General features: G+C 52.4%; 50 protein-coding genes, 1 tRNA gene and 1 pseudogene (1 of these 52 running past the window's edge). 21 read left to right on the top strand and 31 right to left on the bottom strand.

The window, feature by feature from the left end; translation table 11 throughout:
• A partial coding sequence (locus RTW80_RS31265; RefSeq protein ID WP_071528444.1) for an IS1 family transposase occupies positions 1 to 61 on the top strand: 61 nt, incomplete at its 5' end.
• 16 nt (positions 62 to 77) lie between these two features.
• Here the strand turns inward: RTW80_RS31265 and RTW80_RS06080 are convergent.
• From RTW80_RS06080 to tkt, 3 genes and pseudogenes are all read right to left on the bottom strand, one after another.
• Positions 78 to 191 (bottom strand): annotated as a pseudogene (locus tag RTW80_RS06080) (PTS lactose/cellobiose specific IIB subunit); the annotation flags it as partial.
• 27 nt (positions 192 to 218) lie between these two features.
• Positions 219 to 662 carry a PTS mannitol transporter subunit IIA gene (cmtB, locus tag RTW80_RS06075; protein ID WP_001239650.1) on the bottom strand — a complete coding sequence of 148 codons (444 nt, stop codon included), beginning with the start codon at positions 660 to 662 and terminating at the stop codon, positions 219 to 221.
• 313 nt (positions 663 to 975) lie between these two features.
• Complete coding sequence (tkt, locus tag RTW80_RS06070) at positions 976 to 2967, bottom strand: transketolase (RefSeq protein ID WP_000098614.1); 1992 nt, start codon at positions 2965 to 2967, stop codon at positions 976 to 978.
• Positions 2968 to 3244: 277 nt separating this feature from the next.
• Between tkt and loiP the strand changes: the two genes are divergently transcribed.
• A complete protein-coding gene (loiP, locus tag RTW80_RS06065) occupies positions 3245 to 4003 on the top strand; it encodes a metalloprotease LoiP (protein WP_001295379.1) in 759 nt (252 codons plus the stop codon).
• A 205-nt stretch (positions 4004 to 4208) separates the two neighbouring features.
• Here the strand turns inward: loiP and speB are convergent, their stop codons facing one another.
• The 5 genes from speB to yqgD form a co-directional block, all read right to left on the bottom strand.
• Positions 4209 to 5129, bottom strand: coding sequence for an agmatinase (gene speB, locus RTW80_RS06060; protein WP_000105566.1), 921 nt, complete (start codon positions 5127 to 5129; stop codon positions 4209 to 4211).
• Between the two features lie 137 nt (positions 5130 to 5266).
• On the bottom strand, positions 5267 to 7243 hold the full coding sequence (gene speA, locus RTW80_RS06055) for a biosynthetic arginine decarboxylase (RefSeq protein WP_001295380.1): 1977 nt from the start codon (positions 7241 to 7243) through the stop codon (positions 5267 to 5269).
• An 8-nt stretch (positions 7244 to 7251) separates the two neighbouring features.
• Entirely contained in the window at positions 7252 to 7383 is a 132-nt protein-coding gene (yqgB, locus tag RTW80_RS06050; RefSeq protein WP_001338822.1) for an acid stress response protein YqgB, read from the bottom strand.
• 93 nt (positions 7384 to 7476) lie between these two features.
• On the bottom strand, positions 7477 to 7620 hold the full coding sequence (yqgG, locus tag RTW80_RS06045; RefSeq protein ID WP_001297404.1) for a protein YqgG: 144 nt from the start codon (positions 7618 to 7620) through the stop codon (positions 7477 to 7479).
• 110 nt (positions 7621 to 7730) lie between these two features.
• Positions 7731 to 7982 carry a protein YqgD gene (yqgD, locus tag RTW80_RS06040; protein WP_001303651.1) on the bottom strand — a complete coding sequence of 84 codons (252 nt, stop codon included), beginning with the start codon at positions 7980 to 7982 and terminating at the stop codon, positions 7731 to 7733.
• Between the two features lie 55 nt (positions 7983 to 8037).
• Here yqgD and metK point away from each other — a divergent pair, with 55 nt between their 5' ends.
• From metK to ruvX, 8 genes are all read left to right on the top strand, one after another.
• Positions 8038 to 9192 (top strand): methionine adenosyltransferase, encoded by a 1155-nt coding sequence (metK, locus tag RTW80_RS06035; RefSeq protein WP_001062128.1) that lies wholly within the window; start codon positions 8038 to 8040, stop codon positions 9190 to 9192.
• A 435-nt stretch (positions 9193 to 9627) separates the two neighbouring features.
• A complete protein-coding gene (gene galP / locus RTW80_RS06030; RefSeq protein WP_001112301.1) occupies positions 9628 to 11022 on the top strand; it encodes a galactose/proton symporter in 1395 nt (464 codons plus the stop codon).
• Positions 11023 to 11098: 76 nt separating this feature from the next.
• On the top strand, positions 11099 to 11596 hold the full coding sequence (locus tag RTW80_RS06025) for a SprT family zinc-dependent metalloprotease (protein WP_001300769.1): 498 nt from the start codon (positions 11099 to 11101) through the stop codon (positions 11594 to 11596).
• A gap of 94 nt (positions 11597 to 11690) precedes the next feature.
• Positions 11691 to 12398, top strand: coding sequence for a deoxyribonuclease I (gene endA / locus RTW80_RS06020; protein WP_000286500.1), 708 nt, complete (start codon positions 11691 to 11693; stop codon positions 12396 to 12398).
• 79 nt (positions 12399 to 12477) lie between these two features.
• Entirely contained in the window at positions 12478 to 13209 is a 732-nt protein-coding gene (rsmE, locus tag RTW80_RS06015) for a 16S rRNA (uracil(1498)-N(3))-methyltransferase (protein WP_001222509.1), read from the top strand.
• Positions 13210 to 13221: 12 nt separating this feature from the next.
• Positions 13222 to 14172, top strand: a complete 951-nt coding sequence (gene gshB / locus RTW80_RS06010; RefSeq protein WP_000593273.1) for a glutathione synthase — start codon at positions 13222 to 13224, stop codon at positions 14170 to 14172.
• A 108-nt stretch (positions 14173 to 14280) separates the two neighbouring features.
• On the top strand, positions 14281 to 14844 hold the full coding sequence (locus tag RTW80_RS06005) for a YqgE/AlgH family protein (protein WP_001053178.1): 564 nt from the start codon (positions 14281 to 14283) through the stop codon (positions 14842 to 14844).
• Entirely contained in the window at positions 14844 to 15260 is a 417-nt protein-coding gene (gene ruvX, locus RTW80_RS06000; protein WP_000017106.1) for a Holliday junction resolvase RuvX, read from the top strand. The genes RTW80_RS06005 and ruvX overlap by 1 nt, the downstream gene beginning before the upstream one ends.
• Positions 15261 to 15266: 6 nt before the next feature.
• Here ruvX and RTW80_RS05995 read toward each other — a convergent pair whose 3' ends face one another.
• Positions 15267 to 15395: a hypothetical protein gene (locus RTW80_RS05995; RefSeq protein WP_001278270.1), complete on the bottom strand. Its 129-nt coding sequence runs from the start codon at positions 15393 to 15395 to the stop codon at positions 15267 to 15269.
• Positions 15396 to 15443: 48 nt separating this feature from the next.
• Positions 15444 to 16424, bottom strand: coding sequence for a PilT/PilU family type 4a pilus ATPase (locus RTW80_RS05990; protein ID WP_001295381.1), 981 nt, complete (start codon positions 16422 to 16424; stop codon positions 15444 to 15446).
• Positions 16425 to 16441: 17 nt separating this feature from the next.
• Between RTW80_RS05990 and yggS the strand changes: the two genes are divergently transcribed.
• Genes yggS through hemW form a run of 5 tightly spaced genes read left to right on the top strand, consistent with a single transcriptional unit; the run spans position 16442 to position 19747 of the window.
• Positions 16442 to 17146 carry a pyridoxal phosphate homeostasis protein gene (yggS, locus tag RTW80_RS05985; protein ID WP_000997795.1) on the top strand — a complete coding sequence of 235 codons (705 nt, stop codon included), beginning with the start codon at positions 16442 to 16444 and terminating at the stop codon, positions 17144 to 17146.
• Positions 17147 to 17163: 17 nt separating this feature from the next.
• Positions 17164 to 17730: an osmotic shock tolerance protein YggT gene (gene yggT / locus RTW80_RS05980; protein ID WP_001094831.1), complete on the top strand. Its 567-nt coding sequence runs from the start codon at positions 17164 to 17166 to the stop codon at positions 17728 to 17730.
• Complete coding sequence (gene yggU / locus RTW80_RS05975; RefSeq protein WP_001277222.1) at positions 17727 to 18017, top strand: DUF167 family protein YggU; 291 nt, start codon at positions 17727 to 17729, stop codon at positions 18015 to 18017. Before yggT ends, yggU begins: the two co-directional genes overlap by 4 nt.
• 7 nt (positions 18018 to 18024) lie before the next feature.
• Positions 18025 to 18618: an XTP/dITP diphosphatase gene (locus tag RTW80_RS05970; protein WP_001174735.1), complete on the top strand. Its 594-nt coding sequence runs from the start codon at positions 18025 to 18027 to the stop codon at positions 18616 to 18618.
• Positions 18611 to 19747 carry a radical SAM family heme chaperone HemW gene (hemW, locus tag RTW80_RS05965; protein WP_000239928.1) on the top strand — a complete coding sequence of 379 codons (1137 nt, stop codon included), beginning with the start codon at positions 18611 to 18613 and terminating at the stop codon, positions 19745 to 19747. The genes RTW80_RS05970 and hemW overlap by 8 nt, the downstream gene beginning before the upstream one ends.
• Positions 19748 to 19901: 154 nt before the next feature.
• Here hemW and RTW80_RS05960 read toward each other — a convergent pair whose 3' ends face one another.
• The 5 genes from RTW80_RS05960 to trmB form a co-directional block, all read right to left on the bottom strand.
• The gene (locus RTW80_RS05960) at positions 19902 to 20909 is read right to left on the bottom strand and encodes a DUF1202 family protein (protein WP_000745217.1); all 1008 of its coding nucleotides are present in this window, start codon (positions 20907 to 20909) and stop codon (positions 19902 to 19904) included.
• A 116-nt stretch (positions 20910 to 21025) separates the two neighbouring features.
• Positions 21026 to 22072: an L-asparaginase 2 gene (gene ansB, locus RTW80_RS05955; RefSeq protein WP_000394125.1), complete on the bottom strand. Its 1047-nt coding sequence runs from the start codon at positions 22070 to 22072 to the stop codon at positions 21026 to 21028.
• 175 nt (positions 22073 to 22247) lie between these two features.
• Complete coding sequence (locus tag RTW80_RS05950) at positions 22248 to 22967, bottom strand: DUF2884 domain-containing protein (RefSeq protein ID WP_000984796.1); 720 nt, start codon at positions 22965 to 22967, stop codon at positions 22248 to 22250.
• A 183-nt stretch (positions 22968 to 23150) separates the two neighbouring features.
• Positions 23151 to 23477: a YggL family protein gene (locus RTW80_RS05945; protein WP_001107564.1), complete on the bottom strand. Its 327-nt coding sequence runs from the start codon at positions 23475 to 23477 to the stop codon at positions 23151 to 23153.
• Positions 23477 to 24196 (bottom strand): tRNA (guanosine(46)-N7)-methyltransferase TrmB, encoded by a 720-nt coding sequence (trmB, locus tag RTW80_RS05940; protein WP_000786911.1) that lies wholly within the window; start codon positions 24194 to 24196, stop codon positions 23477 to 23479. Before trmB ends, RTW80_RS05945 begins: the two co-directional genes overlap by 1 nt.
• 160 nt (positions 24197 to 24356) lie before the next feature.
• Between trmB and mutY the strand changes: the two genes are divergently transcribed.
• The 4 genes from mutY to nupG all read left to right on the top strand — a co-directional run bounded on the left by mutY (position 24357) and on the right by nupG (position 28314).
• Positions 24357 to 25409 (top strand): A/G-specific adenine glycosylase, encoded by a 1053-nt coding sequence (gene mutY / locus RTW80_RS05935; RefSeq protein ID WP_001321419.1) that lies wholly within the window; start codon positions 24357 to 24359, stop codon positions 25407 to 25409.
• 27 nt (positions 25410 to 25436) lie between these two features.
• Positions 25437 to 25712, top strand: coding sequence for an oxidative damage protection protein (locus tag RTW80_RS05930; protein WP_000091700.1), 276 nt, complete (start codon positions 25437 to 25439; stop codon positions 25710 to 25712).
• A gap of 64 nt (positions 25713 to 25776) precedes the next feature.
• Positions 25777 to 26856, top strand: coding sequence for a membrane-bound lytic murein transglycosylase MltC (gene mltC / locus RTW80_RS05925; protein WP_001298916.1), 1080 nt, complete (start codon positions 25777 to 25779; stop codon positions 26854 to 26856).
• Positions 26857 to 27057: 201 nt separating this feature from the next.
• On the top strand, positions 27058 to 28314 hold the full coding sequence (gene nupG, locus RTW80_RS05920; protein WP_001049791.1) for a nucleoside permease NupG: 1257 nt from the start codon (positions 27058 to 27060) through the stop codon (positions 28312 to 28314).
• A 49-nt stretch (positions 28315 to 28363) separates the two neighbouring features.
• Here the strand turns inward: nupG and speC are convergent, their stop codons facing one another.
• The gene (speC, locus tag RTW80_RS05915; protein WP_000839756.1) at positions 28364 to 30499 is read right to left on the bottom strand and encodes an ornithine decarboxylase; all 2136 of its coding nucleotides are present in this window, start codon (positions 30497 to 30499) and stop codon (positions 28364 to 28366) included.
• A gap of 162 nt (positions 30500 to 30661) precedes the next feature.
• Positions 30662 to 30745: a hypothetical protein gene (gene yqgH / locus RTW80_RS05910; protein WP_212591416.1), complete on the bottom strand. Its 84-nt coding sequence runs from the start codon at positions 30743 to 30745 to the stop codon at positions 30662 to 30664.
• A 152-nt stretch (positions 30746 to 30897) separates the two neighbouring features.
• Here yqgH and RTW80_RS05905 point away from each other — a divergent pair, with 152 nt between their 5' ends.
• Complete coding sequence (locus RTW80_RS05905) at positions 30898 to 31605, top strand: DUF554 domain-containing protein (protein ID WP_000234512.1); 708 nt, start codon at positions 30898 to 30900, stop codon at positions 31603 to 31605.
• A gap of 105 nt (positions 31606 to 31710) precedes the next feature.
• A tRNA-Phe gene (locus RTW80_RS05900) sits at positions 31711 to 31786 on the top strand.
• A 148-nt stretch (positions 31787 to 31934) separates the two neighbouring features.
• Here RTW80_RS05900 and yghD read toward each other — a convergent pair.
• From yghD to sslE, 14 genes are all read right to left on the bottom strand, one after another.
• Positions 31935 to 32471, bottom strand: coding sequence for a GspM family type II secretion system protein YghD (yghD, locus tag RTW80_RS05895; RefSeq protein WP_000942792.1), 537 nt, complete (start codon positions 32469 to 32471; stop codon positions 31935 to 31937).
• Position 32472: 1 nt separating this feature from the next.
• Positions 32473 to 33651, bottom strand: coding sequence for a type II secretion system protein GspL (gene gspL, locus RTW80_RS05890; RefSeq protein ID WP_000094976.1), 1179 nt, complete (start codon positions 33649 to 33651; stop codon positions 32473 to 32475).
• Entirely contained in the window at positions 33648 to 34625 is a 978-nt protein-coding gene (gene gspK / locus RTW80_RS05885; protein WP_063119410.1) for a type II secretion system minor pseudopilin GspK, read from the bottom strand. The genes gspL and gspK overlap by 4 nt, the downstream gene beginning before the upstream one ends.
• Complete coding sequence (gene gspJ / locus RTW80_RS05880) at positions 34622 to 35227, bottom strand: type II secretion system minor pseudopilin GspJ (RefSeq protein WP_001514540.1); 606 nt, start codon at positions 35225 to 35227, stop codon at positions 34622 to 34624. The genes gspK and gspJ overlap by 4 nt, the downstream gene beginning before the upstream one ends.
• Positions 35224 to 35595, bottom strand: a complete 372-nt coding sequence (gene gspI, locus RTW80_RS05875) for a type II secretion system minor pseudopilin GspI (protein ID WP_000820124.1) — start codon at positions 35593 to 35595, stop codon at positions 35224 to 35226. The genes gspJ and gspI overlap by 4 nt, the downstream gene beginning before the upstream one ends.
• On the bottom strand, positions 35592 to 36155 hold the full coding sequence (gene gspH, locus RTW80_RS05870) for a type II secretion system minor pseudopilin GspH (protein WP_001115146.1): 564 nt from the start codon (positions 36153 to 36155) through the stop codon (positions 35592 to 35594). Before gspH ends, gspI begins: the two co-directional genes overlap by 4 nt.
• Positions 36156 to 36158: 3 nt before the next feature.
• Positions 36159 to 36614 carry a type II secretion system major pseudopilin GspG gene (gspG, locus tag RTW80_RS05865; RefSeq protein WP_001087296.1) on the bottom strand — a complete coding sequence of 152 codons (456 nt, stop codon included), beginning with the start codon at positions 36612 to 36614 and terminating at the stop codon, positions 36159 to 36161.
• A gap of 16 nt (positions 36615 to 36630) precedes the next feature.
• Positions 36631 to 37854: a type II secretion system inner membrane protein GspF gene (gene gspF / locus RTW80_RS05860; protein WP_312718642.1), complete on the bottom strand. Its 1224-nt coding sequence runs from the start codon at positions 37852 to 37854 to the stop codon at positions 36631 to 36633.
• A complete protein-coding gene (gene gspE, locus RTW80_RS05855; RefSeq protein ID WP_000249348.1) occupies positions 37854 to 39347 on the bottom strand; it encodes a type II secretion system ATPase GspE in 1494 nt (497 codons plus the stop codon). The genes gspF and gspE overlap by 1 nt, the downstream gene beginning before the upstream one ends.
• Positions 39347 to 41407 (bottom strand): type II secretion system secretin GspD, encoded by a 2061-nt coding sequence (gspD, locus tag RTW80_RS05850; protein WP_000498824.1) that lies wholly within the window; start codon positions 41405 to 41407, stop codon positions 39347 to 39349. Before gspD ends, gspE begins: the two co-directional genes overlap by 1 nt.
• A 29-nt stretch (positions 41408 to 41436) precedes the next feature.
• Positions 41437 to 42396, bottom strand: coding sequence for a type II secretion system protein GspC (gene gspC, locus RTW80_RS05845; RefSeq protein WP_000135079.1), 960 nt, complete (start codon positions 42394 to 42396; stop codon positions 41437 to 41439).
• Between the two features lie 17 nt (positions 42397 to 42413).
• A complete protein-coding gene (gene gspS2, locus RTW80_RS05840) occupies positions 42414 to 42824 on the bottom strand; it encodes a type II secretion system pilot lipoprotein GspS-beta (protein WP_001300497.1) in 411 nt (136 codons plus the stop codon).
• Between the two features lie 65 nt (positions 42825 to 42889).
• The gene (pppA, locus tag RTW80_RS05835; RefSeq protein WP_012135973.1) at positions 42890 to 43699 is read right to left on the bottom strand and encodes a prepilin peptidase PppA; all 810 of its coding nucleotides are present in this window, start codon (positions 43697 to 43699) and stop codon (positions 42890 to 42892) included.
• Between the two features lie 139 nt (positions 43700 to 43838).
• A protein-coding gene (sslE, locus tag RTW80_RS05830) for a lipoprotein metalloprotease SslE (RefSeq protein WP_063119409.1) crosses the window boundary here: on the bottom strand, positions 43839 to 47407 show its 3' portion. The gene runs 988 nt beyond the window's last position; only the last 3569 of its 4557 coding nucleotides appear in the window; its start codon lies beyond the right edge, outside the window; it ends in the stop codon at positions 43839 to 43841.

Raw genomic sequence — 47407 nt, 5'->3', positions numbered from 1 at the left:
ATCGGTGGAGCTGCATGACAAAGTCATCGGGCATTATCTGAACATAAAACACTATCAATAAGTTGGAGTCATTACCTAAATAACGCAGTAATAAAACCCCAGGCAATAAAAGCACCAATATTGGGGATGACCATTGCAGTCAAAAAGCCCCCAAAAGCCTGGACCTTTGCACGAGCAGACTTGTTTTCCATAATATTATCCTGTAGAGGAGAGAGTAATTATCCGCGGCTGATAATGTCCGCTAATTGTTTTTCTGATGATGCTGTTAAGAGTTGTTCGAGTATTTCTTCTTCGCACAGTAATTCACTTAACGCCTGAATAGCGCCAATGTGCGAATCGGCATCGGCAGCAGAGAGTCCGATGAGTAATTTAATTGGTTCGTCATTCCCCGGAAAATAAACACCTTGTTCAAGTAATGTCAAAGACATCCCGGTTTTAAGCGCCCCACATTCCGGTCGCGCATGAGGCATTGCCACGCCTGGTGCGAGAATATAATAAGGGCCATTGTTAATGGTGGAATCTTTAATTGCCTGAATGTAATTCTCGCTGATATAGTTTTTATCCAGCAATGATACCATCGAGAAATCGATAGCTTCCTGCCAATCTTTTGCTGAATGTATAACTGAGATTGATGATTCTGGAAAATAATCACTAAGCCGCATAAATTATCCTTATTTTATTTTTAGGGTACCGTCCGGCGGTAAAAATAAAATACTCGTGCGGTTTAATGAAAGCAATTGAGCAGGGAAACCGGTGTTTTGAAAACAGTGAATTATTAATTTCTTATATAACATTGAGTTATAGATATAACAACAAATGTCAATACGCATATCGTGATGCATATTACATAATTGATATTTATTGCATATAAATATTTGTGATCTACAACACTCCTTATCTATTGCTTGTCCGCAAACGGACATATCAAGGTAATAAAAAAGGTCGCCGAAGCGACCTTTTTACCCGAAATGCTAATTACAGCAGTTCTTTTGCTTTCGCAACAACGTTATCAACAGTGAAGCCGAACTCTTCAAACAGCAGCTCTGCCGGAGCAGATTCACCGAAGGTGGTCATACCGACGATAGCACCGTTCAGGCCAACATACTTGTACCAGTAGTCAGCAATACCCGCTTCTACAGCAACGCGTGCAGTAACCGCTTTCGGCAGTACGGATTCACGGTAAGCAGCATCCTGCTTGTCAAATGCGTCGGTAGACGGCATGGACACCACGCGCGCTTTCACGCCTTCGGCAGTCAGTTTTTCGTAGGCAGCAACAGCCAGTTCAACTTCTGAACCGGTAGCGATGAAAATCAGTTCCGGCTGACCGGCGCAGTCTTTCAGCACATAACCACCGCGCGCGATGTTTGCCAGTTGCTCTTCAGTTCGTTCCTGCTGCGCCAGGTTCTGACGGGAGAGGATAAGCGCAGTCGGGCCGTCCTGACGCTCAACGCCGTATTTCCACGCGACCGCGGATTCAACCTGGTCACACGGACGCCATGTAGACATGTTCGGGGTCACGCGCAGAGAAGCGACCTGCTCAACCGGCTGGTGAGTCGGGCCATCTTCGCCCAGACCGATGGAGTCGTGGGTGTAAACCATCACCTGACGCTGTTTCATCAGCGCAGCCATACGTACGGCGTTACGTGCGTATTCCACGAACATCAGGAAGGTGGAGGTGTACGGCAGGAAACCACCGTGCAGGGAGATACCGTTAGCAATCGCGGTCATACCGAACTCGCGAACACCGTAGTGGATGTAGTTACCTGCAGCATCTTCGTTGATTGCTTTAGAACCAGACCACAGGGTCAGGTTAGACGGTGCCAGGTCAGCAGAGCCGCCGAGGAATTCAGGCAACAGCGGGCCGAACGCTTCGATAGCATTCTGCGACGCTTTACGGCTGGCGATTTTCGCCGGATTAGCCTGCAGTTTAGCGATAAACTCTTTCGCTTTGGCGTCGAAGTCAGACGGCATTTCGCCTTTCATACGGCGGGTAAATTCAGCCGCTTCCTGCGGATAAGCTTTCGCGTAAGCCGCAAACTTCTCATTCCATGCAGATTCTTTCGCCTGGCCTGCTTCTTTCGCATCCCACTGAGCATAGATTTCAGACGGGATTTCGAACGGCGCGTATTTCCAGCCCAGCTGTTCGCGGGTCAGGGCAATTTCAGCGTCGCCCAGCGGCGCACCGTGGGAGTCGTGGGTACCGGCTTTGTTCGGGGAACCGAAACCGATGATGGTTTTGCACATCAGCAGGGACGGTTTGTCAGTCACTGCGCGCGCTTCTTCTACTGCGCGTTTGATGGATGCCGCGTCATGACCGTCGATGTCGCGAATAACGTGCCAGCCGTAAGCTTCGAAACGCATTGCGGTGTCGTCAGTGAACCAGCCTTCAACGTGACCATCGATTGAGATACCGTTGTCATCGTAGAACGCAATCAGTTTACCCAGCTTCAGCGTACCCGCCAGAGAGCAAACTTCGTGGGAGATGCCTTCCATCATGCAGCCGTCGCCCATGAAGGCGTAGGTGTAGTGGTCGACAATGTCGTGACCTGGACGGTTAAACTGCGCCGCCAGCGTTTTTTCTGCAATCGCCATACCGACTGCGTTGGCAATACCCTGACCCAGCGGACCGGTGGTGGTTTCCACACCAGCGGTATAACCTACTTCCGGGTGGCCCGGAGTTTTAGAGTGCAGCTGACGGAAGTTTTTCAGTTCTTCCATCGGCAGATCGTAACCGGTGAGGTGCAGCAGGCTGTAGATCAGCATGGAGCCGTGGCCGTTGGACAGCACGAAGCGGTCACGGTCAGCCCAGGACGGATTCTGCGGGTTGTGTTTCAGGAAATCACGCCACAGGACTTCGGCAATGTCAGCCATACCCATAGGGGCACCCGGGTGACCGGATTTGGCTTTCTGTACTGCGTCCATGCTCAGCGCACGAATAGCATTGGCAAGCTCTTTACGTGAGGACATTTTGACTCCAGATCGGATGATGAAGGGCACGCCCTTAACGACTTGACGACAGCGCGTTTTGGGCTACGCCGGAAAATTTGCCAACAATTTACCGCAAGCCGCGCGTCATGTACATGGAACATCCTTTTGCTGCTTCAGAAATCTCTGGATCATGCTCGCATGTTGCGCAATCTACTCGCCCGTCCGTTGCGCTTTTCCTTATACTGAGACTGAGCGTCGATTCACCTGCAAACGGCGCATTTTTAGAATAATCCTGACCTTGTGCGGAAGAGAAAACATGAAAATTCGCGCCTTATTGGTAGCAATGAGCGTGGCAACGGTACTGACCGGTTGCCAGAATATGGACTCCAACGGACTGCTCTCATCAGGAGCGGAAGCTTTTCAGGCTTACAGTTTGAGTGATGAGCAGGTGAAAACCCTGAGCGATCAGGCATGTCAGGAGATGGACAGCAAGGCGACGATTGCGCCAGCCAATAGCGAATACGCTAAACGTCTGACAACTATTGCCAATGCGCTAGGCAACAATATCAACGGTCAGCCGGTAAATTACAAAGTGTATATGGCGAAGGATGTGAACGCCTTTGCAATGGCTAACGGCTGTATCCGTGTCTATAGCGGGCTGATGGATATGATGACGGATAACGAAGTCGAAGCGGTGATCGGTCACGAAATGGGGCACGTGGCATTAGGCCATGTGAAAAAAGGAATGCAGGTGGCACTTGGTACAAATGCCGTGCGAGTAGCTGCGGCCTCTGCGGGCGGGATTGTCGGCAGTTTATCTCAATCACAACTCGGTGATCTGGGCGAGAAATTAGTCAATTCGCAATTCTCCCAGCGCCAGGAAGCAGAAGCCGATGATTATTCTTACGATCTTCTGCGCCAACGCGGCATCAGCCCGGCAGGTCTTGCCACCAGCTTTGAAAAACTGGCAAAACTGGAAGAAGGTCGCCAAAGCTCAATGTTTGACGACCATCCTGCATCCGCCGAACGCGCCCAGCATATTCGCGATCGTATGAGCGCAGATGGGATTAAGTAAAGCCTGGTGGTGTCGAACGTAGGTCAGATAAGGCGTTCACGCCCCTTCTGACATGAATGGCACATTTGTTACCCTGTGCGCATTGCCGGATGCGATGCTGGCGCATCTTATCCGGCCTACGGGTGCCGAACGTAGGTCGGATAAGGCGTTCACGCCGCATCCGACATTAATGGCACGTTTTACCCGTGCGCATCGCATCTGGTGCTTACTCGCCCTTTTTCGCCGCCTGAATATAGAGCATCTCCAGCGCCAGCGTCGCCGCAGCCAGAGCGGTGATTTCCGACTGATCGTATGCCGGAGCCACTTCCACTACGTCCATCCCAACGATGTTGAGATCTTTCAGGCCGCGTACCAGTTTAATGGCGCGATCGGAGGTCAGGCCGCCAATCACTGGCGTACCGGTTCCCGGCGCGAAAGCAGGATCCAGGCAGTCGATATCAAAGGTCAGGTAAACCGGCATATCACCCACAATCTGTTTCACTTGAGCGATAACGTCATCCACGCTGCGATCGTTCACCTGGCAGGCGTCCAGCACGGTAAAACCGTTGTCTTTATCAAACTCGGTACGAATACCAATCTGCACGGAATGATTCGGGTCGATCAGACCTTCTTTCGGCGCGGTATAGAACATGGTGCCGTGGTCAAATTCACAACCGTTCGCGTAGGTATCGGTGTGGGCGTCAAAGTGTACCAGCGCCATTTTGCCGAAATGCTTCGCATGAGCACGCAGCAGCGGCAGCGTAACAAAGTGGTCACCACCGAAGGAGAGCATACGCTTACCGGCAGCCAGCAGCTTCTCGGCGTGCGCCTGCAGCTTCTCGCTCATCTCACGGGCATCGCCAAAGGCATATACCAGATCGCCGCAGTCCACGACGTTCAGACGCTCACGCATGTCGAAATTCCACGGGAAGCGGTTGTGTTCCCAGGCCAGATTCGTCGAAACCTGACGGATCGCTGCCGGACCGTGGCGACCACCCGCACGGCCAGAGGTGGCCATGTCGAACGGCACGCCGGTGATCACCCAGTCGGCATCGCTGTCATACGGCTGGAAGTTCATCGGCAGGCGTAAAAAACCAAAGGCGTTGGAAACCAGTGAGTTATCGTATTGATGACCTAAGGTGCTCATGGATGGACTCCTATTACAAAGTCGATATAAAAAAACCCTTCCGCGTCGTTAGGCCCGACGAGGAAGGGTTGGATTTGTCACAATAAATTGTGGCGGATTATCACCGCTAAATTAAGCGGATTCAAGTAACACAGGACTTACTCATCTTCAAGATAAGTATAACCGTACAAACCTGCCTCGAACTCTTCAAGGAACTGTTGTTGCAGTTCAGCATCAAGATCGGTTTTCTTCACTTGATCGCGGAACTGGGTTAACAGCGTTTTCGGATCGAGCTGTACATATTGCAGCATGTCCGCCACGGTATCGCCTTCGTCAGACAGTTCTACTTCTACGCTACCGTCAGGGAACACGAACACGTCAACCGCTTCGGTATCACCGAACAGGTTGTGCATATTGCCAAGGATCTCCTGATATGCGCCGACCATAAAGAAACCGAGCATCGGCGGATTCTCTGGATCGTACTCCGGCATTGGCATTGTCGTGGCAATACCATCACCATCAATATAGTGGTCGATAGCACCGTCAGAGTCACAGGTAATATCCAGCAGCACAGCGCGACGTTCCGGCACTTGATCCAGCCCTTCCAGCGGCAGAACCGGGAACAACTGGTCGATCCCCCATGCGTCCGGCATTGACTGGAACAGCGAGAAATTGACGTACATTTTGTCCGCCATACGTTCCTGCAGTTCGTCGATTATCGGACGATGCGCACGGTTTTGCGGATCCAGTTGCTTCTGCACTTCATGGCACATGCTCAGATAGAGTTGTTCTGCCCATGCACGTTCTTGCAGGCTAAAGGTGCCGGAAGAGTAGCCGATATGAATGTCGTGCAGATCCATCTGACTGTCGTGTAACCATTCACGCAGAGAACGGCGAGTTCCCGGTTCGTGCATCTCCTGCCAGGTTTCCCACATGCTTTGCAGCGCGCGCGGCGCATCTTCTGCAGGCGCGGTCGGCACCGTGTATTCGTTACGTTCCACGCCGATGATATTAGACACCAGCACGGTGTGATGCGCAGTCACCGCACGACCCGATTCGGTGATTACCGTCGGATGCGGCAGACCGTTTTCTTCACACGCATCACCAATCGCCCAGATGATGTTGTTGGCATATTCATTGAGGCCGTAGTTTACGGAGCAGTCAGACTGCGAACGGGTGCCTTCATAGTCCACGCCCAGACCGCCGCCGACGTCGAAGCACTGAATATTGACGCCCAGCTTGTGCAGTTCCACATAGAAACGCGCCGATTCACGAACGCCTGTGGCGATATCGCGAATATTCGCCATCTGCGAACCGAGGTGGAAGTGCAGTAGTTGCAGGCTGTCGAGACGCCCGGCTTCACGCAGGGTTTCAACCAGTTGCAGTACCTGAGTCGCAGCCAGGCCGAACTTCGATTTTTCCCCGCCGGAGGACTGCCATTTACCCGAGCCCTGCGAAGCCAGACGTGCACGCACGCCCAGACGAGGAACGACATTCAGACGTTCTGCTTCATCCAGCACAATGGCGATTTCTGACATCTTCTCAATGACCAGGTAGACCTTGTGGCCCATCTTCTCGCCAATTAATGCCAGGCGGATATATTCGCGGTCTTTATAACCGTTGCAGACGATGACGCTACGGGTCATGCCAGCATGTGCCAGCACCGCCATCAACTCTGCTTTCGAGCCTGCTTCCAGTCCCAGCGGTTCGCCCGAATGAATCAGGGACTCAATCACGCGGCGGTGCTGGTTAACTTTGATCGGATAAACAAGGAAGTAATCGCCGTTATAGCCGTAGGATTCCCGCGCACGTTTGAACGCGGCGTTAATGGAGCGCAAACGGTGCTGCAGGATCTGTGGGAAACAGAACAGTGCAGGCAGACGCTGACCCTGTGCTTCACGAGTTTTCACTAACTGCGCGAGATCGACGCGAGCTTCCGGGACGTCCGGGTCCGGGCACACGCTGATGTGGCCCAGCTCGTTAACGTCATAGTAGTTATTGCCCCACCAGGCAATATTGTAAGTACGCAGCATCTTGCTGGCTTCCTGGGAGCTCATTGCAACCTCCTGCATGGAGCGTAGTACACCGTGTTCGCCCGCTGACGAAGGCAAACCCATAGACATGTCGTCAGACATAGCGAACCTCAAATTATTTTATTAAGTGTAAAACAGTTAACGACTATCGCAGCCTGGAACTGCGATAACAACCCATAAGCACATGGATTTTCCAGCAGTGTATGCTGACGCTCCGACTGCGCAACCGGTTTCTTTTTCATAACATTATTAAGCACATAACCGAACGTAAGTGTGACAGTTCGGCGAAACCACGAGAAAACTCTTGTTTTTACAAGAGCGCCCTTGTTCAGTCCTCAGTAACTGTAACCAGCTCTTGAATCCTGAGAAGCGCCGAGATGGGTATAACATCGGCAGGTATGCAAAGCAGAGATGCAGAGTGCGGGGAACGAATCTTCACCAGAACGGTGAGACAGGTTAAGCAGCAGACAACGGTTCATTATTTCGTATCACCTCCACGGCCGCCTGTTAAGACGAACCCACAAGCCAAAACTCTGATTTCAACCCGGCTGGAAGTGGCAACACGAAAGAAACGTCGTGTGCTTTTTATTTAAGCCGCGCGCCGCGTTTTATACCCCACAATGGCAGAAAATTGCAAAAGATAAATACGCAGAATGCCGGCATTGTCAGGAAAAATTTCCAGCCACGTTTTTAACAGAATGAGACACGATTCAAAAAAAAGTGGAAATCGGGTGAAGAATTGACCTAAAATAGCCATCCAGATGTTAATCCATCCATACCGATTAACACTCAGACTGCCAGTGTTTTTAACCTGCAGAGTCGTGGTAGGATCCGCTACCACAGAAAATCCACACAACAGTTTGAGCTAACCAAATTCTCTTTAGGTGATATTAAATATGGCAAAACACCTTTTTACGTCCGAGTCCGTCTCTGAAGGGCATCCTGACAAAATTGCTGACCAAATCTCTGATGCCGTTTTAGACGCGATCCTCGAACAGGATCCGAAAGCACGCGTTGCTTGCGAAACCTACGTAAAAACCGGCATGGTTTTAGTTGGCGGCGAAATCACCACTAGCGCCTGGGTAGACATCGAAGAGATCACCCGTAACACCGTTCGCGAAATTGGCTATGTACATTCCGACATGGGCTTTGACGCTAACTCCTGTGCGGTTCTGAGTGCTATCGGCAAACAGTCTCCTGACATCAACCAGGGCGTTGACCGTGCCGATCCGCTGGAACAGGGCGCGGGTGACCAGGGTCTGATGTTTGGCTACGCAACTAATGAAACCGACGTGCTGATGCCAGCACCTATCACCTATGCACACCGTCTGGTACAGCGTCAGGCTGAAGTGCGTAAAAACGGTACTCTGCCGTGGCTGCGCCCGGACGCGAAAAGCCAGGTGACTTTCCAGTATGACGACGGCAAAATCGTTGGTATTGATGCTGTCGTGCTTTCCACTCAGCACTCTGAAGAGATCGACCAGAAATCGCTGCAAGAAGCGGTAATGGAAGAGATCATCAAGCCGATTCTGCCCGCTGAATGGCTGACTTCTGCCACCAAATTCTTCATCAACCCGACCGGTCGTTTTGTTATCGGTGGCCCGATGGGTGACTGCGGTCTGACTGGTCGTAAAATTATCGTTGATACCTACGGCGGCATGGCACGTCACGGTGGCGGAGCATTCTCTGGTAAAGATCCATCAAAAGTGGACCGTTCCGCAGCCTACGCAGCACGTTATGTCGCGAAAAACATCGTTGCTGCTGGCCTGGCCGATCGTTGTGAAATTCAGGTTTCCTACGCAATCGGCGTGGCTGAACCGACCTCCATCATGGTAGAAACTTTCGGTACTGAGAAAGTGCCTTCTGAACAACTGACTCTGCTGGTACGTGAGTTCTTCGACCTGCGCCCATACGGTCTGATTCAGATGCTGGATCTGCTGCACCCGATCTACAAAGAAACCGCAGCATACGGTCACTTTGGTCGTGAACATTTCCCGTGGGAAAAAACCGACAAAGCGCAGCTGCTGCGCGATGCTGCCGGTCTGAAGTAATCTTTCTTCACCTGCTTTCAAAGGCCAGCCTCGCGCTGGCCTTTTTCTTTTACCTCACCGCGGTGGATAGGCATTCACGCCGCATCCGGCAAAAAGCTGCCCGCACAATAACATCATTCTTCCTCAACACGTTTTATCGCAAATTATCATCACTACTGAAACCGATTACACCAATAACACCAGCCAAATATTTGTAATATTTTCATATTATTATTCAGTTTTCACAGTTGTTACATTTCTTTTCAGTAAAGTCTTAATTGCAGATAACAGCGTTTAATCTATGATGATATAACTCAATTATTTTCATGCACTTAAACCATAACTAAGATAAATGTTAGTGTAAGCGATTACACTGATGTGATTTGCTTCACATCTTTTTACGTCGTACTCACCTATCTTAATTCACAATAAAAAATAACCATATTGGAGGGCATCATGCCTGACGCTAAAAAACAGGGGCGGTCAAACAAGGCAATGACGTTTTTCGTCTGCTTCCTTGCCGCTCTGGCGGGATTACTCTTTGGCCTGGATATCGGTGTAATTGCTGGCGCACTGCCGTTTATTGCAGATGAATTCCAGATTACTTCGCACACGCAAGAATGGGTCGTAAGCTCCATGATGTTCGGTGCGGCAGTCGGTGCGGTGGGCAGCGGCTGGCTCTCCTTTAAACTCGGGCGCAAAAAGAGCCTGATGATCGGCGCAATTTTGTTTGTTGCCGGTTCGCTGTTCTCTGCGGCTGCGCCAAACGTTGAAGTACTGATTCTTTCCCGCGTTCTACTGGGGCTGGCGGTGGGTGTGGCCTCTTATACCGCACCGCTGTACCTCTCTGAAATTGCGCCGGAAAAAATTCGTGGCAGTATGATCTCGATGTATCAGTTGATGATCACTATCGGGATCCTCGGTGCTTATCTTTCTGATACAGCCTTCAGCTACACCGGTGCATGGCGCTGGATGCTGGGTGTGATTATCATCCCGGCAATTTTGCTGCTGATTGGTGTCTTCTTCCTGCCAGACAGCCCACGTTGGTTTGCCGCCAAACGCCGTTTTGTTGATGCCGAACGCGTGCTGCTACGCCTGCGTGACACCAGCGCGGAAGCGAAACGCGAACTGGATGAAATCCGTGAAAGTTTGCAGGTTAAACAGAGTGGCTGGGCGCTGTTTAAAGAGAACAGCAACTTCCGCCGCGCGGTGTTCCTTGGCGTACTGTTGCAGGTAATGCAGCAATTCACCGGGATGAACGTCATCATGTATTACGCGCCGAAAATCTTCGAACTGGCGGGTTATACCAACACTACCGAGCAAATGTGGGGGACCGTGATTGTCGGCCTGACCAACGTACTTGCCACCTTTATCGCAATCGGCCTTGTTGACCGCTGGGGACGTAAACCAACGCTAACGCTGGGCTTCCTGGTGATGGCTGCTGGCATGGGCGTACTCGGTACAATGATGCATATCGGTATTCACTCTCCGTCGGCGCAGTATTTCGCCATCGCCATGCTGCTGATGTTTATTGTCGGTTTTGCCATGAGTGCCGGTCCGCTGATTTGGGTACTGTGCTCCGAAATTCAGCCGCTGAAAGGCCGCGATTTTGGCATCACCTGCTCCACTGCCACCAACTGGATTGCCAACATGATCGTTGGCGCAACGTTCCTGACCATGCTCAACACGCTGGGTAACGCCAACACCTTCTGGGTGTATGCGGCTCTGAACGTACTGTTTATCCTGCTGACATTGTGGCTGGTACCGGAAACCAAACACGTTTCGCTGGAACATATTGAACGTAATCTGATGAAAGGTCGTAAACTGCGCGAAATAGGCGCTCACGATTAATCTCCCCAAGCTTCCTCCCATCGCGGAGGAAGCCACCTCTTGCAGTCATCTTTTCTTCGCTCTATCCTCTGCCGCTATGAAAACATCCCGTCTCCCTATCGCCATCCAACAGGCCGTTATGCGTCGCCTGCGGGAAAAACTCGCCCAGGCCAACCTGAAGCTAGGGCGTAACTACCCGGAGCCAAAACTCTCTTACACCCAGCGCGGAACCTCCGCCGGAACAGCCTGGCTGGAAAGCTATGAAATTCGCCTCAATCCCGTTTTGCTGTTGGAAAACAGTGAAGCCTTTATTGAAGAAGTGGTGCCGCACGAACTGGCACATTTGCTGGTATGGAAACATTTCGGCCGCGTAGCGCCACATGGCAAAGAGTGGAAGTGGATGATGGAAAACGTGCTGGGTGTTCCCGCCCGTCGTACGCATCAGTTCGAACTGCAATCCGTGCGTCGCAACACCTTCCCCTACCGCTGCAAGTGCCAGGAGCATCAGCTTACCGTACGCCGCCATAATCGCGTAGTTCGTGGCGAGGCCGTCTATCGCTGTGTTCACTGCGGTGAACAGCTGGTTGCGAAATAACCATCTGAACTATCAGGAACTTTCCTGATCTGGCTGATTGCATACCAAAACAACTTTCGCTACGTTGCTGGCTCGTTTTAACACGGAGTAAGTGATGTACCGTTATTTGTCTATTGCTGCGGTGGTACTGAGCGCAGCATTTTCCGGCCCGGCGTTGGCCGAAGGTATCAATAGTTTTTCTCAGGCGAAAGCCGCGGCGGTAAAAGTCCACGCTGACGCGCCCGGTACGTTTTATTGCGGATGTAAAATTAACTGGCAGGGCAAAAAAGGCGTTGTTGATCTGCAATCGTGCGGCTATCAGGTGCGCAAAAATGAAAACCGCGCCAGCCGCGTAGAGTGGGAACATGTCGTTCCCGCCTGGCAGTTCGGTCACCAGCGCCAGTGCTGGCAGGACGGTGGACGTAAAAACTGCGCTAAAGATCCGGTCTATCGCAAGATGGAAAGCGATATGCATAACCTGCAGCCGTCAGTCGGTGAGGTGAATGGCGATCGCGGCAACTTTATGTACAGCCAGTGGAATGGCGGTGAAGGCCAGTACGGTCAATGCGCCATGAAGGTCGATTTCAAAGAAAAAGCTGCCGAACCACCAGCGCGTGCACGCGGTGCCATTGCGCGCACCTACTTCTATATGCGCGACCAATACAACCTGACACTCTCTCGCCAGCAAACGCAGCTGTTCAACGCATGGAACAAGATGTATCCGGTTACCGACTGGGAGTGCGAGCGCGATGAACGCATCGCGAAGGTGCAGGGCAATCATAACCCGTATGTGCAACGCGCTTGCCAGGCGCGAAAGAGCTAACCTACACTAGCGGGATTCTTTTTGTTAACCCCTACCCCACGCGTACAACCGCGTGGGGAGACGACGCGGATTTTTAACTATGCGTATCCCCCGCATTTATCATCCTGAACCACTGACCAGCCATTCTCACATCGCGCTTTGCGAAGATGCCGCCAACCATATCGGGCGCGTACTGCGCATGGGGCCGGGGCAGGCGTTGCAATTGTTTGACGGTAGCAACCAGGTCTTTGACGCCGAAATTACCAGCGCCAGCAAAAAAAGCGTGGAAGTGAAGGTGCTGGAAGGCCAGATCGACGATCGCGAATCTCCGCTGCATATTCACCTCGGTCAGGTGATGTCGCGTGGTGAAAAAATGGAATTTACTATCCAGAAATCGATCGAACTCGGTGTAAGCCTCATTACGCCACTTTTTTCTGAGCGCTGCGGCGTTAAACTGGATAGTGAACGTCTGAACAAGAAGCTTCAGCAGTGGCAGAAGATTGCAATTGCTGCCTGTGAGCAGTGTGGTCGTAACCGGGTGCCGGAAATCCGTCCAGCGATGGATCTGGAAGCCTGGTGTGCAGAGCAGGATGAAGGACTGAAACTGAATCTTCACCCGCGCGCCAGTAACAGCATCAATACGTTGCCGTTACCGGTTGAACGCGTCCGCCTGCTGATTGGCCCGGAAGGCGGTTTATCGGCAGATGAAATTGCCATGACTGCCCGCTATCAATTTACTGATATCCTGTTGGGACCTCGCGTTTTGCGTACAGAGACAACTGCGCTCACCGCCATTACCGCGCTACAAGTACGATTTGGCGATTTGGGCTAACGGAGAAGAATAATGATCAAGCTCGGCATCGTGATGGACCCCATCGCAAACATCAACATCAAGAAAGATTCCAGTTTTGCTATGTTGCTGGAAGCACAGCGTCGTGGTTACGAACTTCACTATATGGAGATGGGCGATCTGTATCTGATCAATGGTGAAGCCCGCGCCCATACCCGCACGCTGAACGTGAAGCAGAACTACGAAGAGTGGTTTTCGTTCGTCGGTGAACAGGATCTGCCGCTGGCCGATCTCGATGTGATCCTGATGCGTAAAGACCCGCCGTTTGATACCGAGTTTATCTACGCGACCTATATTCTGGAACGTGCCGAAGAGAAAGGGACGCTGATCGTTAACAAGCCGCAGAGCCTGCGCGACTGTAACGAGAAACTGTTTACCGCCTGGTTCTCTGACTTAACGCCAGAAACGCTGGTTACGCGCAATAAAGCGCAGCTAAAAGCGTTCTGGGAGAAACACAGCGACATCATTCTTAAGCCGCTGGACGGTATGGGCGGCGCGTCGATTTTCCGCGTGAAAGAAGGCGATCCAAACCTCGGCGTGATTGCCGAAACCCTGACTGAGCATGGCACTCGCTACTGCATGGCGCAAAATTACCTGCCAGCCATTAAAGATGGCGACAAACGCGTGCTGGTGGTGGATGGCGAGCCGGTACCGTACTGCCTGGCGCGTATTCCGCAGGGGGGCGAAACCCGTGGCAATCTGGCTGCCGGTGGTCGCGGTGAACCTCGTCCGCTGACGGAAAGTGACTGGAAAATCGCCCGTCAGATCGGGCCGACGCTGAAAGAAAAAGGGCTGATTTTTGTTGGTCTGGATATCATCGGCGACCGTCTGACTGAAATTAACGTCACCAGCCCAACCTGTATTCGTGAGATTGAAGCAGAGTTTCCGGTGTCGATCACCGGAATGTTAATGGATGCCATCGAAGCACGTTTACAGCAGCAGTAACCCACCTTAGCGAGAAGGATCTCGTTGAGACTCTGAGTGACAGCGCCCTTCTTTCCACGCATACTGGGCGCTGTTGCTTTTTTGAACCAGGAAACAGAACCTCTGACAATGAATTTACAGCATCACTTTCTTATTGCCATGCCTGCTCTCCAGGATCCGATTTTCCGTCGTTCCGTGGTCTACATTTGCGAACATAATACCAATGGTGCAATGGGGATCATCGTCAACAAGCCGCTGGAAAATCTCAAAATTGAAGGGATTCTGGAAAAGCTGAAGATCACGCCGGAGCCGCGTGATGAATCAATCCGTCTGGATAAACCGGTTATGCTCGGCGGTCCGCTGGCTGAAGATCGCGGGTTTATTTTGCATACTCCGCCCTCCAATTTTGCTTCCAGCATTCGCATTTCAGACAACACGGTAATGACCACTTCCCGCGATGTGCTGGAAACGCTCGGCACCGATAAACAACCGTCTGACGTATTGGTGGCTCTGGGTTATGCCTCCTGGGAGAAAGGTCAACTGGAACAAGAAATTCTCGATAACGCGTGGCTAACGGCCCCGGCAGATCTGAATATTCTGTTCAAAACGCCGATTGCCGACCGCTGGCGCGAGGCGGCAAAACTGATTGGTGTGGATATTCTCACCATGCCTGGTGTGGCAGGACACGCCTGATGAGTGGAACCTTACTCGCCTTCGACTTCGGCACCAAAAGCATTGGCGTAGCGGTCGGCCAACGCATTACCGGCACCGCTCGCCCTTTGCCTGCAATTAAAGCACAGGACGGTACGCCGGACTGGAACATTATCGAGCGTTTACTGAAAGAGTGGCAGCCGGACGAAATCATCGTCGGTTTGCCGCTGAATATGGACGGCACCGAGCAACCATTGACTGCCAGAGCGCGTAAATTCGCCAACCGTATTCATGGTCGTTTCGGTGTTGAAGTAAAGCTCCATGACGAGCGTCTTAGCACCGTGGAAGCCCGTTCCGGTCTGTTTGAACAGGGCGGCTATCGGGCGCTCAACAAAGGCAAAGTTGACTCTGCCTCTGCGGTTATTATTCTCGAAAGCTATTTCGAGCAGGGATATTAAGGCGATTTAAAAGCCTGGCGGATAGTCGTTACCGTCATCCGGCCATTTTGCCGGATGCTGCGTGAACACCTTATCCAGCACACATCTGGCAGCGGCTGTAGGTCTGATAAGACGCGTTAGCGTCGCATCAGACATTTATTGCCTTTGTAGGCCCGATAAGCTTGCGCATCGGGCATGGCAACGTCACAAACGCCCTTCCCCCACCCGGTGCTGATAACTCTGCTGAAACGTTATCATCCCCACCTGCTGCCCGGTTTGAATAACATGCGGTAACTGGTGGGTTTTCCCTTCACGAATCAAATTCCCCACCGCGGGTGTGTTAATCAGCAATTCAAATAGCGCCACGCGTCCTTCCTGTTTATCCACTTCCAGCTTTTGTGACAGCACTGCCCGTAAACTACCTGCCAGTTGATTACGCACGGGGTCTTTTTCCTGCGCCGGAAATGAATCCACCAGTCGCTCAACTGCCTGCGCGGCACCACGTGTATGTAAGGTTGCCAGCACCAGATGCCCGGTTTCTGCCGCCGTCAGCGCCAGACGGATTGTCTCACTGTCACGTAGCTCTCCGAGCAAAATCACATCAGGATCTTCCCGCAATGCGGCCCGCAACCCCGATGCGAACGTCATACAGTGCAAACCAATTTCCCGCTGCTGGATCAAACATCGCTGGCTGGCATAGAGATATTCCACAGGATCTTCCAGCGTCAGAATATGCGCATCGGCATGTTGATTAAGATAGCCAACCATCGCCGCCAGCGTGGTAGATTTGCCACTCCCCGTCGCCCCCGTCACCAGAATCATGCCATTCTCGCTCTTGAGTAATTCCGGCAATACCGGTGGCGCACCAAGCTGTTCGAGCTGTGGACAGTGCGAAGGTAACAACCGTAATGCCAGAGAAATACCTTGCCGTTGCGCGAACGCACTGCCACGCAACCGCTGGTTTTCCGCCAGCGACACGGCAAAATCCAGCTGGCCATTTTCCAGCAATATTGCCCGCTGATCGTCATCCAGCCACTCCCGCAGTAGCTCTTCGACGTCCGGCGCATCAAACGGCGCAGCTTCCATTAGCCCGCGAATGCGCCATCGTGCGGGCCAGGCGCTGCACAGGTGTAGATCCGAGACGTTATGCTTTACACTAAGGGCCACAATTTCTTCCATATTCATACTAAGATCCTCGGAAAATGAACGATATTGCGCATAACCTGGCACAGGTCCGGGACAAAATCTCAGCGGCTGCAACGCGTTGCGGCCGTTCTCCAGAAGAAATTACGCTGCTTGCAGTCAGTAAAACAAAACCTGCGAGCGCCATCGCAGAAGCCATTGATGCCGGGCAGCGTCAATTTGGTGAAAACTACGTTCAGGAAGGGGTAGATAAAATTCGCCACTTTCAGGAACTGGGCGTAACAGGATTAGAATGGCATTTTATTGGCCCGTTGCAGTCTAATAAAAGCCGCCTGGTGGCAGAGCATTTCGACTGGTGTCATACCATCGACCGTTTGCGCATTGCTACCCGCCTCAACGATCAGCGCCCGGCAGAACTTCCCCCTCTTAACGTACTGATTCAAATTAATATTAGTGATGAAAACAGTAAGTCCGGGATTCAACTGGCAGAACTGGACGAGCTGGCAGCGGCGGTCGCTGAACTACCGCGTTTACGTCTGCGCGGGCTGATGGCAATCCCTGCGCCTGAGTCAGAATATGTAAGGCAGTTTGAAGTTGCACGCCAAATGGCTGTAGCATTTGCCGGACTGAAAACGCGCTACCCGCATATCGACACGCTCTCTCTGGGAATGTCGGACGATATGGAAGCCGCCATTGCGGCAGGTAGCACGATGGTTCGTATCGGCACTGCAATTTTTGGTGCGCGTGATTACTCTAAAAAATAAGGAATTAAAGGAACGCCATGAATACGTTGACTTTCCTGCTTTCAACGGTCATTGAGCTGTATACCATGGTGCTGTTATTACGCATCTGGATGCAGTGGGCTCATTGTGATTTTTACAACCCCTTCTCACAGTTTGTAGTGAAGGTAACGCAGCCAATTATCGGGCCACTGCGCCGCGTTATTCCGGCAATGGGTCCCATTGACAGCGCCTCGCTGCTGGTTGCCTATATTCTCAGTTTTATCAAAGCCATTGTGCTGTTTAAAGTGGTGACCTTCCTGCCAATCATCTGGATTGCCGGTTTACTGATTCTGCTGAAAACCATCGGCTTGCTGATTTTCTGGGTCCTGCTGGTGATGGCGATTATGAGCTGGGTAAGCCAGGGTCGTAGTCCGATTGAATACGTGCTGATTCAGCTGGCCGATCCGCTGCTGCGCCCGATTCGCCGCCTGCTACCGGCAATGGGTGGGATTGATTTCTCGCCGATGATCCTCGTTCTGCTGCTGTATGTCATCAATATGGGTGTCGCAGAAGTATTACAGGCAACCGGAAACATGCTGCTGCCGGGGCTGTGGATGGCGTTATGAGTGCCGTAACAGTTAATGATGACGGTCTGGTTTTACGGCTCTATATTCAGCCGAAAGCCAGCCGTGATTCTATTGTCGGTTTACATGGCGACGAAGTTAAAGTCGCCATTACCGCGCCGCCGGTTGACGGCCAGGCCAACAGCCATCTGGTGAAGTTTCTCGGTAAGCAATTCCGGGTAGCCAAAAGCCAGGTGGTAATTGAAAAAGGCGAACTTGGCCGCCACAAACAAATTAAAATCATTAATCCGCAACAAATCCCGCCAGAAATCGCGGCGTTAATTAATTAGGTATCCTATGCAAAAAGTTGTCCTCGCAACCGGCAATGCCGGTAAAGTGCGTGAGCTGGCGTCGCTGCTTAGCGACTTCGGTCTTGATATCGTGGCCCAAACAGACCTCGGCGTAGATTCCGCTGAAGAAACCGGCCTGACCTTTATCGAAAACGCGATTCTGAAAGCGCGCCATGCGGCAAAAGTGACCGGTTTACCGGCAATTGCCGACGACTCTGGTCTGGCGGTAGATGCGCTGGGTGGCGCGCCGGGTATTTACTCCGCGCGTTATTCCGGTGAAGACGCGACCGATCAAAAGAATCTGCAAAAACTGTTGGAAACACTGAAAGACGTACCGGACGACCAACGTCAGGCGCGTTTCCACTGCGTGCTGGTATATCTGCGTCACGCGGAAGATCCGACTCCGCTGGTGTGCCACGGTAGCTGGCCGGGCGTGATTACTCGTGAACCAGCGGGCACTGGTGGCTTTGGTTATGATCCAATCTTCTTCGTACCTTCCGAAGGGAAAACCGCTGCCGAACTGACCCGCGAAGAAAAGAGCGCCATTTCCCACCGTGGTCAGGCATTGAAACTGCTGTTGGACGCTTTACGTAATGGTTAAATTACCGCCGCTGAGTCTCTACATTCACATCCCGTGGTGCGTGCAGAAATGCCCGTACTGCGATTTCAACTCTCACGCGTTGAAAGGAGAAGTGCCGCACGACGATTACGTTCAGCATCTGCTTTGCGATCTGGACAATGATGTGGCTTACGCTCAGGGCCGTGAAGTAAAGACAATCTTTATTGGCGGTGGTACGCCGAGCCTGCTTTCCGGCCCGGCGATGCAAACGCTGCTGGACGGCGTGCGTGCGCGTTTGCCGCTGGCAGCGGATGCAGAAATTACTATGGAAGCGAACCCTGGTACGGTAGAAGCCGATCGCTTTGTCGATTATCAGCGTGCTGGTGTGAACCGCATCTCTATTGGTGTGCAGAGTTTTAGCGAAGAAAAGCTGAAACGACTTGGGCGCATTCATGGCCCGCAAGAAGCGAAACGAGCGGCAAAGCTGGCGAGCGGTTTAGGGTTACGTAGCTTTAACCTTGATTTGATGCATGGACTACCGGATCAATCACTGGAAGAGGCGCTTGGCGATCTACGCCAGGCCATTGAACTGAATCCGCCGCATCTTTCCTGGTATCAACTGACCATCGAACCCAATACGCTGTTTGGTTCGCGACCACCGGTGCTGCCGGACGACGACGCGCTGTGGGATATATTCGAACAGGGGCATCAGTTATTAACCGCAGCGGGTTATCAGCAATATGAAACTTCCGCTTACGCCAAACCCAGTTATCAGTGCCAGCACAATCTCAACTACTGGCGCTTTGGCGACTACATCGGTATTGGCTGCGGCGCGCACGGCAAAGTGACCTTCCCGGATGGGCGCATTCTGCGTACCACTAAAACGCGTCATCCGCGTGGTTTTATGCAAGGAAGGTATCTGGAAAGCCAGCGTGATGTCGAAGCCGCAGATAAGCCGTTTGAGTTCTTTATGAACCGCTTTCGCTTGCTGGAGGCCGCGCCACGCGCAGAGTTTAGTGCGTATACCGGGCTTTGCGAAGATGTGATTCGCCCACAGTTAGACGAGGCGATTGCCCAGGGTTATCTCACCGAATGTGCGGATTACTGGCAGATAACGGAACATGGGAAGCTGTTTTTAAATTCGCTGCTGGAGCTTTTTCTGGCTGAGTAAACTTGTATTGCCGGATGCGGCGTGAACGCCTTATCCAGCCGACATGTGGCAGCGGTTGTAGGTCTGATAAGACGCGCAAGCGTCGCATCAGACGTTGATTGCCGGATGCGGGGTCAACGCCGCATCCTGCTACAAATCGTGCACTATATCAAACTTACTTAATCACCCCATTGCGCCGCAGTTGTTCGGTATCTTTTTTCCAGCGTTCATTAGCTTGGTTGATATCGTCAATTTTCATCAAAATCGCGACTTTTTTACTGTTTATTTCTGAAACTTTCATCGTTAACGGATATTGCCCTTTTTCGAGCGTTACCCAGTCATCCTGCAATTTACGGCTGAGTTTTTGTGATTGCAGAAAAGTCTGTCGCCGTTGTTCGTTGATATCGAAATCTCGTTTCTGCTGAATCGGCACTTCATAACACTCTTCACTCTGTTTATGACATGCCGCAATCGCCGGTTGATAAACCTCTTTGTCATATTTAACCGCGAACGCCTCGCTATCGTTCTGTTTATTAAACTCATCACGCTGTTGGTGAATTTTTTTAAAGGCTTCTTCGCGGGTCATTTGCTTACCGTTTGCATCTTTTCCCCAATATGCATCCGCTGCTTTCTGCGCCGCCACCATTTGCTTATCAAGCGCTTTCACTTCCTTTTCCAGCGCAGGAATCGAGTTCTTCTGGGTATTCAACGCAGATTCAAGCTGACTAAAGCGATAATTGAAATCTTCGCTATTCACGATCAGATATTTATTATTCGTTTTGATATCGTCGACCACCCGCCCACGATCGCTGGCTGCCGCCTGAAAAGAGTAAAAGTTCACCGACCAGCCAGACGCGGGCGTTCCTTTACTGGTTAACATCGCCGAGAATTTTACCGGTTTATCTTTCGTCCAGGTCTGTTCGAGCAGTTCGTAATCTGCCAACTGACCGACCCAGGTATAGAGATCGTCACTGGAAGAGACATCGCCTTCCGCTGACCAGGTGGCCTGATTACCCTTAGCATCAAGATTTTTTAAGGTGATAGCATCAAGCTTGAGAATGCCGTGATACTGCTTTTTGAATTGATCTTTTAAGATATTTTCAGTTGGCGGTTCGCCATCTGCCCAGGCATTACCAGTCATCAACATAAGCAGTGCCGTGCCAACAATCCATTGCTTTTTCACCCGAAAAACCTCACGCGGAATAATTTATTCCGGTGATTATCATTAGGGTAATGAAAATTGGCAATGGACGTAAGTCTGAAGTGAAAAAGCCCCGGCACGATACCGGGGCGAGGTGATTAGTACTGATTGAAGATCTGCTGGATCTGCTGCGGATCTTTGGTTTGCGTCAGAGCCAGCTGCAGCAGGACGCGCGCTTTTTGCGGGTTCAGCGTGCCAGAGGCGACGAAGCCGTATTTCGCATCATCCACTTCAGCATCCTGAGTGGTAGCACCCGTCGGTACGCGGGAAGAACGCACTACTGCAGTGCCGTTTTTCGCGGCGGTTGCCAGGGTGTCGAACACGGATTTATACAGGTTACCATTACCCACACCAGCGCTAACGATGCCATCATAGCCCGCATCTACCAGTGCTTTAGCCGGAAGATCGGATGCGTTAGCGTAGTTATAAACGATGCCGACTTTCGGCAGCTCATTCAGCTTAGAGACATCGAATGGCGTATCGCTGGTGTGCTTACGTGCCGGGGTACGTTGGTAGTCAATCTTACCGTTGTGAATGTATCCCAGAGGACCGTAGTTAACAGACTTGAAGGTCGCTACGTCGGTGGTGTTGGTTTTGGTGACATCGCGACCGTCCAGTACGGTGTCGTTCATCACCACCAGCACGCCACGATTAGCGGAGGCTTTATCAGCTGCGGTCACTACCGCGTTATACAGGTTGAATGGACCGTCTGCGCTCATGGACGTGGACGGGCGCATTGCGCCGACCATCACCACCGGTTTGTCGCATTTCACCGTCAGGTCGAGGAAGTAAGCGGTTTCTTCCATCGTGTCGGTACCGTGGGTAATGACGAAGCCGTCGGTTTTATCGCAGTCGGTGTTAATTTTTTTCGCCAGTGTCAGCCAGACATTATCGTTCATGTCCTGGGAGCCGATATTCACTACCTGCTCGCCTTTAACGTTCGCAATGTCTTTTAGTTGCGGCACCGCATTAACCAGATTTTCTACGCCAACTTTACCCGCTGTGTAGTTAGATTTGGTTGCGGAGTCACCACCACCGGCAATGGTCCCGCCGGTTGCTAAAATGGTGATATTGGGTAATGCCAATGCTGCACCACTAAAACCCATAACCAGTGCGGCAAGTGCCGTCTTTTTGAAAAACTCCATTTCATTCCTCCAGTTACGTGAACGCTACGCATTATCCCTTAGCTCTGTATGGGAAATTTGACGTTAAACAATTTACAACGTGAATATATTTTGGAGATCTACAAAGTTAGAGGCAGGTAACAAAACGAAGAATTAAACGGCATAAAAAAGTATTATGCCGTCTTAAAATAGAGGATTATTTTAAATTCCCGACCAGGGCTTTGCGGCTATCTTCCAGAGTCACAACGCGGCTACAAACATCTTTGCCAAACTGCTGGAAATCTTTTTCCTGCTTTTTCCACTCGGTTTGGATTGAGGATTGCAGCCCCCCCAGGCTTCCCAGCACATTCTGTAATGGGTTACCGCCGCTTTTCAGCACCGCTTTCGCGCCCATTTCATTAATGCTGTCCTGTAAAATTCCACCCATTGCCTGATTCACTAATTGCTGGCCTTCGGCGCGAACCTGATCAATGGCTTTATAGTGAAACGTCAGGCCATCGCTGCGCGTTTCGATAATGCGGTTCATCTGCTCTTTCAGCTGCGCATCAAGTTTGGTCAGACGGCTGCGCATTTTGCTGCTTTCGCCCATCTCCTGAACGATAATTTTATCCAGCGCAATACGGGCTTTTTCGACGCGGCTTTTCGCGCCTTCATCAATCCACGGCAGCGTGCTGCGTAGTTCAGCCTGATAATCCTTCGCCTGCTCGCGCTGGGCGGCATTCAGGGAATATTGCTTACCGTTATACATCACGTTGCCGTCTGGCGTGATCACCAGATTGCCGTTTTCGCCCTTCACCTGCACGGTTTGCGGGCTGACAATCACATCGTCACGCGGCGTGACGCTGCACTGGTAGTCGGCGTGAGCGGTCATTGCCGTCACTGAAAGTGCTGCCGCCAGCAGCATTTTGCGCATCATAGTCTTCCCTCAAGAAAAAATCAGGCCAGCATTTGCTGGCCCCAGATTGATAACAAAGTACGCGTTTTCCATGCCGGATGCGGCGTAAACACCTTATCCCGCCTACTCGATCGTGCATCTTTCCAGGCCTGATAAGCGTAGCGCATCAGGCAGTTTTGCATTTGTCATCGCCCGTATGCTTTCTTAGTCCCACCAAACGTCGAAAAGTTCGCTGGTGCGTACCTCATCCAGTTTGCGCTCTTCCAGCCACTTACGCACAATCGCCTGATGTTCTTCGGTGCATTTGCCGATTTCCTGCATGCAGATCAGACCTTCCCAGGCCAGATAACCGCTGCCGTCAAAGGCCAGTTTGTTCGGTTCGATAACCTCGTTAATAAAATCATCAACGGTTTTATCAATCTGTTCTTCCGATGTACCTTCCGGGAATCGCCATGCCACCGAAAATCCTAATTCCTGGAATTCGTCGATGTGCATTTTTTTACGCAGACGACGGCTACGGTTCTTTGCCATTATTTCACCCTCTCGAACATTAAGTCCCATACTCCGTGACCAAGACGATGACCACGTTGTTCAAATTTCGTCACCGGACGTGATGCCGGACGCGGTACGTAATCATTGCTCTCTGACAGGTTTTTATAACCGTCAATAGAAGACATCACTTCAAGCATATGTTCCGCATAAGGTTCCCAGTCGGTCGCCATATGGAATACCCCCCCCAGCTGCAGTTTGCTTTTTACCAGTTCGGCAAACGGCACCTGTACGATACGGCGTTTATTATGGCGCGCTTTGTGCCACGGGTCAGGGAAAAAGAGCTGCACCATGCGCAATGAATTGTCAGGAATCATTTTATGCAGCACTTCAACCGCATCGTGACACATCACTCGCAGGTTGCTTAAACCTTCTTCATGCGCAGAAGCCAGGCACGCACCAACGCCCGGTGAATGCACTTCAATGCCGAGGAAGTCCTGCTCAGGGCGATCTTTAGCCATTGCCACCAGCGACGCCCCCATGCCAAAACCAATCTCAAGCGTCACCGGCGCTTCACGGCCAAAAAGCGCGGGGAAATCCAGCATATCTTCGCTGAACTCAACGCCCATCACCGGCCAGTAGTTTTCCAGCGCATGTTCCTGGCCTTTGGTCAGTCGCCCCTGGCGGCGCACAAAACTACGGATACGGCGCAGTGGGCGGCCGTTTTCATCAAATTCCGGTGAAATGACGTCGTTTTTCATAAAGATTTAGTCGCTTGTGAAAGTGTTCTGAAAACGGGCATTATCCAAAGTTAGTTGCCGGATGCAAGCATGATAAGGCCGTGGCTGCGGAAAGTTCCGGTTTACACCCTGCCGTCGCTGTGCTGCAATCTTGCCCCCAACAACAGTGAATTCGGTGACCATGCAAGCGTCGCAATTTTCAGCCCAGGTTCTGGACTGGTACGATAAATACGGGCGAAAAACGCTGCCCTGGCAAATTGACAAGACGCCCTACAAAGTATGGCTCTCAGAAGTGATGTTGCAACAAACTCAGGTTGCGACCGTTATCCCCTATTTTGAACGCTTTATGGCGCGCTTCCCGACGGTGACCGATCTCGCCAATGCGCCGCTCGACGAAGTTCTCCACTTGTGGACCGGGCTTGGCTATTACGCCCGCGCGCGCAATCTGCATAAAGCGGCACAACAAGTGGCGACCTTACACGGCGGTAAATTCCCGGAAACCTTTGAAGAAGTCGCGGCGTTACCGGGCGTCGGGCGTTCCACCGCAGGCGCGATTCTCTCGCTTTCTCTGGGTAAGCACTTTCCGATTCTCGACGGTAACGTCAAACGCGTGCTGGCGCGCTGCTATGCTGTAAGCGGCTGGCCTGGGAAAAAAGAGGTCGAGAATAAATTATGGAGTTTGAGCGAGCAGGTGACGCCCGCGGTTGGCGTGGAACGGTTTAATCAGGCGATGATGGATTTGGGTGCGATGATTTGTACGCGCTCGAAACCGAAATGTTCGCTCTGTCCGCTACAAAACGGATGTATTGCCGCCGCCAACAATAGCTGGGCGCTTTATCCGGGCAAAAAACCGAAACAGACGCTGCCGGAGCGCACCGGCTACTTTTTGCTATTACAGCACGAAGATGAAGTATTGCTGGCGCAGCGTCCGCCGAGCGGATTGTGGGGCGGTTTATACTGTTTCCCGCAGTTTGCCGACGAAGAAAGTTTGCGGCAGTGGCTGGCGCAACGGCAGATTGCTGCCGATAACCTGACGCAACTGACCGCGTTTCGGCATACCTTCAGCCATTTCCACTTAGATATTGTGCCTATGTGGCTTCCCGTGTCGTCATTCACCGGCTGCATGGATGAAGGCAATGCGCTCTGGTATAACTTAGCGCAACCGCCGTCAGTTGGCCTGGCGGCTCCCGTGGAGCGTTTGTTACAGCAGTTACGCACTGGCGCGCCGGTTTAGCGCGTGAGTCGATAAAGAGGATGATTTATGAGCAGAACGATTTTTTGTACTTTCCTGCAACGTGAAGCAGAAGGTCAGGATTTTCAGCTGTACCCCGGCGAGCTGGGAAAACGCATCTATAACGAGATCTCCAAAGAAGCCTGGGCGCAGTGGCAGCACAAGCAAACCATGCTGATTAATGAAAAGAAACTCAACATGATGAATGCCGAGCACCGCAAGCTGCTTGAGCAGGAGATGGTCAACTTCCTGTTCGAGGGTAAAGAGGTGCATATCGAGGGCTATACGCCGGAAGATAAAAAATAAAAACAGTGCCGGAGCACGCCTCCGGCAACTTGCATAAAAACAAACACAACACGCACCCGGAATGATGAAAAAATATCTCGCGCTGGCTTTGATTGCGCCGTTGCTCATCTCCTGTTCGACGACCAAAAAAGGCGATACCTATAACGAAGCCTGGGTCAAAGATACCAACGGTTTTGATATTCTGATGGGGCAATTTGCCCACAATATTGAGAACATCTGGGGATTCAAAGAGGTGGTGATCGCCGGTCCTAAGGACTACGTGAAATACACCGATCAATATCAGACCCGCAGCCACATCAACTTCGATGACGGTACGATTACTATCGAAACTATCGCCGGGACAGAACCTGCCGCGCATTTGCGCCGGGCAATTATCAAAACGTTGCTGATGGGTGACGATCCGAGTTCGGTCGATCTCTATTCCGACGTTGATGATATTACGATTTCGAAAGAACCTTTCCTTTACGGTCAGGTGGTGGACAACACCGGGCAGCCGATTCGCTGGGAAGGTCGCGCAAGCAACTTCGCGGATTATCTGCTGAAAAACCGTCTGCAAAGCCGCAGTAACGGGCTGCGTATCATCTACAGCGTCACCATTAACATGGTACCGAACCACCTTGATAAACGTGCGCACAAATATCTCGGCATGGTCCGCCAGGCGTCACGGAAATATGGCGTTGATGAGTCGCTGATTCTGGCAATTATGCAGACCGAATCTTCCTTTAACCCGTATGCGGTCAGCCGTTCCGATGCGCTGGGATTAATGCAGGTGGTACAACATACTGCCGGGAAAGATGTGTTCCGCTCGCAGGGGAAATCCGGCACGCCGAGCCGCAGTTTCTTGTTTGATCCTGCCAGCAATATTGATACCGGCACCGCGTATCTGGCGATGCTGAACAATGTTTATCTCGGCGGAATTGATAACCCAACATCGCGGCGTTATGCCGTCATCACCGCCTATAACGGCGGCGCAGGCAGCGTGCTGCGAGTCTTTTCGAATGATAAGATTCAGGCTGCCAATATTATTAACACCATGACGCCGGGCGATGTTTATCAGACGCTGACGACCCGCCATCCCTCTGCGGAATCTCGCCGTTATCTTTATAAAGTGAATACCGCGCAAAAATCCTACCGCCGCCGATAATTCCATTAACCGCCCCTGACGATGCTCAGGGGCAAAAATGTTATCCACATCACAATTTCGTTTTGCAAATTGGGAATGTTTGCAATTATTTGCCACAGGTAACAAAAAACCAGTCCGCGAAGTTGATAGAATCCCATCATCTCGCACGGTCAAATGTGCTTTTTCAAACACTCATCCGCATCACGATGTGAGGAAATTAACATGAATCTTAAGCTGCAGCTGAAAATCCTCTCTTTTCTGCAGTTCTGTCTGTGGGGAAGTTGGCTGACGACCCTCGGCTCCTATATGTTTGTTACCCTGAAGTTTGACGGTGCTTCTATTGGCGCAGTTTATAGCTCACTGGGTATCGCAGCGGTCTTTATGCCTGCGCTGCTGGGGATTGTGGCCGACAAATGGTTAAGTGCGAAATGGGTATATGCCATTTGCCACACCATTGGCGCTATCACGCTGTTCATGGCGGCACAGGTCACGACACCGGAAGCGATGTTCCTTGTGATATTGATTAACTCGTTTGCTTATATGCCAACGCTTGGGTTAATCAACACCATCTCTTACTATCGCCTGCAAAATGCCGGGATGGATATCGTTACTGACTTCCCGCCAATCCGTATCTGGGGCACCATCGGCTTTATCATGGCAATGTGGGTGGTGAGCCTGTCTGGCTTCGAATTAAGCCACATGCAGCTGTATATTGGCGCAGCACTTTCCGCCATTCTGGTTCTGTTTACCCTGACTCTGCCGCATATTCCGGTTGCTAAACAGCAAGCGAATCAGAGCTGGACAACCCTGCTGGGCCTCGATGCATTCGCGCTGTTTAAAAACAAGCGTATGGCAATCTTCTTTATCTTCTCAATGCTGCTGGGCGCGGAACTGCAGATTACCAACATGTTCGGTAATACCTTCCTGCACAGCTTCGACAAAGATCCGATGTTTGCCAGCAGCTTTATTGTGCAGCATGCGTCAATCATCATGTCGATTTCGCAGATCTCTGAAACCCTGTTCATTCTGACCATCCCGTTCTTCTTAAGCCGCTACGGTATTAAGAACGTAATGATGATCAGTATTGTGGCGTGGATCCTGCGTTTTGCGCTGTTTGCTTACGGCGACCCGACTCCGTTCGGTACTGTACTGCTGGTACTGTCGATGATCGTTTACGGTTGCGCATTCGACTTCTTCAACATCTCTGGTTCGGTGTTTGTCGAAAAAGAAGTTAGCCCGGCAATTCGCGCCAGTGCACAAGGGATGTTCCTGATGATGACTAACGGCTTCGGCTGTATCCTCGGCGGCATCGTGAGCGGTAAAGTTGTTGAGATGTACACCCAAAACGGCATTACCGACTGGCAGACCGTATGGTTGATTTTCGCTGGTTACTCCGTGGTTCTGGCCTTCGCGTTCATGGCGATGTTCAAATATAAACACGTTCGTGTCCCGACAGGCACACAGACGGTTAGCCACTAATTACGCAAAGAAAAACGGGTCGCCAGAAGGTGACCCGTTTTTTTTATTCTTACTTCAACACATAACCGTACAACCGTTTCACGCCATCCGCATCGGTTTCGCTATAAACACCTTGCAGCTCCGGCGAAAATCCCGGCAACAAATTCACCCCTTCTTCCAGTGCAAGGAAATAACGTTGAACCGCCCCACCCCAGACTTCCCCGGGTACCACGCAAAGCACGCCAGGTGGATAAGGCAACGCCCCTTCTGCCGCAATTCGCCCTTCGGCATCACGAATCCGCACCAACTCCACGTCACCGCGAATATAAGCGCTATGCGCATCCTGGGGGTTCATCACCACTGACGGGAAACTCTGCTGGCGGAACATCGCTTTTTGTAGGTCTTTGACGTCGAAACTGACATACAGATCGTGCATCTCCTGACACAACTGGCGCAGGGTGTAGTCGCGATAGCGCACCGGATACTTGTTATAAACGCTCGGCAACACCTCAACCAGCGGCGAGTCATCCTCAATATGCTGTTCAAATTGCGCCAGCATCGCCACCAGTTGTGCCAGCTTCTCGTGGCTTTCCGCCGGAGTTAATAAAAACAGAATGGAGTTGAGATCGCACTTCTCCGGCACAATGCCGTTCTCACGCAGATAGTGCGCCAGAATCGTCGCCGGAACGCCAAAGTCGCTATATTCGCCGGTTTCGGCATCGATACCTGGTGTAGTGAGTAACAGCTTGCACGGATCAACAAAATACTGATCCGCGGCATATCCTTCAAAGCCGTGCCACTTCGCCCCCGGCTCAAAACTGAAAAAACGGCGGTCGCTGGCTAACACAGATGTCGGATAATCCTGCCACAATTTGCCATCAACAACGGGCGGGATAAACGGGCGGAACAGCTTACAGCGCGCAAGAATAGCCTTGCGCGACTCAATACCCAACTCAACGCACTCAGCCCACAGCCGACGCCCACTCTCCCCTTCATGAATTTTGGCGTTAACGTCCAGGGCGGCAAACAGCGGGTAGAACGGGCTGGTAGAAGCATGGAGCATAAAGGCATTATTCAACCGCTTATGAGGGCAAAAACGCGCCTGTCCGCGGATATGGTTATCTTTTTTATGGATCTGCGACGTCTGTGAGAATCCCGCCTGCTGTTTGTGCACCGACTGAGTCACAAAGATCCCCGGATCGTTTTCGTTAAGTTCTAATAGCAGCGGCGAGCTATCCGCCATCATCGGGATAAATTGTTCGTAACCGACCCACGCGGAATCAAACAGAATGTAATCACACAGATGCCCAACGGTATCGATCACCTGACGGGCGTTATAGACAGTGCCGTCATAGGTTCCCAGCTGAATAATCGCCAGGCGAAACGGGCGCGGCAGGTCGGCTTTTTCTGGCGCAACGTCGCGAATTTGCTGGCGCAGATACTCTTCATTAAAACAGTGCGCATCAATACCGCCAATGAAACCAAACGGGTTGCGTGAAGCTTCCAGATAGACCGGTGTCGCCCCCGCCTGAATCAGCGCGCCGTGATGATTCGACTTATGGTTGTTACGGTCGAAGAGCACCAGATCGCCACGCGTTAACAGCGCATTCGTCACCACTTTATTCGCTGCCGATGTGCCGTTCAGCACAAAATAGGTTTTATCGGCATGAAAGACTTTGGCTGCGAATTTCTGCGCATCTTTCGCCGATCCTTCATGAATAAGCAGATCGCCCAGTTTCACATCGGCATTACACATATCGGCGCGAAAGACGTTCTCACCGAAGAAATCGTAAAAATGGCGTCCGGCAGGATGCTTTTTAAAGAACGCACCATGTTGATGTCCAGGGCAAGCAAAGGTGCTGTTGCCCATCTCAACGTACTGCGTCAGCGTGTCATAAAACGGTGGCAGCAAATTCTCTTCATACTGACAGGCTGCGGATTCCAGCTCCAGCCACTGCTGCTCGTTGCCGTTGATTACCGCCGTAACGCCCGCAGGTAATTCTACAGCATGTTCGGAATACAAAAACACCGGTAGATGAAAACCGGTGCGCTTAAGCAACGCAAGAATGCCACTGCGACTATCCGCAGCGGTAATGACGACTGCCGCGACGTCCGTAAAATCAGTATCTCCCAACGCCACCACGCGACGATGAGAAGAAAGTCGGGATACCAGTTCACTACTGGCGGCAATATTCATTGATTTCATAAGCGCAAAACCCGTTTCGGGGAAGTAAGAATACCGGACAAGGTGTAAAACCCTGCCCCATGAGATATGGGTCAAACTGGTCACCAGCTCCGACCGCCAGACATCAGTAAAAGCAGAAACGCTCTGATTTTACTGCTGTCCTGCAGTGAGCGTGCGTTAACTTCACCGCATGAGCAGTAGCATAGAAAGGGAAACGTTTCGCGCGAAACGGCGATAAGCGAGAGAATGTAAGGAGGTGGCGTGCATCGGGCAAACTCCATACAGAGAGGAGAAAATTCGCGCAATCATGGCACCTTTCGCTAAGGCGTGCAAGCCAGGACTTTGCGACCAGACAAGCCATCAACAAGGCAAAAAGTTCATAATAAGAAAATCAAACAATACAGCTAACAGGAACTCTTGTGGTCATCGGCCCTTTTATCAACGCTAGTGCAGTATTACTGGGTGGCGTTCTCGGCGCACTGCTCAGCCAACGCTTACCGGAACGTATCCGCGTCTCCATGACATCTATTTTTGGTCTGGCATCGCTGGGGATTGGTATTTTACTGGTGGTGAAATGTGCCAACCTTCCAGCGATGGTTTTAGCTACGCTACTTGGCGCTCTAATTGGCGAAATTTGTTTGCTGGAGAAAGGTGTCAATACAGCAGTCGCCAAAGCACAAAATCTGTTTCGTCACTCACGTAAGAAGCCAGCGCATGAATCTTTTATTCAGAATTATGTCGCGATTATTGTCCTGTTTTGCGCCAGCGGCACCGGGATCTTCGGGGCGATGAACGAAGGGATGACCGGCGATCCGAGTATTTTAATCGCCAAGTCATTTCTTGATTTCTTTACGGCGATGATCTTCGCCTGCTCGCTCGGTATTGCGGTATCGGTGATTAGTATCCCATTACTGATCATCCAGTTAACGCTGGCGTGGGCTGCCGCGCTGATATTACCGCTGACCACACCGGCGATGATGGCAGACTTCAGCGCCGTAGGCGGTTTATTGCTGCTGGCAACCGGATTACGCATCTGTGGCATTAAAATGTTCCCGGTGGTCAACATGCTTCCAGCACTCCTTCTGGCAATGCCGCTTTCCGCCGCCTGGACCGCCTGGTTTGCCTGACAATGCGTGCAATAGCGGCAAAGTGATGATAGATTGTGCAGTCTGCAGTAAATTGAAGAAATTTGATTGACGAGACGAGGCGAATCAGGTTTAATGCGCCCCGTTGCCCGGATAGCTCAGTCGGTAGAGCAGGGGATTGAAAATCCCCGTGTCCTTGGTTCGATTCCGAGTCCGGGCACCACTAATTCTTAAGAACCCGCCCACAAGGCGGGTTTTTGCTTTTGGATCTGACAATAACCTTCACGAAAAAAGTTAGCTTATAAAGTCTGGGGGAATTACTCTCGCCACGTTAACGAGAGTAATTTTATTGATATTAATCTCCTGATACTTTACCCCCGTCCAAACTCCAGCCGCTGCACATTCACCATCCCAGGCTTCTCAGCAGCACTGGCATCAATTTGTGTCACCCGCAGCGCATACTTTTCATCCAGCGCGTTTAACCAGTTCAGCAGGTCATTAAACACCACCGGATCTATCCAGACCTGAATATTCTCCCCACGCTCGGCTATCCGCTTGATGACTACCGAGTGCGCGGAAGCACTGTCACTGATAACCCGCGATACCTGCGCAGGCGTTGTTGTGGCGGATTTTCGCGCCGCAATAATATCCGGCGCGGCGCTCCTCAGTCTGGTGTTCATCGCCACCAGTTGCTGCAACATTGTCTCCTGTTGTTCTATCCGTTCGCTCAACGGCTGCCAGATGAGGACGTAATATCCGACGCTAAACAGGAACACCACCGCTGCCAGTAACATGCCCTTTTCACGCGGAGAACGCCCCGCCAGGTGTTGTGCCAGCCAGTGTTCGCCACGGCTTAACTGGCGTTCACGCCATTGCTGAAAATAGTGAATAAATTTATCGCGTAACATGTTATTTCCTCCGCAACTTTACGCCGCCGGAAACCGCATCACCCTCTTTCTGTAACGCGTCCTGTTGCACAACATAATCGGTTGCCAGTGCACTACGCAGTTTGTCGAAACTGGCAAAGTTCGCGGCCCGTAGCTGGAGGTGAAGTATCTGGCGTTTTTGATCAAAGGTGAAACCACGCATTTCGATGTCGGAAAGTGACGCTGATTTCAGGGTGCTGGCGATCGCTGACAACTCGGCGAGCAGCCGGGTATCGTCGGCCTGTGGGCGATATTTTTTCAGCGCCATCGTCACCTGAGAGCGTAAATTCACAATCCGCTTCTGCTCCGGGAACAACGTTAAGAACTGTTCCTCCGCCTGGGTGCGGCTTTGCGCCACCTGTTCGCTGACGCTCCATAACGTCACGCCCCGCTCCACTGCCAGCGCAACCAGAATCAGCAATATCGGCAGAATCATCACCCGCCAGCGCGCCCACTGTTTTCGGTAGCTGACGCGAGGCTGCCACGGCCCTGTCAGCAGGTTCCCTTCCGGTTCGCCATAAGTGGTAATGGCGGGCAGAGCTGTAACGGTCAGGCGTTCAGCGTCTGCGCCAGCCCATGCTGATAGCTTTTCCGGTGCAATGCCGACTACGGTTAGCGAAAGCGGTAAATTCTGCTCATTGAGCTGGGCGCGGAACATGACCGGAGCCAGCGCCCGCCCGGCGCTCCATCCCCGGCATTCATCGATGCGGCAGATAACCCGTTGTGCATCGCCAGCCATAAACCCACAAGGAATGGACATCCAGTCCGGCGCGACGGTAGCGCGGGTGATGCCGTTTTCCTGCAACCACTGCGCAATGTTGCGCATATGCTGTTGGTGAATCACGGCTACGGTTGCCAGTTGCTGATTGATTTTCAACGGGGCGAAATGCAGTTCATCGATATCCTGGTTCAGTTCTTCTTCCAGTAAGGCGGGCAGAATAGTCGGTATCTGCTTGCGGGCGACATCAGGCAGTTCAACCTGCCAGACGCTGATCCATTCGCCGGGAATGTAGAGTCGAATCGCATCAGTTTGCAGCCATTGCTGGAGCTGTTCGTTAGCAACGTCAGACCAGATACCGTGCTCCACATCGGGTGTACGGCGCTGCCAATGGATGGGCTCAGCGGCGCAAAGCGGGAAAAAAATCTCAAGGATGGAACTCACTCACTTTCTCCTGTCTGATGCCAGAGAACCGAAAAGTGTTGTGGGCCCATGCGGACAATTAACGAGTTCATCGTCAGTTCAATCTCATTCACGGTGATATCTGAACGCAGCCAGAAGTAATTGCTGTCCACGCTCAGGACGGTTTTTAGCTGTTTTTTAGTACGCTCATCGACGTCAGCAAGTAGCGGCTGTGCAAGAAACTGATCGACATCTTCCCAGCCCTTCGCCGGACGTTGTTGTAATAACGCCCGCGCCTGAACAGGGCTTAACCACGGGTCAAACAGCGCCTCAAGAATCACACTTTGCGTGACGTCTAAAGTATTGATGTTGATTTGCTGGCGGGTCATCGGCAGCGCACAGACCAGCGGTTTCAGTTTTTGATAAAGCCCGGCGTCCATTCCCTGCACCACGCGCATCTCGCTGATATCGGCCAGCGGTTGATTGGCGGCGTAGAAAGGCACCGAGCGGGCGAGATATTCGCTGTCTTCATGGCCCAGACGCGTCTGCACGCTGCGGTCTTCATCAATAAACTCCCACAGGCTTTCGGCTATCAGTTCGGCCCGATAAGCAGGCACATCCAGGCGCGTGATCAGGGCAATCAGTTGTTGTACCGCGAGCGGACGCGACGCCGTTGTGGGCTGAGCGAGGGCATTCAGGTTAAAGCAGGCCTGTGCGTCACGCAGAGTGACGGCGATTTGCCCCTGCGGCAGTGGGAAAAAACGAGGGCCGGAAGCCCACGGCTGTTCCAGATGCACGCGCTTTTCATTTTTCAGGCTCAGACTGAGCGCGCTCAGCGCCAGGCTTTCTGCACTGGCGCTGTACCACAGCGCCTGCTGGTACTCCTGCTGGCTGCGCGTTCGCCCAAGTTGCTGCTGCATCCGCCCGGAAAGCGTGATGGTTACCAGCATCATAACTGCCAGCAATACCAGCACCACGACCAGTGCCATTCCGCGTTTTGGTGGTGAGGTGATCATGATAATTGCGGCCCGCGTAACAACCAGATGCGTTCAATCTCGCCCCATTGCGGCGAATGCAGAGTCATGCGCACTGCCACAGGGATCGCCTGTACTGACGACCAGCTCTCCTGCCAGCGCGTGCCGTCGTAGAACTGCAAATGGAGCGAATCGGCCGGAATCAACTTTTGCATTGTCGGCTTCACGCTGCCTGCGGCATCGGTCAGCGGCCAGGACAACCGTTCGAGATAACCGTCATGAATGCGGTAACCGACGGTGAGCAGATTGCTGCGTGGCATACGCATCAACGGGTTAACCACACCGCCGCGCACAAAACGCATTCCTTCACTCTCAGACGCCAGCACGCCAGCGCCAGCCAGTAACGCTGGTTCACGCTGGCCCTGATCGCCTCTTACCGGACGCGGCATCATTTGGGTCAGATCGTGGGTCAGAAAACTCATCGTTTGCTGCATGAGGTTTAGTTTTTGATCGTGTCCGGCGACGGCGCTATTCACGCGCGTGACGCCGTTAGTCACCTGCTGCGCCATCAGTGCCAGCGAGGCAAAAATGGCAATTGCCACCAGCATTTCCAGTAACGTGAAACCAGCGCGAGCCCTTCTCACTGTTGGCCTCCCACGGCGCTAAACCAGGCGCGTCGTGACTGAATCACCGGCGAAAAGTCTTCGTGAAGGCTGACTTCAATATCCACCGCCTGGAGCAGCGCGTTGCCTGTACTCAGCGGTGTGGTTCGCCAGTACCAGCGGCTTCCTGCCATATCGCTCTCGCCCTGCTGCCTGACCGCCCGCTGCTCGCGGGTCATCAGGTAGAGCAGCGCGGTCTGGTTTTCAGCCACCCAGCCCGCTACCGTTTTTTCCTCAAGAATTTGCTGATTACTCAGCGCACCGCTGGCAATCTGTAACACCGCCGTGGCAGCCAGCGCAAAAATCGCCAGCGCGAGCATCACTTCCAGCAAGGTAAATCCGCGCTTCATGGCATCCTCTCATCACATTGATTGAGGGATAACGCGCCATCGTGCGCCAGTTTTACCGCCCAACATGCGTTTTGCGCCGCCGAGTAGAAGCGCAGCGTAAACGGCGTGGCGGGTTCAAAAGGCGAAAAACGGATCTGCGGCGTCTTCTTTTTCGCCTCTTTTTGCAGCTCCAGTTCAATATCGTGCAGCGTCAGGCGACGACGTTGCAGCTCCAGCGCATATTCCTTCTGCCAGATATCACTTCCGGGTTGTAACAGCATCTGCACCTGTTTCGGCACCGTAACCTGTGCTGATAACCGGGTCGCAGAAACGGGCAACCACTGCCCCTGACGACGCTGCATAAACTGGTAGCCAGGCGGGTCGATTAACACACCGAGTGTTTGCCCTTCGATCACTGCCCTGTCCTTAAACTGCGCAAAGCGAGTCAGAAAATCCTGCGCCGCTTTTTTCGCGGGCGATTCAGAATCGGTCGCAAAAGTCTGTACCACGCCCGCACTGGCAAGGCCGATAAGGAAAATCACCAGCATGATTTCCAGAAGTGTGAATCCGCGTTCAGGCACTGCTTACTGAAACTCCTGCAAATTCCAGTTACCGATATCTGCGCCAGCGCCTTCCCCGTTTTCCTGACCATCCGCCCCCAGGGTGTAAACATCAAACAGTCCTTTTTCACCCGGGCTGAGATACTGATAATCATTGCCCCACGGATCTTTTGGCAGTCGTTTAATGTACCCACCTGTACGGTAGTTACGGGAATCCGCCATATTGGCCGGTTGTTGGATCAGCGCCTCAAGCCCCTGTTCTGTGGTCGGATAACGCCCGTTATCCAGTCGGTACATATCCAGCGCATTCTCCAGCGCCACGATATCGCTGATGGCTTTTTGCCGATCCGCTTTCTCTTTATTGCCCAACAGGTTAGGCACCACCAGACTTGCCAGGACGCCAAGAATAACAATCACCACCATCACTTCCAGCAGGGTAAAACCTGCCCGTGGTTTTTGTGTGCGGGATAACGAATTCATGTGATAACTCCGTAAATTACATTCCAACCATATTGTTCAGTTGCAGCATCGGCTCGAGGATGGCGATGACGATAAACAGCACCACGCCCGCCATCATCACCACCAGCGCCGGTTCAAACAGCCCTAACGCCAGCCCCACCTGGGTATCAAATTCCCGTTCCTGGTTAACAGCGGCCTGCTCAAGCATGGTTTCCAGTTCGCCGCTCTGTTCGCCGGAGGCGATCATGTACAGCATCATCGGGGGGAACAGGCGCAACTCCGCCAGCGCGGCACGCAGACTGCTTCCTTCGCGGACGCGATCTGCCGCCAGCAGTAGTTGTTGTTCGACATAGCGATTTGCCGACACGGCGGCAGCGGTCTGAATGCCTTCCAGTAGCGGAACACTGCTGGCGGTGAGGATGCTTAATGTGCGGGAAAAACGCGCCGTATTCAGCCCGCGCGCAACACGGCCCGTCACGGGCAGACGCAGCAAGGTTTTATCCCGGCGCAGGCGCATAGCAGGATTTTTAAGTAGCCGTTGCCCCAGCACCAGAAGCGCCAGCAATCCCGCCAGCCAGTAAACGCCGCTGGCCTGTAACGCGTCGCTCATGGCGATAAGCGCGCGGGTGGTGGCGGGCAGCGCGTGTCCGAGGTGATCGAACTGTTCGATGATTTTCGGCACCACTGCCGTCAGCAAAATAGTGACTACGCCCGTTGCCACCACCAGCAGAACCAGCGGATAGAGCATGGCCTGCAATAGACGTGATTTCAGGCGCTGTCGCTGTTCGGTGTAATCTGCCAGGCGATTGAGCACCACGTCGAGATGCCCGGATTTTTCTCCGGCAGCAACCATCGAACAAAACAGAGAATCAAAGACGCGGGGATGTTCGCGCAGGCTGTCCGACAGGGTGTAACCTTCCTGAATCCGGCTGCGCAGCGCCATTCCGAGGCTTTTTACATGCAGTTTTTCACTTTGCTCACTGACCGCCTGTAAGCAGGTTTCCAGCGGCATTGCTGCCTGTACCAGCGTTGCCAGTTGGCGCGTGAACAGCGCAAGATCTGCCGCCGCCACGCGACGATGTGCGTGCCGCCGACGCTGCAACATCCCCCCTGACGAAGTATTCATCCGGGCTTCAATATGCACGGGGATAAGCTCTTTACCGCGCAACAACTGGCGGGCATGACGCGCGGAATCCGCCTCAATCATACCTTTGGTTTTGCGACCATTACGCTCCAGCGCCTTATAGTAAAACAGTGCCATTACGCCTCCATGGTTACCCGCAGAACTTCATCGAGAGAGGTTTCTCCGGCGAGCACTTTCTCAATGCCGTTGCTGCGGATACCCGCAGAGTGTTGTCGGACATAACGTTCCAGCTCCAGCTCCCCGGCCTGACGGTGGATCAAATCACGCAATGTGGCATCCACCACGATCAGCTCATGGATGGCAGTCCGTCCGCGAAAACCTTTGTGATTACAGGCGGGACAGCCCTGTGGATGGTACAGAGTGACGGTACGGGCGTCGGTAATTCCCAGCAGGCGTTTTTCTTCGTCAGTGGCTGGTGCGGGCTGGCGGCAGTCGGGACACAGCGTGCGAACCAGTCGCTGCGCCATCACGCCCGTCAGGCTGGAAGAGAGCAGGAAAGGCTCCACGCCCATATCCTGCAAACGTGTGATCGCCCCCACCGCTGTGTTGGTATGCAGCGTGGAAAGGACCAGGTGTCCGGTAAGTGAAGCCTGGACGGCGATTTCTGCGGTTTCGGTATCGCGGATTTCACCGACCATCACCACATCCGGGTCCTGACGCAAAATCGCGCGCAGCCCACGGGCAAAGGTCATGCCGACGCGGGTGTTAACCTGCGTCTGACCGATCCCTTCAATCATGTATTCGATGGGATCTTCAACCGTGAGAATGTTGCGCGAATGGTTGTTCAGCTCCTGCAATCCGGCGTACAGCGTGGTGCTTTTGCCGGAACCCGTCGGCCCCGTCACCAGAAAGATGCCGTGCGGTTTGTGTAACAGCTGGCGCAACTGCGCGGTCAGTTGCTGGCTAAGCCCCAGACGCTCCAGCGTCAGGCGGGCCTGGTTTTTGTCCAGCAGTCGCAGCACCACGCGCTCGCCCCAGGCAGAAGGCATGGTGGAGACACGCACGTCAATCGCCCGGCCGCCCAGCAACAGCGCAATACGTCCATCCTGCGGCACGCGCTTTTCGGCAATGTCCAGCCGCGCCATCACCTTGATACGCGACACCAGCAGCGAGGCCAGTTTGCGCCCCGGACGCAGCATTTCATGTAATGTGCCGTCAACACGAAAACGGATCACCAGACTCTTTTCAAACGTCTCAATGTGGATATCCGAAGCGCCTTCTTTGATTGCCTCTGCCAGCATGGCGTTGATCAGTTTGATGATCGGCGCATCGTCGTCGCTTTCCAGCAGATCTTCCGTTTCCGGCAGTTCTTCCGCGAGGGTAAAAAAGTCCTCGGCAGAACCGAGATCTTCCATCAGCTGGCGAGCCTCGGAAGAGTCCCGCTGCCAGACCGCATTCAGCCGCTGTTCAAATTCGGCCTCGTCGATTTGCCGCAGCGTAAAGGGCGCGTTCAGCCCCCGCTGCAGCTCCTGCAAAACAGAGAGCGATAGCGGATGAACGTGGAGGATCTCCAGCGACGCTTCGCACCATGCCACCAGGCTAAACCGACGGCTGAAACTGTAGGGCAGACGCACGGTGTTGGCGGTGGTTTCCTGTGCTACAGGCACCATTAACGCGTTCTCCCGGCATTGAGGAACGCGCGAACTTCCGGCGGTAAGGCCTGGTTTTGCGCTGGCAGTACCGGCTGTGCGGTGTGCGGCATCAGGCTTAAGCCTTGCTCATCGCGATAGATCTGTTCGGCGCGCATATAGTTATATTTGCGCTGCGACACGCCGTCTGCCGCCATACCGTCACGCAGAATGGTCGGACGGATAAACACCATCAGGTTACGTTTTTCTTTTTTATCCGCCGTCGATTTAAACAGGTTACCAATTAATGGGATATCGCCAAGCAGCGGCACTTTCGCCACGCTTTCTCCCGCCTGGTCGTCCATCAGACCACCAAGCACAATCAGCTCACCATCGTTAGCCAGCACGGTGGTTTTCAGTTTGCGCTCACCAAACACCACGTCGAGGCTGGTCTGTCCTTCCACCTTCGAGACTTCCTGCTCAATCACCATCTGTACCGCGTTACCTTCGTTAATCTGCGGCGTGACTTTCAGCATGATGCCGACTTTTTTCCTTTCTACTGTATTGAAAGGATTGCTGTTATTGGAGCCAACGGTAGAGCCGGTTAATACCGGAACGTCCTGGCCCACCATGAAGAAGGCTTCCTGGTTGTCCAGCGTGGTGATGCTCGGCGTGGAGAGCACGTTAGAGCTGGAGTCGTTTTTAACCGCCTGCACCAGCGCCATCCAGTCGCCTTTCACCACACCAACCGCCGTACCGCTAAAGCCGGAAAGAAGCTGGGCGAGCGTGGAGAGATCGCCGTTGGTATCCGGATTAATGGTGGTAGCGCCGTTTTCACTGATCACCGTCGAGCCTTTCTGCGGTTTCGCCTGAGAAATGGCTGCGCCCAGCGTACCGATAGGGATCTGCGTACCATTAGCAAACTGCATTAATCCGGCATCTTTCGACGCCCACTGCACGCCGAAATTGATATTGCTACCTTCGGCAACTTCCACGATCAACGCCTCGACATGCACCTGAGCACGGCGAATATCCAGTTGTTCAATCACGCTTTGCAGCGATTGCATGATGTCCTGCGGCGCAGTAACAATCAGGGCATTACTGTGTTTGCTGGCGGCGATGGAGACAATCTCACGCCCGCTACCGACCGTGCCTTCCGCCTCTTCTTTAGCCGCCGTGAGCGTGCCGCTGACCTGCTTCAGTACATCGACCAGATCTTCGGCTTTGCTGTATTTGAGATAGAAAACCTGGCTGTTGCCGCTGCGCTCCATTTCTGAGTCCAGGCGACGGATCAGACGGCGCATTTTGTCCCGCGTGGCGGGGTCACCACTGACAATCACACTGTTGGTGCGTTCATCGGCGACAATTTGAGATTTCAGCGTCGCAGGCTGGTTCTCGCCGCTGTTTTTCGTCAGGCTTTCCAGCACGCGGGCGATTTCCGAAGCCGAGGCGTTATCCAGCGGGATCACCTCTTCAGTGCGATTACCCGCGTGATCCACACGCTGGATCACTTCCGTCAGCCGCTCCACGACGGAGGCGCGTCCGGTGAGCATAATCACGTTGGAGGGATCGTAATTAACAACGTTGCCTGAGCCTGCGCTGTCGATCATCTGGCGCAGAATCGGTGCCAGCTCGCGTACTGACACATTACGTACCGGCACTACTTTGGTGACCATTTCATCGCCCGCGTAGTTGTCGCTGCCTTCACCGACCAGCGGCAGCGGCTCGACTTTCGCAGCGCTGGATTTCACCACCTTCAGCACGTCGTTTTCCATCGGTACGACGGCATACCCCTGTGCTTCCAGCAGGTTAAGGAATAGCTGGTAATACTGGCGTTCATTGAGCGGGGTCATGGTGCGAATACTCACTTTCCCCTGTACGCCCGGCCCCATAATGATGGTTTTATTAAGGTTAGCGCCGACGGTTTCGATGAACGATTTCAGGTCGGTATCTTTAAAATTAGCGGTGAAAGTGGCTTCTTCCGCCCAGACCGGCGAACTGCATAATGCCGCTGCCAGCACCAGCGGCAGTAAACGCTTTTTTGTTTTGAGGCCAGTTGTCTTCTTACGCCAGACCGACAACGTAATATCACGCCAAAACACGATGAATGATTCTCCTGGATTAAATGCGGTTAGCGCAGCGCGATGGAAATGTCGTGGCGCGCACCCTTGCGTAAAACCGTAAGTTGAATGGAATCCATTGAAGGTAACTGCCGCATCAGAGCAATCATTGCTCGTGGATCAGTGAAATCCTGCTGATTTAGCGCAATGGCGATATCGCCTTCCTTGAAACCGCTGGCATCGAACAGAGAACGATCTGCCCCCGGCTTCACTGCATAACCGACAATCCCCTCCTTACGCACAGGCGTAAGCTGGATATAGTTAAAAATTTTCTGCGGATCTTTCGTCAGTGCCTGACGCACGGCAGTCGGGATCTCAACTGGCGCACTGGCAGCAGGCTCAGCAACAGCTTGCTTTGCTTCGTCACTGACGGCTTTTTTGTTGGTCACGGCTACGGTGGAATGCCCCTCTTCTGCCAGGCTCAGGCGCTCTATTTTTCCCTGATAGCGCAGCATCACATGGTCGCGGTTGATTTCCTCAATCACCGCGTTGTGAGAACCAAGCCGTTCCCCCTGCAAATAGACCTGCTGTTTGCCACCTTCTTCAATAACCGCGCCGGGTCTGGCACCAAAGGCGATCCCACGCAACACCACATTAAGACGCGTTTCTGCCACAGGCACAGGTTCGGGTTGTTTTACCGGCGTGGCGACGGGCTGATATTTGCCAAACCAGTTTTGCTGGCTGATTAATTGCACGTCATTTTTATCGAACGTTTTTGCATCCGCACGGGGCGGTTTATTCGCCGATGGGGAAACAGCCGTATATTCCGCAGAAAAGGAGAAATAGCGCCAGAGTGAATACGCCATTTTTGCAGAAATAATAAGCAGCATCAGCCAGAACATCCCGCGTGCAATTTTGCGCAGATGCTCTTTGTCTGTATTAAGAGATTGTCTCTGGTTAAGAGTGTGACGAATTTTTGTCAGCCATTGAATGAGATAAATTCGTGCGTCACGAAAAACAACCCGCGCCAATTTATATCTACCCAACGTTATGCTTTGACTATTCCACAGGTGGTACGATCCAGTTTCCGCTGATACTGGTTACCTGTACGTGTATCATTAATCGTTATGCTGTAATTAATTCCCTCAGTGAGCATTAATTTCACCGTTGGGTCATTGCACATTTGTCGTTGATAGCTGGTTAAAAAGGCGTCAGGCGTCTGCGTGGTCTGAGTCCCCGCTTCGCTGATAATGGTCATTTTTACCGTCGTGCCGCTACTTTGTGCCAGCACTAAGGTATATCCCGCAGATTTAATCGGCAGGTTTTGGCTGATATTTTGCGCCTGTTTTTTCGCCAGTAAACTGGCATTTTCATTATGGCTGGCACAGCCACTTAATAATCCTGTAACGCTCAACAATAGCGATATTAATACCCTCCCTGGCATTTGTTTTATCGACATGGTAAATAATCTCTAAGGTTATTAATAAGAGTTAAAATGTCACTTTGATAATGACGTTGTTATCATTAAAACAATGCCTGTAGATAAATTGTTGCTATACCGCCCAGACTTAAACACGGTCCAAAAGGCAGTGTGGTTGATCCTCTTTTTGTAATAACGGCATATATCAGGCCGCAGCATGATGCGATTAAAGCAACATTGGGTAGCGACAACGGCCCCACCCAACTACCTAACGCAGCGAACAATAATACATCGCCCATGCCTAATGCTTCTTTACGCAGAACTATTCCGGCTATCCAGCGCAGGGAGTAAAAAGCGATAAACCCCACCAGGACGCCGGTAACTGCATCTTGTAGCGTGAGCGGGCTCTGCTGCGCCCATGCCGCACTCAGTCCCGTCCACAATACGCCCTGAGTAAAAACATCGGGCAGCCATTGGTGATCGAGGTCAATGACGCTCGCGGCAATCAGCCAGGCGGATAATATCATCACCGCCAGCGCCCATCCACTTTCCGGCCAGACCAGACTCGCCAGCAAAAAAGCGAGTGCCGTCAATAACTCCACCAGCGGATAACGCTTGCTGATTTTCGCCTGACAGTCGCGGCAGCGCCCTTTGAGCATCAGCCAGGAGAACAGCGGAATATTGTCACGTATCCGGATGGTCTGCTGACAATGTGGACAGTGCGAACGTGGCAGCGCCAGGCTTATTTTTGACTGCGCACTCGGCATTTCACCGTGAAACTCCGCCATTTGTTGGCGCAGCATGATGGGGTAACGCCAAATCACCACATTCAAAAAACTACCTATAATCAATCCTCCGACGGTTGCCAGGACGGGCATCGCCGCGGGGTATTGCTGAAAAACATCAAAAAGCATGGTTAAAGGTTGTTTGTTGTAACTTGCCGGATGCGGGCCTGCAGGTGTATGCCATATGGCTTTCCTCCAGGCCCGATAAGCTGGCGCAACCCGGTGCGCCTTATTTCATGCCGGATGCGGCGTGAACGCCTTATCCGGGTTATTCAGCAGGCATCGAATACTCGGTAACCTTGTTAATGGTTTCCGGCCCTTGCTTCGGTTTCGGCAGATCGAGTGACGCGAGCGTGTTGTAAGCCGACTGGCTCACACCGCCCTCGAAGCTCATCTCTGTCGCTCCCGGCAACTGGTAAGCATTCGCGCCCGGATTCCATTTCTTAAAGAATGCGGAAAGGTCCGTCTGAGCGACCCAGGATGCACACAGCATCAGCGTGTCGGCAGCGTTACCGTTGGATTCGGCACAGTAGTTTCTGTTGCCAAATTTGTCATTGCCAACATCATCGCCGCGTGCTTTACGGTGCATCAACTGGAACAGGTTCCAGCCTTTCATCCCTTCACGCTCGCTGTAGAACGCTGGCAGAGAGCCTTCTGGATACCACTGTTTGATATCAAAGTTTTTCTCTGCCCATTCCTTCAGCTGCGCGTACATCAGCAGACGGTCACCCGCACCGCCACGCGCCCATGCCTGACCGTTGCTCTCCTCCAGATATTCCGGCGCAACGGTAATATCGTCAGCGACACGGTTCATCTTGCCGAGATAACGATCCTGCATGTACAGCGCCAGCACGTTGTTCGCCACTTCAGTTGCGCCCGGTACAGTCAGCGGCGTTTCTGCAGCGTTGTGCCCTACTTCGTGCCAGATCAGCCAGTCGTTCAGCGGCGTCGTCGGCAGCGTGGTGCTGTTCGGCGAGAAGCTGCTGTTCATCACCGGATAACCAGAGTGCGCATCACCGATGGAGATCTGCACATCGTTGGTGAAACGATGTTTGTGCCCCGTCAATGCTTCATAGGTAAACATCCGGTGCTTACCGCTTTCGCCATCACGACCGTAGAAGTCATTCATCGAGCTGGCAAAGGTATCCAGATCCTCAGCGAATTGTTTCAGACCGCCCTTGTAATTGCTGGCCTCAAGGTTCTTCTTCGGCGTGGTATAGACGAACGACGCAGACTCCAGCTCACCCAACGGCGCAGGGGATTTCAGGTCGTTTTTCCATTTACCGTCTTTATAGAACGGCGCTTTTACCACGCCAGTAAAGGTGAAGTTGGCTGATTTCTCCTCTTTACTGTCGCTCTTGATATAAATCAGACCACCGTAAGGAACCTTGAACTTCACCGTGCCGCTAGCATCCAGAGAGTATGTTTTAGTCACTCTTGGCGGACGGTTCAGCGCAACCTCATGCTTCTCACGCCCGGTCAGGTCGTCAGCCAGCGCCACGGTAACAGTCACAGGGACTTTCGCATTGGACTTAATGCTGACTTCCTGCTGAGCCGGAGCCCACAGGCCAGTAGACTGCATGTTACCCGCAAACCATTTGGTCGGATTCGAGTACAGGTTGATGGTTTCAGTAACCTCCTCACCTTCAGCCGATACCGCCCCCGGATACTTCTCGACATCAACCTTGATGTTCAGATCCCACCAGGAACGCCCCAGCATCAGGCGCGTCAGCGGTTTTTCCATATAGTTAAGCGGGTAGCTCGGGTTCATCATGCCCGCTTTGCTGCCTTCACCGTAGATCATCTTGTTATCGATCAGCGATTGTTTCAGCTCTGCGGAGCACTGCGTGCCACCATCATAAGCATTGTTGGCGTAACAGTTCAGGAACTCGGTGAACGTTTTAAAGCCCAGCTCGTCATCCTTGTCGTTTTCATAGCGATATTCAATTTTATTCCACAGCCAGACCGATATGTTCTGGTACAGACGTTCCAGATCGACGCTGCTCAGACGCTCACCTTTGCGACCATTGGTACGGAAGTAAAGCTCATGCTGATACAGACGCTGAATGTTGGTGCCTAAATCCGCAGCCTGCACCATCGCTTTCGCAGTGTCGGCGTTAAGGCTTAGTTGCGTATACTGTGGAACATACATGCCACCAGTAACCGGAACCCCCGTGCCAGGACGATATTCCAGACAGTTGACCTCATAGTGGTAGTCAGAATCCTTACACTCTTCCAGCCCTGGGAACGCGTCCAGAATTCTCTTCTTCGCCGCAGCCAGTGACTCAGGCGTTTTGTGGTCGGCTTCATCGATAAAGGCGAATTGAGTTACCTGTTTACCCTCAACTTCTTCCTGCCAGCTGGCAACTTCCAGCTTCGGTTTGTCATCAGGTTTGTTTTCTTGCTGATATTTCCAGATAACTTCTTTCGTGGTGTCATCAATGGTATACGGTGGTTTACCATCGACAGCCGGATAACGCTCATAGACCCAAATTGGCGTTGAACGTCGTTGACGAACGCGGTCCGGGTAGCCTTGCGGATCGTTATTTACTACCGACTTGTTAAGCGCCATCGACAAACCTGCGGCATCAAGCAGACGTACAAAGCCAGATGCGCTCTCTTCCTCAAGATTGCTCATCACGTTTTCCATGATCAGCACCGATCCACCTTTGTTCATATAGGCGATCAAATCGGTCACATCCTGCTGGGTCAGCTTCGGTTTGCTGGTATCTGCACGCAGCGGGATTGCATAAGGATCGTTACCAACCTGAGTCACATACTCAAAGCCGTTGAGGATCAGCAGCGGCATTTCCTGCGGGTCGAGATCGCCATAGCTACTTAAATGCTCAACAGAGATACCCGCAAAATCCGGATGAAAGCCGAACGCAGCACTATTTCCTGTAACCTGCCCGTGTTTTTTGAAATACACCGTGTCCAGGTTAGTACCCACGGTCATATTGGATTTTGCATCCGGCAACCAGCGATCATTTGACAGATAGCGCAGCACGTTCTCCATGAAGTTCTTCATGTCATCCGGGTCGCTGTTGAGCGTACACTGCCCATCTTTATTAACGCCCCCGTTCCAGCTGTAACCGTTCGGGCAACGCAGGATGCTGTTGTAGTGTGGGTTACCGATAACCATCAGCTTGCCATCGCCCACTTGCCCCAGCGAAATAAACGGCAGGTTGAAGGTGGCGGTTTCGCGTGTCACGTTCTCTGGTCGCACAATGGAAGGCGCTTCAGTAATGTACGCCAGCTCATTTTTATCCCAGGCCCGTTTCTCGCCGAAGGCCAGCCAGTAGTTTTTATCATTACGCGCCATCAGAATCGGGAAGGCCGCGTTGGAGATATTCACCACCGCCTGACCGCGCGCATTACCCGTGCTGCCATAGAAGTTGGTGGAGTCATGGAATACATGGAACTTGCTGACAGATTTGTAGTTCGTATCCACGCCCCACAGCTTGTTGATAACGCCCTGAATCTGGCCGTCATTAACATTGCGCGTCGTCAGCGAGAACCAGCGAGCCTCGTTACAACCATCGGTTTTCGCACAAATCGCGGTATCGATCTCTTTGGCCTGACCCGTATTAAACTGCTCAATAAATTCGTTAGGCAGATTAACGACTTGCTCACCTTCCCCCAGCGTCGCACCGTTGGATAACGAGAGATTGATAATCTCGTTGATCACGTTGGGATATTCGGCAAAGACCTTGCGTACATCGTCCGGAACAACACGGGTATTATTTTGCCCGGTCGTCGAATAGCGATGAATAAGCTGATCAATATTCGCCCCGCGAACTTCATCACCCAGTTCAGTCAGCGCAATGGTCGACTTAT

It is taken from the genome of Escherichia sp. AM3 (genome assembly GCF_032029835.1).
Taxonomy (GTDB): Bacteria; Pseudomonadota; Gammaproteobacteria; order Enterobacterales; family Enterobacteriaceae; genus Escherichia; species Escherichia coli.
Note: the sequence above shows the minus strand (reverse complement) of the source record. Positions and strands in the feature narration are given on the sequence as shown.

Bases quoted from the DNA above. Each gene is read 5' to 3' on its own strand.
- yghD (WP_000942792.1), bottom strand. From the start codon at position 32,471: ATGTTACGCGATAAATTTATTCACTATTTTCAGCAATGGCGTGAACGC.
- yqgB (WP_001338822.1), bottom strand. From the start codon at position 7,383: ATGAAAAAGAAACCGGTTGCGCAGTCGGAGCGTCAGCATACACTGCTG.
- gspK (WP_063119410.1), bottom strand. From the start codon at position 34,625: ATGATCACCTCACCACCAAAACGCGGAATGGCACTGGTCGTGGTGCTG.
- speC (WP_000839756.1), bottom strand. From the start codon at position 30,499: ATGAAATCAATGAATATTGCCGCCAGTAGTGAACTGGTATCCCGACTT.
- nupG (WP_001049791.1), top strand. From the start codon at position 27,058: ATGAATCTTAAGCTGCAGCTGAAAATCCTCTCTTTTCTGCAGTTCTGT.
- RTW80_RS06005 (WP_001053178.1), top strand. From the start codon at position 14,281: ATGAATTTACAGCATCACTTTCTTATTGCCATGCCTGCTCTCCAGGAT.
- RTW80_RS05970 (WP_001174735.1), top strand. From the start codon at position 18,025: ATGCAAAAAGTTGTCCTCGCAACCGGCAATGCCGGTAAAGTGCGTGAG.
- gspE (WP_000249348.1), bottom strand. From the start codon at position 39,347: ATGGTGCCTGTAGCACAGGAAACCACCGCCAACACCGTGCGTCTGCCC.
- ansB (WP_000394125.1), bottom strand. From the start codon at position 22,072: ATGGAGTTTTTCAAAAAGACGGCACTTGCCGCACTGGTTATGGGTTTT.
- tkt (WP_000098614.1), bottom strand. From the start codon at position 2,967: ATGTCCTCACGTAAAGAGCTTGCCAATGCTATTCGTGCGCTGAGCATG.
- mutY (WP_001321419.1), top strand. From the start codon at position 24,357: ATGCAAGCGTCGCAATTTTCAGCCCAGGTTCTGGACTGGTACGATAAA.
- endA (WP_000286500.1), top strand. From the start codon at position 11,691: ATGTACCGTTATTTGTCTATTGCTGCGGTGGTACTGAGCGCAGCATTT.
- ruvX (WP_000017106.1), top strand. From the start codon at position 14,844: ATGAGTGGAACCTTACTCGCCTTCGACTTCGGCACCAAAAGCATTGGC.
- gshB (WP_000593273.1), top strand. From the start codon at position 13,222: ATGATCAAGCTCGGCATCGTGATGGACCCCATCGCAAACATCAACATC.
- yggT (WP_001094831.1), top strand. From the start codon at position 17,164: ATGAATACGTTGACTTTCCTGCTTTCAACGGTCATTGAGCTGTATACC.
- hemW (WP_000239928.1), top strand. From the start codon at position 18,611: ATGGTTAAATTACCGCCGCTGAGTCTCTACATTCACATCCCGTGGTGC.
- RTW80_RS06025 (WP_001300769.1), top strand. From the start codon at position 11,099: ATGAAAACATCCCGTCTCCCTATCGCCATCCAACAGGCCGTTATGCGT.
- RTW80_RS05945 (WP_001107564.1), bottom strand. From the start codon at position 23,477: ATGGCAAAGAACCGTAGCCGTCGTCTGCGTAAAAAAATGCACATCGAC.
- gspI (WP_000820124.1), bottom strand. From the start codon at position 35,595: ATGAAGCGCGGATTTACCTTGCTGGAAGTGATGCTCGCGCTGGCGATT.
- RTW80_RS05995 (WP_001278270.1), bottom strand. From the start codon at position 15,395: ATGTCTGATGCGACGCTAACGCGTCTTATCAGACCTACAGCCGCTGCC.
- yqgH (WP_212591416.1), bottom strand. From the start codon at position 30,745: ATGCACGCCACCTCCTTACATTCTCTCGCTTATCGCCGTTTCGCGCGA.
- speA (WP_001295380.1), bottom strand. From the start codon at position 7,243: ATGTCTGACGACATGTCTATGGGTTTGCCTTCGTCAGCGGGCGAACAC.
- cmtB (WP_001239650.1), bottom strand. From the start codon at position 662: ATGCGGCTTAGTGATTATTTTCCAGAATCATCAATCTCAGTTATACAT.
- RTW80_RS05930 (WP_000091700.1), top strand. From the start codon at position 25,437: ATGAGCAGAACGATTTTTTGTACTTTCCTGCAACGTGAAGCAGAAGGT.
- mltC (WP_001298916.1), top strand. From the start codon at position 25,777: ATGAAAAAATATCTCGCGCTGGCTTTGATTGCGCCGTTGCTCATCTCC.
- gspG (WP_001087296.1), bottom strand. From the start codon at position 36,614: ATGAATTCGTTATCCCGCACACAAAAACCACGGGCAGGTTTTACCCTG.
- galP (WP_001112301.1), top strand. From the start codon at position 9,628: ATGCCTGACGCTAAAAAACAGGGGCGGTCAAACAAGGCAATGACGTTT.
- metK (WP_001062128.1), top strand. From the start codon at position 8,038: ATGGCAAAACACCTTTTTACGTCCGAGTCCGTCTCTGAAGGGCATCCT.
- gspS2 (WP_001300497.1), bottom strand. From the start codon at position 42,824: ATGTCGATAAAACAAATGCCAGGGAGGGTATTAATATCGCTATTGTTG.
- RTW80_RS05950 (WP_000984796.1), bottom strand. From the start codon at position 22,967: ATGATGCGCAAAATGCTGCTGGCGGCAGCACTTTCAGTGACGGCAATG.
- rsmE (WP_001222509.1), top strand. From the start codon at position 12,478: ATGCGTATCCCCCGCATTTATCATCCTGAACCACTGACCAGCCATTCT.
- speB (WP_000105566.1), bottom strand. From the start codon at position 5,129: ATGAGCACCTTAGGTCATCAATACGATAACTCACTGGTTTCCAACGCC.
- yggU (WP_001277222.1), top strand. From the start codon at position 17,727: ATGAGTGCCGTAACAGTTAATGATGACGGTCTGGTTTTACGGCTCTAT.
- RTW80_RS05990 (WP_001295381.1), bottom strand. From the start codon at position 16,424: ATGAATATGGAAGAAATTGTGGCCCTTAGTGTAAAGCATAACGTCTCG.
- gspF (WP_312718642.1), bottom strand. From the start codon at position 37,854: ATGGCACTGTTTTACTATAAGGCGCTGGAGCGTAATGGTCGCAAAACC.
- trmB (WP_000786911.1), bottom strand. From the start codon at position 24,196: ATGAAAAACGACGTCATTTCACCGGAATTTGATGAAAACGGCCGCCCA.
- loiP (WP_001295379.1), top strand. From the start codon at position 3,245: ATGAAAATTCGCGCCTTATTGGTAGCAATGAGCGTGGCAACGGTACTG.
- yqgG (WP_001297404.1), bottom strand. From the start codon at position 7,620: ATGAACCGTTGTCTGCTGCTTAACCTGTCTCACCGTTCTGGTGAAGAT.
- yggS (WP_000997795.1), top strand. From the start codon at position 16,442: ATGAACGATATTGCGCATAACCTGGCACAGGTCCGGGACAAAATCTCA.
- pppA (WP_012135973.1), bottom strand. From the start codon at position 43,699: ATGCTTTTTGATGTTTTTCAGCAATACCCCGCGGCGATGCCCGTCCTG.